57 protein-coding genes and 2 tRNA genes (1 of these 59 only partly in view) are annotated in these 53,764 nt (G+C 64.1%); 38 read left to right on the forward strand and 21 right to left on the reverse strand.

What is annotated here, in order from left to right; translation table 11 throughout:
* The 11 genes from PIN01S_RS09540 to PIN01S_RS09590 all read left to right on the forward strand — a co-directional run.
* On the forward strand, nt 1-567 hold the 3' portion of the coding sequence (locus PIN01S_RS09540; RefSeq protein ID WP_090257202.1) for a hemin-degrading factor. It extends 501 nt beyond the left edge of the window; 567 of the gene's 1,068 nt are visible here — the last part of the coding sequence; its start codon lies off the left edge, out of view; its stop codon occupies nt 565-567.
* Nucleotide 568: 1 nt separating this feature from the next.
* On the forward strand, nt 569-1,207 hold the full coding sequence (locus tag PIN01S_RS09545) for a MotA/TolQ/ExbB proton channel family protein (protein ID WP_084335422.1): 639 nt from the start codon (nt 569-571) through the stop codon (nt 1,205-1,207).
* Nucleotides 1,204-1,635: an ExbD/TolR family protein gene (locus PIN01S_RS09550; RefSeq protein WP_090257189.1), complete on the forward strand. Its 432-nt coding sequence runs from the start codon at nt 1,204-1,206 to the stop codon at nt 1,633-1,635. Before PIN01S_RS09545 ends, PIN01S_RS09550 begins: the two co-directional genes overlap by 4 nt.
* Nucleotides 1,625-2,518, forward strand: a complete 894-nt coding sequence (locus tag PIN01S_RS09555; RefSeq protein ID WP_084335423.1) for a heme/hemin ABC transporter substrate-binding protein — start codon at nt 1,625-1,627, stop codon at nt 2,516-2,518. Before PIN01S_RS09550 ends, PIN01S_RS09555 begins: the two co-directional genes overlap by 11 nt.
* 50 nt (nt 2,519-2,568) lie before the next feature.
* Nucleotides 2,569-3,552, forward strand: a complete 984-nt coding sequence (locus PIN01S_RS09560; RefSeq protein WP_169715815.1) for a FecCD family ABC transporter permease — start codon at nt 2,569-2,571, stop codon at nt 3,550-3,552.
* Nucleotides 3,552-4,319 (forward strand): heme ABC transporter ATP-binding protein, encoded by a 768-nt coding sequence (locus PIN01S_RS09565; RefSeq protein WP_084335425.1) that lies wholly within the window; start codon nt 3,552-3,554, stop codon nt 4,317-4,319. The genes PIN01S_RS09560 and PIN01S_RS09565 overlap by 1 nt, the downstream gene beginning before the upstream one ends.
* A gap of 17 nt (nt 4,320-4,336) precedes the next feature.
* Nucleotides 4,337-5,227 carry a ChaN family lipoprotein gene (locus tag PIN01S_RS09570; protein WP_084335426.1) on the forward strand — a complete coding sequence of 297 codons (891 nt, stop codon included), beginning with the start codon at nt 4,337-4,339 and terminating at the stop codon, nt 5,225-5,227.
* A 368-nt stretch (nt 5,228-5,595) separates the two neighbouring features.
* A complete protein-coding gene (locus PIN01S_RS09575) occupies nt 5,596-5,793 on the forward strand; it encodes a hypothetical protein (protein WP_084335427.1) in 198 nt (65 codons plus the stop codon).
* Nucleotides 5,794-5,803: 10 nt separating this feature from the next.
* On the forward strand, nt 5,804-8,548 hold the full coding sequence (locus PIN01S_RS09580; protein ID WP_084335428.1) for a sensor histidine kinase: 2,745 nt from the start codon (nt 5,804-5,806) through the stop codon (nt 8,546-8,548).
* Entirely contained in the window at nt 8,545-8,913 is a 369-nt protein-coding gene (locus PIN01S_RS09585) for a response regulator transcription factor (protein WP_084335429.1), read from the forward strand. The genes PIN01S_RS09580 and PIN01S_RS09585 overlap by 4 nt, the downstream gene beginning before the upstream one ends.
* A gap of 6 nt (nt 8,914-8,919) precedes the next feature.
* Entirely contained in the window at nt 8,920-11,061 is a 2,142-nt protein-coding gene (locus PIN01S_RS09590) for a 3'-5' exonuclease (RefSeq protein ID WP_084335430.1), read from the forward strand.
* A 108-nt stretch (nt 11,062-11,169) separates the two neighbouring features.
* On the opposite strand, the gene PIN01S_RS09595 is transcribed toward PIN01S_RS09590, so the two are convergent.
* The gene (locus PIN01S_RS09595) at nt 11,170-11,745 is read right to left on the reverse strand and encodes a TetR/AcrR family transcriptional regulator (RefSeq protein WP_084335431.1); all 576 of its coding nucleotides are present in this window, start codon (nt 11,743-11,745) and stop codon (nt 11,170-11,172) included.
* Nucleotides 11,746-11,886: 141 nt separating this feature from the next.
* Between PIN01S_RS09595 and PIN01S_RS09600 the strand changes: the two genes are divergently transcribed.
* From PIN01S_RS09600 to PIN01S_RS09650, 12 genes are all read left to right on the forward strand, one after another.
* Nucleotides 11,887-12,309, forward strand: a complete 423-nt coding sequence (locus PIN01S_RS09600) for a 4-oxalocrotonate tautomerase (protein ID WP_084335432.1) — start codon at nt 11,887-11,889, stop codon at nt 12,307-12,309.
* A gap of 406 nt (nt 12,310-12,715) precedes the next feature.
* Nucleotides 12,716-13,504, forward strand: coding sequence for a trehalose-phosphatase (otsB, locus tag PIN01S_RS09605; protein WP_084335433.1), 789 nt, complete (start codon nt 12,716-12,718; stop codon nt 13,502-13,504).
* A complete protein-coding gene (gene otsA, locus PIN01S_RS09610) occupies nt 13,501-14,916 on the forward strand; it encodes an alpha,alpha-trehalose-phosphate synthase (UDP-forming) (protein WP_084335434.1) in 1,416 nt (471 codons plus the stop codon). The genes otsB and otsA overlap by 4 nt, the downstream gene beginning before the upstream one ends.
* A 69-nt stretch (nt 14,917-14,985) precedes the next feature.
* On the forward strand, nt 14,986-15,630 hold the full coding sequence (gene can, locus PIN01S_RS09615; protein ID WP_084335435.1) for a carbonate dehydratase: 645 nt from the start codon (nt 14,986-14,988) through the stop codon (nt 15,628-15,630).
* Nucleotides 15,631-15,633: 3 nt separating this feature from the next.
* A complete protein-coding gene (locus PIN01S_RS09620; protein ID WP_084335436.1) occupies nt 15,634-16,530 on the forward strand; it encodes a DMT family transporter in 897 nt (298 codons plus the stop codon).
* Nucleotides 16,531-16,533: 3 nt separating this feature from the next.
* Nucleotides 16,534-17,529, forward strand: coding sequence for an isocitrate/isopropylmalate dehydrogenase family protein (locus PIN01S_RS09625; protein ID WP_084335437.1), 996 nt, complete (start codon nt 16,534-16,536; stop codon nt 17,527-17,529).
* A gap of 283 nt (nt 17,530-17,812) precedes the next feature.
* Nucleotides 17,813-18,136 (forward strand): low molecular weight protein tyrosine phosphatase family protein, encoded by a 324-nt coding sequence (locus PIN01S_RS09630; protein WP_084335438.1) that lies wholly within the window; start codon nt 17,813-17,815, stop codon nt 18,134-18,136.
* Nucleotides 18,137-18,345: 209 nt separating this feature from the next.
* A complete protein-coding gene (locus PIN01S_RS09635; protein ID WP_084335439.1) occupies nt 18,346-18,666 on the forward strand; it encodes a heavy metal-binding domain-containing protein in 321 nt (106 codons plus the stop codon).
* An 11-nt stretch (nt 18,667-18,677) separates the two neighbouring features.
* Nucleotides 18,678-19,109 (forward strand): hypothetical protein, encoded by a 432-nt coding sequence (locus PIN01S_RS27120; RefSeq protein ID WP_084335440.1) that lies wholly within the window; start codon nt 18,678-18,680, stop codon nt 19,107-19,109.
* A 9-nt stretch (nt 19,110-19,118) separates the two neighbouring features.
* Nucleotides 19,119-19,829: an alpha/beta fold hydrolase gene (locus PIN01S_RS09645; protein ID WP_084335441.1), complete on the forward strand. Its 711-nt coding sequence runs from the start codon at nt 19,119-19,121 to the stop codon at nt 19,827-19,829.
* 60 nt (nt 19,830-19,889) lie between these two features.
* The gene (locus tag PIN01S_RS26290) at nt 19,890-20,060 is read left to right on the forward strand and encodes a YhfG family protein (protein ID WP_090257192.1); all 171 of its coding nucleotides are present in this window, start codon (nt 19,890-19,892) and stop codon (nt 20,058-20,060) included.
* Nucleotides 20,060-20,656 (forward strand): Fic/DOC family protein, encoded by a 597-nt coding sequence (locus PIN01S_RS09650; RefSeq protein ID WP_084335442.1) that lies wholly within the window; start codon nt 20,060-20,062, stop codon nt 20,654-20,656. Before PIN01S_RS26290 ends, PIN01S_RS09650 begins: the two co-directional genes overlap by 1 nt.
* Before the next feature lie 45 nt (nt 20,657-20,701).
* Here the strand turns inward: PIN01S_RS09650 and PIN01S_RS09655 are convergent.
* Together PIN01S_RS09655 and PIN01S_RS09660 are read right to left on the reverse strand one after the other, a co-directional pair.
* Nucleotides 20,702-20,778 (reverse strand) — tRNA-Met (locus PIN01S_RS09655).
* Between the two features lie 172 nt (nt 20,779-20,950).
* Nucleotides 20,951-21,478, reverse strand: a complete 528-nt coding sequence (locus PIN01S_RS09660; RefSeq protein WP_169715812.1) for a BRO-N domain-containing protein — start codon at nt 21,476-21,478, stop codon at nt 20,951-20,953.
* A 237-nt stretch (nt 21,479-21,715) separates the two neighbouring features.
* Here PIN01S_RS09660 and PIN01S_RS26295 point away from each other — a divergent pair, with 237 nt between their 5' ends.
* From PIN01S_RS26295 to PIN01S_RS09670, 3 genes are read left to right on the forward strand one after another with little or no spacing between them, the layout of a single operon-like run.
* Nucleotides 21,716-22,075: a hypothetical protein gene (locus tag PIN01S_RS26295; RefSeq protein WP_139198557.1), complete on the forward strand. Its 360-nt coding sequence runs from the start codon at nt 21,716-21,718 to the stop codon at nt 22,073-22,075.
* A 54-nt stretch (nt 22,076-22,129) separates the two neighbouring features.
* The gene (locus PIN01S_RS09665; RefSeq protein WP_084335444.1) at nt 22,130-22,462 is read left to right on the forward strand and encodes a hypothetical protein; all 333 of its coding nucleotides are present in this window, start codon (nt 22,130-22,132) and stop codon (nt 22,460-22,462) included.
* A gap of 33 nt (nt 22,463-22,495) precedes the next feature.
* A complete protein-coding gene (locus PIN01S_RS09670; protein WP_084335445.1) occupies nt 22,496-24,844 on the forward strand; it encodes an AAA family ATPase in 2,349 nt (782 codons plus the stop codon).
* A gap of 247 nt (nt 24,845-25,091) precedes the next feature.
* Here PIN01S_RS09670 and PIN01S_RS27125 read toward each other — a convergent pair whose 3' ends face one another.
* The 9 genes from PIN01S_RS27125 to PIN01S_RS09715 form a co-directional block, all read right to left on the reverse strand.
* Nucleotides 25,092-25,238: a hypothetical protein gene (locus PIN01S_RS27125; protein ID WP_244505969.1), complete on the reverse strand. Its 147-nt coding sequence runs from the start codon at nt 25,236-25,238 to the stop codon at nt 25,092-25,094.
* 390 nt (nt 25,239-25,628) lie between these two features.
* Entirely contained in the window at nt 25,629-26,729 is a 1,101-nt protein-coding gene (gene ychF, locus PIN01S_RS09680) for a redox-regulated ATPase YchF (RefSeq protein ID WP_084335446.1), read from the reverse strand.
* 41 nt (nt 26,730-26,770) lie between these two features.
* Nucleotides 26,771-27,355 carry an aminoacyl-tRNA hydrolase gene (gene pth, locus PIN01S_RS09685; protein WP_084335447.1) on the reverse strand — a complete coding sequence of 195 codons (585 nt, stop codon included), beginning with the start codon at nt 27,353-27,355 and terminating at the stop codon, nt 26,771-26,773.
* A 29-nt stretch (nt 27,356-27,384) separates the two neighbouring features.
* The gene (locus tag PIN01S_RS09690; RefSeq protein WP_084335448.1) at nt 27,385-27,987 is read right to left on the reverse strand and encodes a 50S ribosomal protein L25/general stress protein Ctc; all 603 of its coding nucleotides are present in this window, start codon (nt 27,985-27,987) and stop codon (nt 27,385-27,387) included.
* A 121-nt stretch (nt 27,988-28,108) separates the two neighbouring features.
* Nucleotides 28,109-29,050 carry a ribose-phosphate pyrophosphokinase gene (locus PIN01S_RS09695; RefSeq protein ID WP_084335555.1) on the reverse strand — a complete coding sequence of 314 codons (942 nt, stop codon included), beginning with the start codon at nt 29,048-29,050 and terminating at the stop codon, nt 28,109-28,111.
* Between the two features lie 43 nt (nt 29,051-29,093).
* Nucleotides 29,094-29,168 (reverse strand) — tRNA-Gln (locus tag PIN01S_RS09700).
* 34 nt (nt 29,169-29,202) lie between these two features.
* On the reverse strand, nt 29,203-30,051 hold the full coding sequence (ispE, locus tag PIN01S_RS09705) for a 4-(cytidine 5'-diphospho)-2-C-methyl-D-erythritol kinase (protein ID WP_084335449.1): 849 nt from the start codon (nt 30,049-30,051) through the stop codon (nt 29,203-29,205).
* Nucleotide 30,052: 1 nt separating this feature from the next.
* Nucleotides 30,053-30,688: a lipoprotein insertase outer membrane protein LolB gene (gene lolB, locus PIN01S_RS09710; protein ID WP_084335450.1), complete on the reverse strand. Its 636-nt coding sequence runs from the start codon at nt 30,686-30,688 to the stop codon at nt 30,053-30,055.
* Between the two features lie 4 nt (nt 30,689-30,692).
* Nucleotides 30,693-32,423 carry a tetratricopeptide repeat protein gene (locus PIN01S_RS09715; RefSeq protein WP_084335451.1) on the reverse strand — a complete coding sequence of 577 codons (1,731 nt, stop codon included), beginning with the start codon at nt 32,421-32,423 and terminating at the stop codon, nt 30,693-30,695.
* Between the two features lie 186 nt (nt 32,424-32,609).
* Between PIN01S_RS09715 and hemA the strand changes: the two genes are divergently transcribed.
* The 6 genes from hemA to PIN01S_RS09745 all read left to right on the forward strand — a co-directional run bounded on the left by hemA (nt 32,610) and on the right by PIN01S_RS09745 (nt 38,085).
* Nucleotides 32,610-33,881 carry a glutamyl-tRNA reductase gene (gene hemA, locus PIN01S_RS09720; RefSeq protein WP_084335452.1) on the forward strand — a complete coding sequence of 424 codons (1,272 nt, stop codon included), beginning with the start codon at nt 32,610-32,612 and terminating at the stop codon, nt 33,879-33,881.
* Nucleotides 33,881-34,963 (forward strand): peptide chain release factor 1, encoded by a 1,083-nt coding sequence (gene prfA / locus PIN01S_RS09725; protein WP_084335453.1) that lies wholly within the window; start codon nt 33,881-33,883, stop codon nt 34,961-34,963. The genes hemA and prfA overlap by 1 nt, the downstream gene beginning before the upstream one ends.
* 131 nt (nt 34,964-35,094) lie before the next feature.
* Nucleotides 35,095-35,922 (forward strand): peptide chain release factor N(5)-glutamine methyltransferase, encoded by an 828-nt coding sequence (prmC, locus tag PIN01S_RS09730; RefSeq protein ID WP_084335454.1) that lies wholly within the window; start codon nt 35,095-35,097, stop codon nt 35,920-35,922.
* Nucleotides 35,923-35,930: 8 nt separating this feature from the next.
* Entirely contained in the window at nt 35,931-36,689 is a 759-nt protein-coding gene (locus PIN01S_RS09735; RefSeq protein ID WP_084335556.1) for a molybdopterin-synthase adenylyltransferase MoeB, read from the forward strand.
* Nucleotides 36,679-37,470: a glutamate racemase gene (gene murI, locus PIN01S_RS09740; protein ID WP_084335455.1), complete on the forward strand. Its 792-nt coding sequence runs from the start codon at nt 36,679-36,681 to the stop codon at nt 37,468-37,470. The genes PIN01S_RS09735 and murI overlap by 11 nt, the downstream gene beginning before the upstream one ends.
* Before the next feature lie 99 nt (nt 37,471-37,569).
* Nucleotides 37,570-38,085, forward strand: a complete 516-nt coding sequence (locus PIN01S_RS09745) for an acyloxyacyl hydrolase (protein WP_084335456.1) — start codon at nt 37,570-37,572, stop codon at nt 38,083-38,085.
* Nucleotides 38,086-38,135: 50 nt separating this feature from the next.
* On the opposite strand, the gene PIN01S_RS09750 is transcribed toward PIN01S_RS09745, so the two are convergent.
* The 4 genes from PIN01S_RS09750 to PIN01S_RS09765 all read right to left on the reverse strand — a co-directional run bounded on the left by PIN01S_RS09750 (nt 38,136) and on the right by PIN01S_RS09765 (nt 42,301).
* Entirely contained in the window at nt 38,136-38,654 is a 519-nt protein-coding gene (locus PIN01S_RS09750; RefSeq protein ID WP_084335557.1) for a DUF2878 domain-containing protein, read from the reverse strand.
* An 86-nt stretch (nt 38,655-38,740) separates the two neighbouring features.
* Nucleotides 38,741-40,174: a deoxyribodipyrimidine photo-lyase gene (gene phrB, locus PIN01S_RS09755; RefSeq protein ID WP_084335457.1), complete on the reverse strand. Its 1,434-nt coding sequence runs from the start codon at nt 40,172-40,174 to the stop codon at nt 38,741-38,743.
* A gap of 6 nt (nt 40,175-40,180) precedes the next feature.
* Nucleotides 40,181-41,140, reverse strand: a complete 960-nt coding sequence (locus PIN01S_RS09760) for a YbgA family protein (RefSeq protein ID WP_084335458.1) — start codon at nt 41,138-41,140, stop codon at nt 40,181-40,183.
* A 174-nt stretch (nt 41,141-41,314) separates the two neighbouring features.
* The gene (locus PIN01S_RS09765) at nt 41,315-42,301 is read right to left on the reverse strand and encodes an NAD(P)/FAD-dependent oxidoreductase (RefSeq protein ID WP_084335459.1); all 987 of its coding nucleotides are present in this window, start codon (nt 42,299-42,301) and stop codon (nt 41,315-41,317) included.
* A 199-nt stretch (nt 42,302-42,500) separates the two neighbouring features.
* Between PIN01S_RS09765 and PIN01S_RS09770 the strand changes: the two genes are divergently transcribed.
* The 3 genes from PIN01S_RS09770 (at nt 42,501) to PIN01S_RS09780 (ending at nt 45,955) form a co-directional block, all read left to right on the forward strand.
* Nucleotides 42,501-43,403 carry a TIGR01777 family oxidoreductase gene (locus PIN01S_RS09770; RefSeq protein WP_084335460.1) on the forward strand — a complete coding sequence of 301 codons (903 nt, stop codon included), beginning with the start codon at nt 42,501-42,503 and terminating at the stop codon, nt 43,401-43,403.
* A gap of 12 nt (nt 43,404-43,415) precedes the next feature.
* Entirely contained in the window at nt 43,416-44,441 is a 1,026-nt protein-coding gene (gene hemH, locus PIN01S_RS09775) for a ferrochelatase (RefSeq protein ID WP_084335461.1), read from the forward strand.
* Between the two features lie 146 nt (nt 44,442-44,587).
* Complete coding sequence (locus PIN01S_RS09780; protein WP_084335462.1) at nt 44,588-45,955, forward strand: spinster family MFS transporter; 1,368 nt, start codon at nt 44,588-44,590, stop codon at nt 45,953-45,955.
* Between the two features lie 14 nt (nt 45,956-45,969).
* On the opposite strand, the gene PIN01S_RS09785 is transcribed toward PIN01S_RS09780, so the two are convergent.
* Both PIN01S_RS09785 and upp read right to left on the reverse strand, forming a co-directional pair.
* A complete protein-coding gene (locus PIN01S_RS09785; RefSeq protein WP_084335463.1) occupies nt 45,970-47,232 on the reverse strand; it encodes a uracil-xanthine permease family protein in 1,263 nt (420 codons plus the stop codon).
* 3 nt (nt 47,233-47,235) lie between these two features.
* A complete protein-coding gene (upp, locus tag PIN01S_RS09790; RefSeq protein ID WP_084335464.1) occupies nt 47,236-47,874 on the reverse strand; it encodes a uracil phosphoribosyltransferase in 639 nt (212 codons plus the stop codon).
* Between the two features lie 359 nt (nt 47,875-48,233).
* On the opposite strand from upp, the gene PIN01S_RS09795 reads away from it, so the two are divergent.
* The gene (locus PIN01S_RS09795) at nt 48,234-48,791 is read left to right on the forward strand and encodes a hypoxanthine-guanine phosphoribosyltransferase (RefSeq protein ID WP_084335465.1); all 558 of its coding nucleotides are present in this window, start codon (nt 48,234-48,236) and stop codon (nt 48,789-48,791) included.
* Nucleotides 48,792-48,831: 40 nt separating this feature from the next.
* On the opposite strand, the gene dauA is transcribed toward PIN01S_RS09795, so the two are convergent.
* Nucleotides 48,832-50,577 (reverse strand): C4-dicarboxylic acid transporter DauA, encoded by a 1,746-nt coding sequence (gene dauA / locus PIN01S_RS09800; RefSeq protein WP_084335466.1) that lies wholly within the window; start codon nt 50,575-50,577, stop codon nt 48,832-48,834.
* 172 nt (nt 50,578-50,749) lie between these two features.
* Here dauA and PIN01S_RS09805 point away from each other — a divergent pair, with 172 nt between their 5' ends.
* Entirely contained in the window at nt 50,750-51,037 is a 288-nt protein-coding gene (locus tag PIN01S_RS09805; RefSeq protein ID WP_084335467.1) for a PA4642 family protein, read from the forward strand.
* An 84-nt stretch (nt 51,038-51,121) separates the two neighbouring features.
* Nucleotides 51,122-51,526: a VOC family protein gene (locus tag PIN01S_RS09810; protein ID WP_084335468.1), complete on the forward strand. Its 405-nt coding sequence runs from the start codon at nt 51,122-51,124 to the stop codon at nt 51,524-51,526.
* Between the two features lie 52 nt (nt 51,527-51,578).
* On the opposite strand, the gene mqo is transcribed toward PIN01S_RS09810, so the two are convergent.
* Nucleotides 51,579-53,108, reverse strand: a complete 1,530-nt coding sequence (mqo, locus tag PIN01S_RS09815) for a malate dehydrogenase (quinone) (RefSeq protein WP_084335469.1) — start codon at nt 53,106-53,108, stop codon at nt 51,579-51,581.
* Between the two features lie 338 nt (nt 53,109-53,446).
* A complete protein-coding gene (locus PIN01S_RS09820; RefSeq protein WP_084335470.1) occupies nt 53,447-53,680 on the reverse strand; it encodes a hypothetical protein in 234 nt (77 codons plus the stop codon).
* Nucleotides 53,681-53,764 lie beyond the last annotated feature (84 nt).

A 53,764-nucleotide genomic window follows, 5' to 3' on the forward strand; every position in this document is an offset into this window, starting at 1 on the left:
GCCGAGGAACAGAGCGCTGCGTTGGATATCCTGCCTCAGCCGCCGCGCGAGCAGCCGCGTCCCGATGCCGAGGTGGATGTTGCCGCCCTGCGCGAGGGCTGGGCCGCGCTCAAGGACACCCACCATTTCTTCGCCCTGCTGAAAAAACATGGCGCCGTCCGGACCCAGGCCTTGCGCTTGGCCGGCCGCGAATGGGCCGAGCCGCTGGCGCCGGTCGAATTGCCGAAGCTGCTGGAAACGGCTGGCGAGCGCGAGGTGCCACTGATGGTCTTCGTCGGCAACCGCCACTGCATCCAGATTCACAGTGGCCCGGTGCGTAACCTGCGCTGGATGGATACCTGGTTCAACGTGCTCGACGACGAATTCAACCTGCACCTGAAGGCTCCTGCGGTGGCCGAACTCTGGCGGGTGCGCAAGCCCAGCACGGACGGTGTGATCACCAGTTGGGAGGCCTTCGACGCCGACGGCGAGCTGATCGTGCAGCTGTTCGGCGCGCGCAAGCCGGGCATCCCCGAGCGCGACGATTGGCGCGCCCTGGCTGAAAGCGCGCCGGCGCTGGAGGTTTGAGATGGCCGCCTGGCTCGCCCTGATGGGGCCGCTCGGCTGGCCGCTGGCGCTGTGCTCGCTGCTGGGCCTGGCGCTGATTCTCGAACGTCTGGCGGTGTTCCTGCGCCTGCAACCGATAGGCGCGGCGGCGGCGCGGGCGGCAGTCGGTGCCTGCCGCACCTGCGACCGCGAGCATTGCCAGGCGGCTGGCGGTGGTTGGCGCTATGGTCTCGCCCTGTTGCTCCGGCACAGCGGCCTGCCGGCCGGGCAGCGCGAAGAAGTGCTCGGCTGCTGGTTGCTGGAGGAACGCCGGCGGCTCAATCGCCAGCTCCGCCTGCTGCAACTGATCGGCGTGCTGGCACCGATGCTGGGGCTGCTCGGCACCGTGCTCGGTATGCTCGGCATGTTCGAGAACATCGCCGGGCAGGACCGCCCGGTGACCCCGGCGCTGCTCGCCGATGGTCTCTGGCAGGCGCTCTACACCACGGTCTGGGGCCTGCTGGTCGCGATCCCGGCGCTGGCGGCGGGGCAGGGCTTCGCGCTCTGGGCCGAGCGTTACCTGGAGGGCGTGCAGGCGCTGCTCAACCGCTGCCACCTGGCCCTCGACGGGCTGGAGCTGGACCTGCCGGGCAGCGCCCAGCCGCAGTGGAGCCTGACGTGATCCGCCTGCCCGACAGCCGCGCCGGGCAGTCTGGCCTGCTGCCGGACCTGACGCCGCTGCTGGACGTGATCTTCATCGTCCTGGTGTTCTTTCTGCTCACCGCACAGACGCCGCTGCTGCAATTGCCGCTGGAGTTGCCCGACAGCCGCGAGGCGTTGAAGCCGGCGAGCGTGACGCCCGGCGATCGCCTGCAAGTGGCGCTGGATGCCGAAGGGCGCTGGCGCCTCGCCGACGAGCCCATGACGGATTTCCCAGCCCTGCGCCAGGCATTGCTGGCATCCTTGGCCGCTACCGAAAAACCGGGACTGGACCTGGCGCTGGATCGCCACGCGCCGCTGTCCGCCTTTCTCGACCTGATGGCCCTGCTGCAGCAACAGGGTCTCGATGACACCCGTATCCTCATGGAGCCTTCCTCCGATGCGCCTTGATCTTCGCCTGGCCAGCTTCTGTGCCGCCCTGCTGTTCAGCCATGCCGCCCTGGCGGACGAGCCGCTGCCGCAGCGCTGGGTCAGTGCCGGCGGCTCGCTCAGCGAGTGGGTGGTGGCGCTCGGTGGCGAGGATCGGCTGATTGGCGTCGACACCACCAGCCAGCACCCGGCCTCGCTGCGCGCCTTGCCGAGCATCGGCTACCAGCGCCAACTGGCCGCCGAGGGCATCCTCAGCCTGCGCCCCGACCTGCTGCTCGGCAGTGAGGAAATGGGCCCGCCGCCAGTGTTGGAACAACTGCGCAGCGCCGGGGTGCGCATCGAGGTGCTGCCGTCGAAGCCCGATCTGGCGAGCCTGGAAAGAAGCCTGCGCCGCATGGGCGAACTGCTGGGAACGCCGGAAAGCGCCAGCCGGGTGTTTGCCGACTACCGGCAGCGGCTGGAGCGTCAGCGCCAGTGGATCGCCGATGCCCAGCGCAGCCAGAAAGCGCCGGGCGTCCTGCTGATGCTCGGGCACGCCGACAGCGCCCCGCTGGCGGCCGGCAAGGACACGGCGGCGGCTTGGCTGATCGAACAGGCCGGCGGGCGCAACCTGACCGACCACGACGGCTACAAGGCGCTGTCCGCCGAGACGTTGATGGTGCTGGACCCGGAGGTGGTGATCTACGCCGACCGCACCCAGAAGGGCGCCATCGACCCGCAGGCCCTGCTCAAACGCAATCCGGCCCTGGCCGCGACCCGTGCCGCCCGCGACGGCCGCCTGTTGGCACTGGACCCGACCCTGCTGGTCGGCGGCCTTGGCCCGCGCGTGCCCGACGGACTGGCGGTGCTGTCGGCAGCCTTTTATCCTTCGGCCCAAGCCCTGACCGCCGAAGCCGCCCGATGAACCCAGCCGTCCACGCCCGCCCACTGTTCATCGCACTGGGCCTGCTGCTCCTGCTCGCCCTCTGGCTGTCCCTGGCGTTGGGCCCGGTCAGCCTGCCGTTGCAGGAAACCCTGCAAGCGGCGCTGCGGCTGCTCGGCCTGCCGCTGTCTGGCGCCGGGCTGGAACAGGCCGAACTGATCCTCGGGCAAATCCGCCTGCCGCGCACCCTGCTCGGGCTGGCGGTCGGCGCGGTGCTGGCATTGTCCGGCGTGGCCATGCAGGGCCTGTTTCGCAATCCGCTGGCTGACCCCGGCCTGATCGGCGTTTCCAGCGGCGCAGCACTGGGCGCGGCGCTGGCAATCGTCTTCGGCGCCCGCCTCGGCGGTCTGCCGGAAGCCTTCGCGCCATACCTGCTGTCGGCCTGCGCCTTCGCCGGCGGTCTCGGGGTGACGACCCTGGTCTACCGCTTCGGCCGCCGCAACGGGCAGACCAGCGTGGCGACCATGCTGCTCGCCGGCATCGCCTTGACCGCCCTGTCCGGCGCGGCCATCGGCCTGTTCACCTATCTGGCCGACGACACCACCCTGCGCACCCTGACCTTCTGGAACCTGGGCAGCCTCAACGGCGCCAGCTACGCGCGGCTGTGGCCGCTGCTGATCGTCACCATCGCCGTCGCCCTGTGGTTGCCGCGCCGGGCCAAGGCCCTGAACGCGTTGCTGTTGGGCGAGTCGGAGGCGCGTCACCTGGGCTTCGCGGTGGAACGCTTGAAGCGCGAACTGGTGTTCTGCACCGCCCTCGGCGTCGGTGCGGCGGTTGCCGCGGCGGGGATGATCGGCTTCATCGGGCTGGTGGTGCCGCATCTGGTGCGTCTGCTCGCCGGACCGGACCATCGCGTGCTGCTGCCGGCCTCGGCGTTGGCCGGTGCCAGCCTGCTGCTGCTCGCTGACTTGGTGGCGCGACTGGTCATGGCGCCGGCGGAGTTGCCCATCGGTATCATCACTGCACTGATCGGCGCGCCCTTCTTCCTTTATCTGCTGATGCGGGGACGCTCCTGATGCTGCGCGCGGAAAACCTGGCCGTGCAGCGCGGGCCCTGCACGGTGCTGGCGGATATCCATCTGGAGCTGCGCCCCGGCGAAGTCCTCGGCGTGCTCGGCCCTAACGGGGCGGGCAAGAGCACATTGCTGGCGGCGCTCAGCGGCGAATTGCCGGCGGCGCACGGCCGGGTGCTGCTGGACGAGCGTCCGCTGTCCGCCTGGCACGGCCCGGAGCGGGCCAGGCGGCTGGCGGTGCTCCCGCAGACGTCATCACTGGGCTTCGCCTTCCGTGTCGAGGAAGTAGTGAGCATGGGCCGGCTGCCCCATGCGACTGGCCGTACGCGCGATGCCGAGATCGTCGGCGAGGCCCTGGCTGCGGCGGATGCGGCGCACCTGGCCGGGCGCAACTACCTGGAGCTGTCCGGTGGCGAGCGTCAGCGCGTGCATCTGGCGCGGGTGCTGGCGCAGCTCTGGCCGGGTGGGGAAGGGCAGGTGCTGCTGCTCGACGAGCCCACCTCCATGCTCGACCCATTGCACCAGCACACCACCCTGCAGGCCACCCGTGCCTTCGCCGAACAGGGCGCGGCGGTGCTGGTGATCTTGCATGACCTGAACCTGGCGGCGCGTTACTGTGACCGCCTGCTGCTGCTCGAACACGGCCGCCCCCACGCCTTCGGCACGCCGGACGAAGTACTGCGCGCCGAACCGCTGCGGGCGGTGTTCGGCCTGGAGGTGCTGGTGCAGCGGCATCCCGAGCGCGGGCATCCGTTGATCGTGGCCCGTTGAGGAGAAGGACATTCGACATGCGCGCACTGCTGATCTTGACCCTTGCTCTCTTGAGCGCCTGTCAGACTCGGCCGATGCTGGTGCCGCTGCCGGCCTGGCAGAGTCCGGAAGGCCGTGAGCACCTCGATGCCGGACGCATCCGCGACCTGCGCAATGGGCAAGACCTGACACCCGAGCAACTGGTGGAGCGCCTGGCTGGCGCGCCGCGTGTGCTGGTCGGCGAACGGCACGACAACCCGGATCATCATGCCCTCCAGCTCTGGTTGCTGCGCGCCTTGGAGAGTCGCCGAGCGCAGGGCAGCCTGCTGCTGGAAATGCTCGAACCGGCGCAGAAACCAAAGCTGGATGCGGCACGACAGGCCATCGCCGCCGGCGAGCTACCGACCGACCTGCCCGTTGCCCTGGGCTGGCAACGTGGCTGGGACTGGTCGCTGTACGGTGCCATCGTCCGCCATGCCTTGGCGCAGCCGTTCCCGTTGCTGCCGGCCAACCTGGATCGCGGCGAGATCATGGATGTCTATCGCGAGCGCCCGGTTTTGAGCGGCACGGCTTCTACCGCCGAGTCCGTGCGCGAGGCGCTGCTGGCGCAGATTCGCGCTTCCCATTGCGGCAAGCTGCCGGAGGATCAGTTGCCGGCCATGCTCGCCGTGCAGCAGCAGCGCGACCGGCGTATGGCCGACGTGCTGCGGACGGCCCCCCGGCCGGCCATGCTCCTGGCCGGCGCCTACCATGTCCGCCGCGACCTCGGCGTACCGCTGCACCTGGCCGACCTGGGAAGCGGCGAGGCCGCCGTGCTGATTCTGGCCGAAGTCGGCAGCGAGGTCGGGGCGCAAGAGGCGGATTTCGTCTGGTACACCCCGGCCATGCCCGAAGAGGATTTCTGCGCCCGTTTTGGCCAGCGTGAGTGATGTGGGCGGTTCAGGATGGGTATGGCTTATCCGGTGGGAGCGAATTCATTCGCGATTGGCGGAACCTCGCGACCACCCGATCGCGAATGAATTCGCTCCCACAGAAATGGCGGTGTAGGGACGAATTTATTCGCCCAACCCCGCCATCGCCGGGCGAATGAATCCGCCCCTACAAGCGGTAGTCCACCTCCGCCCGCTTTCGTAGGAGCCAGCTCTGCTGGCGATGCTTTCGGTGGTCCCACTCGCGAGTAGAGCCCGCTTCTGCACGGCAAAGCCTTGGCGCAGACTGATTTCTGCCCGTCATTTCTCGCTTCCCTTCCAGCGCAGCGCGAATAATCGGCCACACTATGTCACCACGGAGGTAAGACATGGCCAATCGCACGATACGGGCGCAGCGGCTGGTGGCCCTGTTCGCGCTGGGCTGCCTGCTGTTCGGTTTTCCCTTGCTGTCGCTGTTCAACGGCGGCGGCACGCTGTTCGGCATTCCCTTGCTGTTCGCCTATCTGTTCGGCGCCTGGGCGCTGTTGATCGTGCTGATGCTGCTGGTCGTCGAGCGGTCGGGCTGAGGGGCGGCGGATGCTGTTCGGTGGTGTGATCCTGCTGGCGTCCTTCGCCTATCTCGGCATTCTCTTCGCCATCGCCTACTGGGGCGACAAGCGCGCCGACGCCGGCCGTTCGATCATCGCCAATCCCTACATCTACGCCCTGTCCATGGCGGTCTACGCCACCTCCTGGACCTTCTACGGCAGCGTCGGGCGGGCGGCGGCCAGCGGGGTCGGTTTCCTGCCGATCTACCTCGGCCCGACCCTGATGGCGGCGCTGTTCTGGCTGGTGCTGCGCAAGATGATCCGCATCAGCAAGGCCAACCGGATCACCTCCATCGCTGACTTCATCGCCGCCCGCTACGGCAAGAGCGGCCTGCTCGGCGGGCTGGTGACGCTGATCGCGGTGATCGGCGTGATTCCCTACATCGCCCTGCAATTGAAGGCAGTTTCCACGAGCTTCCTGATCCTGCTGCAGTACCCCGAGGTGGCGATGCCGGCCAAGGGGCAGCGGGTCGGTCTGTTGCAGGACACCGCGCTCTACGTGGCCTTGCTGCTGGCGGCCTTCACCCTGCTGTTCGGCACCCGCCACCTGGACGCCACCGAGCGCCACGAAGGCATGGTGGCTGCCATCGCCTTCGAATCGCTGGTCAAGCTGGTGGCCTTCCTGGCGGTGGGCGTGTTCGTCACCTTCGGCCTCTACCACGGCTTCGCCGATCTGTTCGAGCACGCCATGCGATTGCCCGACGTGGACCGCCTGCTGACCCTGGGCAACGCCGCCGGCACCTACGGCTCCTGGGCCTGGCTGATCGCCCTGTCGATGCTGTCGATCCTGTTCCTGCCCCGGCAGTTCCAGGTCAGCGTGGTGGAGAACGTCAACGAGAGCCACCTGGCCAAGGCGGTCTGGCTGTTTCCGCTGTACCTGTTGGCGATCAACATCTTCGTGCTGCCGATCACCTTTGCCGGGCTGATGCAGTTCCCGCCCGGCACCCTGGACGCGGACACTTTCGTCCTAACCCTGCCCATGGCCCACCGTCAGGAGGCGCTGACCCTGCTGGTGTTCATCGGTGGGCTGTCGGCGGCCACCGGGATGGTCATCGTCGAGACCATCGCCCTGTCCACCATGATCTGCAACGACCTGGTGATGCCGCTGCTGCTGCGCTGGAAGGTGCTGGCGCTGGGCTCGCGCAGCGACCTGTCCGGCTTGCTGCTGGGCATTCGCCGTGGGGCGATCCTGCTGCTGATGCTGCTGGGCTACGTCTACTACCGCGCCGCGGGGGAGGCCTACGCGCTGGTCTCCATCGGCCTGGTGTCGTTCGCCGCGGTGGCACAGTTCGCCCCGGCCATGCTCGGCGGCATGTACTGGAAGCAGGGCACCCGCAATGGCGCGCTCTGCGGGCTGTCGCTGGGGTTCCTGCTCTGGGCCTACACCCTGTTGCTGCCGTCGTTCGCCAAGTCCGGCTGGCTGCCCCTGGCGTTCATCGAGGAGGGGCCGTTCGGGATCGCCTGGCTCAAGCCGTTGGCACTGTTCGGCCTGGAGGAGATGGACGACATCAGCCATGCGCTGTTCTGGAGCCTGCTCGGCAACGTCGGCACCTATGTCGGCGTGTCCCTGTTCGACCGCCAGGGCATCCGCGAGCACGCCCAGGCGGTGCTGTTCGTCGATGCGTTCAAGATCAGCGGGCGCGGCGCCAGCCCCTGGCGGGGAAGTGCGTCGCTGGAGGAAGTGATGACCCTGATCGGCCGCTTCCTCGGCCCCGTGCGTACCGAGGACGCCTTCGCCCAGTACGCCGCCGGGTGTGGTTTGCGTTCGTGGCAGGCGCTGGAGCCGGACGCCGAACTGGTGCATTTCGCCGAAACCCTGCTGGCCGGCGCCATCGGCGCGTCATCGGCGCGGGTCATGCTGGCCTCGGTGGTGAAGGAGGAGCCGCTGGGCATGGACGAGGTGCTGAATATCCTCGACGAGGCCTCGCAGCTCCTGGCCTACAGCCGCCAGTTGGAACAGAAGTCCGCCGAGCTGGAGGCCGCCACCGCCGAGCTGCGCGCGGCCAACGAGCGGTTGCAGGAGCTGGACCGGATGAAGGACGACTTCATCTCCACCGTCACCCACGAGCTGCGCACGCCACTGACGTCGATCCGTGCCTTCTCGGAAATCCTCAACGACAACCCCGAGCTGGATGCCCGGCAGCGGGCGCGCTTCGTCGCCATCATCGTCAAGGAGAGCGAGCGGCTGACGCGGATGATCAACCAGGTCCTCGACCTGGCCAAGCTGGAGTCCGGCCGCGCCGAGTGGCATGCCAGCGAACTGGACCTGCGGACGGTGATCGAGGATGCAGTGGCCACCACCAGCCAGCTTCTGGAAGAGCGCGGCGCGAGCCTGACCCTGCAACTGCCGGACGAGGTGCCCCGGGTGCGTGCGGACCGCGACCGCCTGCTGCAGGTGCTGCTGAACCTGATTTCCAACGCGGCCAAGTTCTGCGACCGCGACGCCGGGCGCATCGTCATCGCCTTGCGGGTGCTGCCGGATGCGCTACAGGTGGATGTAAGCGACAACGGTTGCGGCATCGACCCGGCCGATCAGGAAACCATCTTCGAGAAGTTTCGCCAGGTGGGCGACACCTTGACGGAGAAACCCCAGGGAACCGGGCTGGGGCTGCCGATCAGCCGGCAGATCATTCGCCATTTCGGCGGTAAGCTCTGGGTGAACAGCGCGCGCGGGCAGGGGGCGACCTTCTCCTTCAGCCTGCCGCTCGCCGGCGTGGCGGAGGAGGACGTATGAGCAAGCGGGTCCTGATTGCCGATGACGAGCCGAACATCGTCATTTCCCTGGAGTTCCTCCTGCAGCAGGAGGGCTACCAAGTGGAAGTGGCTCACGACGGCCAGGAAGCCCTGGACGCCATCGAGCGGCAGCCGCCCGATCTGGTGCTGCTGGATATCATGCTGCCGCGCCTGAGCGGCTTCGACGTTTGCCAGCGGATTCGCGCCAACCCGGACTGGAGCAAGGTCCGGGTGGTCATGCTGACCGCCAAGGGGCGCGAGGTGGAGGTGAGCAAGGGATTGGCCCTGGGGGCCGACGACTACATCACTAAGCCGTTCGCCACCAAGGAACTGCTGGCGCGGGTCCGCGACCAGCTGGCCGGATAAGCGCCGATGCAGCCGAAAGTCCGCTTCGTCCTCCATTTCGCCTGGCTCGGCGTGCTCTCCGTGGCGTTGCTCGGTTTCGCCGGGCTGGTGCTGTGGATCGACCTGTCGCCGGCGGAACGGCATACCCTGCGCAGCATCCTGGCCGAGCGCGCGGCCCTGCTGGTGGTCCTGGCCGGGTTGCTCGGCGCAGTGCTGGCGGGGCTGCTGCGCCAATGGCTGGTCGCCTATCCGCAGAATGCCCAGCGGATCACCGAGGAGATCGGCATCATCCACCGGGTCAACGCCGAGCACCGGCTGAAACCCTCCGGCCCGGTGGAAATGCGCAAGCTCGGCGAGGCCCTGAACGAATTCGCCGAAGTCTACGACCAGCAGCAACGCGAGGTGGAGGCGCGCATCGAGGAGACCAACGGCCGCCTCGAACAGGAAAAGAACCGCCTGGCTACGCTCATGTCCGAACTGGCGCAGAGCGTGCTGGTGTGCAACAACGAGGGCCGCATCCTGCTCTACAACCCACGCGCCACGCAGTTGCTGGCCGGCGATGCGAGTGCGCCGGGCGGCATGCCGGTGGGGCTGGGCCGGTCGATCTTCGCGGTGCTGGACAAGAGCCTGATCACCCATGCGCTGGAGCAAATCCGCCACCGCCTCGACCAGCAGGCGGCCAAGCCGGTGGCGCATTTCGTCGCCGCCCGCGCCGGCCACCTGCTGCGCGCGCAAATGGCGCCGGTGCTGGACCAGCAGGGCGAGTCGATCGGTTTCGTGCTGATCCTCGAAGACATCACCCGCACGGTGGAAATCAACAGCCGCCGCGACCTGCTCTTGCAACAGCTCACCGAGGGCAGCCGTTCCGCCCTGGCCAATATCCGGGCGGCGGTGGAAACCCTGGAGCAGTACCCGGACATGGACAGCGAACGGCGCGAACGCTTCACCGAAGTGATCCGCGACGAGGCCGAGCGCCTGACCCAGCGCTTGGAGCAGAGCCTGAGCCGCCATGCCGACCTGCTCGGCAGTCCCTGGCCGCTGGAAGACATGCTGGCCAGCGACCTGGCCGCCGCCCTGCAACGCAACTTCGCCGCCGCCCTTGGCCTGCGCATGCGCTGCGAAGTCGGCGAACAGCCGCTGTGGTTGAGCGTGGACAGCTACTCCCTGGTGCAGGTGCTGACCCAGGTGATGGGTGCCCTGGCTTCCGCCTGCCGCACTCGCGAGATCGGTCTGGAACTGAGTACAGAAGGACGCTGCGTGCGCCTGTCGTTGTCCTGGGGCGGCCAGCCGCTGGACCCGAACCTGCTGCACGAATGGGAAGAGTTGCCGCTGAACCTGGGGGGCGAGGGCGAGAATGGCGCGACCCTCAAGAGCGTGGTCGCGCGCCATGGCGGCGAGGTCTGGTGCCAGCTCGACCGGGCGGCGGGCGTCAATCGCTTGTGCCTGCAATTGCCGCGCATCCAACCGGAGGCGCTCCCGGAGCCGCTGGAGCCTTCCCAGGGGCGGCCGGTCTACTACGACTTCGACCTGTTCAACCAGCCGGGGCAGACCGCCGAGTTGGACGAGCGCCCGCTCAGCGAGCTGTCCTACACCGTATTCGACACCGAGACTACCGGCCTCTCGCCCTCGGATGGCGACGAGATCATCTCCATCGGTGCGGTGCGGGTGGTCAACGGCCGACTGTTGCGGCAGGAATGCTTCGACCGCTTGATCAAGCCGTCGCGCCCCATCAGCAAGGCCTCGCAGGAAGTCCACGGCCTCACGCCGCAGATGCTCGCCGACCAACCACCCATCGAACAGGTGCTACCGCAGTTCCATCGCTTCGCCGAAGACACTGTGTTGGTCGCCCACAACGCGGCCTTCGACATGCGCTTTCTGCAACTCAAGGAAGCGCAAACCGGCGTGACCTTCATCCAGCCGGTGCTCGACACGCTGCTGCTCTCGGCCCTGGCCCACCCTGGCCACCTCGACGACGAGCACCGCCTCGAACGCATCGCCACCCGCCTGGGCGTCGAGGTCATCGGCCGCCATACCGCCCTGGGCGATGCCATCGTCACCGCCGAAGTGCTGCTCAAACTCATCCCCCTCCTGGCCGAACGCGGCATCCACAACCTGCGCCAGGCCAGGGAGGCGTCGCGCAAGACGCTGTATGCGCGGGTGAAGTACTGAGCGGAGCCGCTGTCCCGGATTGCGCTGACGCTTATCCGGGGCTACGGATGTAGGGGCGAATTTATTCGCCGGGCGGGGCGCCGTGGGCGAATGGGGCCCTGCCTGCCGTCAATCCTCGCGCATAGGGATCAACAATCGCTCGGTCGTCGCGGCGATCCGTTCGGCCAGTTCGCTACTCGCCACCGAGCGCGCGAGCGTCACGGCGCCTGCCAGGGTTGCCAGCGCCGCCAGTGCTGCCTCGACATCGCGAGGGGCGCCATCTGAGACCGGCCCGCCAGCGATCACGGTGGCCACTGCCCGCAACTGCGCTTCGAATGCAATCCGCGATGCTTCGTCGGAGCGTGCCACTTCCGGCGCCAGGCTTTGCAGGGCGCAACTTTCGGCCAGGTCGCAACGGCGCTTCTCCCCCAGATAGAAGCGCACGAACGCAGGCCACCAATTGCTGCCTTCCGTCTCCTGGAGCTGCTGCACGGCGCTTTTCAGGTCCGCCATTCCTTGATCGACGGTCTCCAGGAACGCGGCGGCCTTGGAGTCGAAGTGACTGTAAAACGCACCGGACGTAACGCCGGCTTCCTTGGCCAGGCCATCCACCCCGGCGCCGCCGAAACCACCCTTGCGAAAACCACGACCCGCCGCTTCAAGGATGCGCTGGCGCGTCTGCTGCTTTTTTTCGGATCGAGACATGGGAACCCGTGTTTCATCTGAATCGACGAGGCGATGATACTTGAATAAATAACGATCGTTATATATTTTTAAATAACGGTCGTTATTTCAACGGCCGCGCCGGTCGCCCCCGCGACGGCACACATGAACAGGAGCAAGGACATGCCACTTACCCTCACCCTTACCGAAGGTGTGCTGCCCAAGGGCAGCGAATCGGTCGCGCTCTCACGTCTGTCGGAGGCCATGCTCAGATGGCACGGCCTCAGCGGTAACCCGGTCATGACGCCCAACGTGATCGGGGCCATTCATGTGTTACCCGAAGGAAGCACCTTCGCGGGTTCGCAGCCGGTGTCGGTGGCGGTCGTCGAATGGAAGGTGCCGTCCTTTGCCTTCGCCAGCCGCGACATCCAGCAGGGCTACATCGCGGAGGCGACCGACATCATTCGGGAAATGTCCGGCGGCAGGCAGCCCAGGGAGCGTATCTGGGTCAATGTCACCCATGCGGTCGATGGCGCATGGGGAATCGCCGGCGAAGCCCTGACCAACGTCCAGCTCGGTGAGGCGATCGCCGGAGCCGCAGTCTGACGACACCGGGGTTCAGGCTCGTGGGTTCGCCCCGGTTAAGGGGTGAACTCACGGGCTGGTCCGGCTGCTTGAGGCGAGCCTGCCAATTGGCTGCCTGGAGCGTGACCGTTCGGCTGGGAATCGCCCAAACGGTTGTCCGACGCGGTTCGTCCTGCCAGGATGGGACGGTTGCCTGCGTCTCTACGAGGGCTTCCCGATGATGGCGTCGCCGCGAAGGCGACGCTGCTGCCGCGTCTCGATGTCGTCATCGCGACGTACTGCAAAAGGCCTCCGCCGCTGCGCTCGGGCGCACGGCACCGAGGCGTTCACTGTCTGGCGTCACCCCTTTGGAAGGCGCCTGGCACAAGGGTTCCGCTCACGGCGAATCTGAGCGAACCACTGAGGCACAATGACAGTCAGACCCTACATGAACGATTTCGAACTGGTCACACGGCTGGACATTTCCCGCTGTGCTTTTTTCTTCGATGTAGACGGAACGCTGGCTGAGATACAGCCCCGTCCGGAACTCGTATTCATTCCCGAATCCACCCTCGACGCCCTCCAGCGCCTGCAAGACCGGGGCGGGGTGGTCGCGGTGATTTCCGGGCGCAAGCTCGACGACCTCGACCGTCTGCTGGACCCGCTGCGCCTGCCCGCCGCCGGTGTCCACGGTGCCGAACGGCGCGATGCCGAGGGGCGAGAAACTCGCCTGGTGGAGGACCCCGCCACCCTGGCGCGGATCGGCGCCGAGCTGGAAGAGGCCTGCGCGCCGTACCCCGAGCTGCGCGTGGAAAACAAGGGCGTGGCCTTCGCCCTGCATTACCGCGAAGCACCCGAGCGCGAATCCATCGCCCGCTACCTGGCCGAGTCCTTCGCCGAGCGCTATGCCGACCTGCTCGGCCTGCAGCCGGGCAAATGCGTGTTCGAACTGAAGCCCAAGGGCGCGAGCAAGGGCGAGGTCATCAACAGTTTCATGCGGGAGGCACCCTTCGCCGGGCGCCTGCCGTTGTTCATCGGCGACGACCTGACCGACGAAGCCGGCTTCGCGGCGGTCAACGCCTTACAGGGCCTATCCCTCAAGGTCGGCAGCGGACCGACCACGGCCAGGCAGCGCCTGGCCTCCGTGTCGGCGGTGGCCGACTGGCTCCGGACGCTGCTGGCCAGCACAGGAGGGATGAGCCCCATCCAGGAAGAGCAGAGGGGAGGAATCTCATGAGCCGTTTAGTGGTGGTCTCCAACCGTGTAGCGCCGATCGAAGAAGGCAAGGCGGCGGCGGGGGGACTGGCCGTCGGCGTGCAGGATGCCCTGCGCAAATCCGGCGGCATCTGGTTCGGCTGGAATGGCGAAGTCGACGCCGACCCACAGACCCGCAGCGAAACCAAAGACAACATCACCTACGTCACCTTCGGCCTCACCAAACGCGATTACGACCAATATTATCGAGGGTTTTCCAACGCCACCCTGTGGCCGGTGTTCCACTACCGGATCGACCTGGCCCGCTACAGCCGCGAGGAATACGAGGGCTACCGAAGGGTCAACAACGCGTTGGCCGAGCGCCTCAAGCCGCTGCTCAAGCCCGACGACATCATCTGGGTCCACGACTACCACCTGATCCCCTTCGCCGAAGCCTGCCGCATGTACGGCATCCGTAACCGGATCGGCTTCTTCCTGCACATCCCGTTCCCCGCGCCGGAAATCCTCACGGCCATCCCGCCGCACAACGAACTGCTGAAGACCCTGTGCTTCTACGACCTCATCGGCTTCCAGACCGAGACCGACCGGCTGGCCTTCGAGGACTACATTACCCGCGAGGTGCGTGGCCTGGTCAGGGCCGATGGCAGCCTGACCGCCTACGGACTGAACTTCCGCACCGGCGTCTACCCCATCGGCGTGGTGCCCGACGAGATCCGTCGCCAGGCCGAGTCCTACAAGGGCCGGCGCAATGTCATCAGCCGTACCGCCGACGGCGAGCTGCGCAAGACCATCATCGCCGTCGATCGCCTGGATTATTCCAAGGGGCTGGTGGAGCGCTTCCGCGCCTACGAAAACCTGCTCGACCGCTTCCCCGAGCACCGGCGCAACGTGCAGTTCATCCAGATCGCCCCCACCTCGCGCTCGGACGTGCGCACCTACCAGCACATCCGCAAGCAACTGGAGACCGAGGCCGGGCACATCAACGGACGCCTCTCCGAACTGGACTGGACGCCCCTGCGCTACCTCAACAAAAGCCATGACCGGCGCATACTCATGGGCCTGTTCCGCGCCGCCGACATCGGCTTCGTCACCCCGCTGCGCGATGGCATGAACCTGGTCGCCAAGGAATACGTGGCCGCGCAGGACCCGGAAGACCCCGGCGTGCTGGTGCTCTCGCGCTTCGCCGGCTCGGCCCGCGAACTGACCTCGGCACTGATCGTCAACCCATACGACACCGCCGGGATGGCCGAAGCCCTCGACCGGGCGCTGCGCATGCCGCTGCAGGAGCGCAAGGAACGCTACGAGAACATGATGCGGGCGATCCGCTCGGCCGACCTGGCGGCCTGGCGCGATGGTTTCCTGCGCGACCTGCGGGCCTCCGCCTCACGGCCGACGCTGATCAGCACCAAGCGAGCCAAGGCCTCCTCGGCGTGACCCGGCCTTCCGGAGCCTTGTCAAAGGGCCGACCGGTTCGTAAGGTGCGGTTCCGGCAGAGGAGGGAACATGAGCGATCTACAGCAGCTGTTCGAGAACAATGCCCGCTGGGCAGAGTCCATCAAGCAGGAAGACCCGGAGTTCTTCGAGAAACTCGCCCGGCAGCAAGTGCCCGAATACCTGTGGATCGGCTGCTCCGATGCGCGGGTGCCGGCCAACGAGATCGTCGGCATGCTGCCCGGCGACCTGTTCGTCCACCGCAACGTCGCCAACGTCGTGCTGCACACCGACCTCAACTGCCTGTCGGTGATCCAGTACGCGGTGGACGTGCTCAAGGTGAAGCACATCCTGGTCACCGGCCACTATGGTTGCGGCGGCGTGCGCGCCTCCATGCAGGACGCCCAATACGGCCTGATCGACGGTTGGCTGCGCACCATCCGCGACCTCTACTACGAGCATCGCGAGCACATCAACCAGCTCCCCACCGAGGAGGAGCGGGTCGACCGCCTCTGCGAACTCAATGTCATCCAGCAGGTGGCCAACGTCAGCCATACCACCATCGTCCAGAACGCCTGGCATCGCGGCCAACCGCTCTCGGTGCACGGCTGCATCTACGGCATCAAGGATGGTCTCTGGAAGAACCTCAACGTCACCGTCAGCGGGCTCGACCAGATTCCGCCGCAGTACCGCCTGCGTCCGCTCGGGCAGCCCTGACCGGTGCCGTCGCGCCAGCTCCTGGCCTTCGCCGGGCTGCTCGTTTCCTGCCTCTGCTGGGCGGGCAATGCGCTGGTGGCGCGGGCGTTCTACAGTGCTATCCCACCGCTGAGCCTGTCGTTCTGGCGCTGGAGCCTGGCCCTGGCGATCCTCCTGCCCTTCGTCGCCGTGCCGCTCTGGCGGGAGCGGCACAAGGTGATCCGTGGCGGCTGGCGGCTGGTGCTGCTCGCCGCCCTCGGCATCAGCGGCTACAACTCGCTGCTCTATACCGCCGCCCACAGCACCGTGGCGATCAACATTACCCTTGTCAACACCTGCCTGCCGCTGGCCACCTACCTGGGCGCCGGCGTGCTGCTCAACGAGTGGCCGCCGCGGCGGGCCTGGTTCGGCATGGCCGTGGCCGCAATCGGCCTGATCACGCTGATCAGCCGTGGCAGCCTGGCCAACCTGCTGGCGCTGTCGTTCAACCCCGGCGACCTGATCATGCTGGTCGCCGTATTGGTCTGGGCGCTCTATACCTTGCTGCTGCGCCGCTGGAGTCCGCGCTTCGAGCTGCCGCCACTGGCCCTGCTCGGTGCCTTGGTGCTGCTTGGCGTGCCGATCATCCTACCGTTCTACCTCGTCGAGCTGAGCCAGGTCGGCGGCTTCGACCCGAGCCCGGCCAACCTCGCCGCCATCGGCTACACCGCCGTGTTCGCCTCGCTGCTCGCCTACCTCACCTGGAACCACGGGGTTAAAGTGGTGGGAGCGGCCAAGGCGGCGTTGACCAGCTACCTGATGCCGGTGTTCGCCGCGTTGCTGGCCTACCTGCTGCTCGGCGAGACCCTGGAGGTTTTCCACTGGCTCGGTGGCGCACTGATCTTCGGCGGGCTGCTGCTGGCAACCCGCCCCGGGAGGTGAGGCATGCACAGACTCTGCGCGATTCCAGGCGATGGCATCGGCCGCGAAGTGGTCCCCGCCGCGTTGGACGTCCTGAAAAAGCTCCTGCCGAACGTGAAGGTGGAAGAGGCCGAGGCCGGTTGGGAGTGCTTCGAGCGTCATGGCGAGGCCGTCCCCGAGAGCACCCTGGCGCGCATGCGCGACTGCGGCGCCGGCCTGTTCGGAGCCGTCTCCTCGCCGAGCGGCAAGGTGCCGGGTTACCGCAGCGCGATCCTCACCCTGCGCCAGGCGCTCGATCTGCACGTCAGCCTGCGTCCGGTGCGCAGTTGGCCGGTCACCTCACCGAAGGCCGGCATCGACCTGATGATCCTGCGCGAGAACAGCGAGGGCCTCTACAGCGGCCGCGAGCACTGGGAGGCAGAAGGCGTCGCCGTCGCCGAGCGGGTGATCAGCAAGGCCGCCTGCCAGCGTCTCGCCCAGCGCACCGCCGAAGTCGCCAAGGCACGCCAGGCGCGCCGCATCACCCTGGTCCACAAGGCCAACATCCTGCCGCTCACCTGCGGGCTGTTCCGCGACACCTGCCGCGACCTGCTGATGGGCGAGGGCTGGGGCGACGTTCTCGACGAGCGCCTGGTCGATGTCGCCGCCCTGCAACTGGTGGAGCGCCCCGAAGCCTTCGACCTCATCGTCACCACCAACCTGTTCGGCGACATCCTCTCCGACCTCGCCTGCCACTGGAGCGGCGGCCTCGGCATGGCCCCTTCGCTGAACTGGGGCGACGGCATCGCCCTCGCCGAACCCGTCCATGGCAGCGCCCCCGACATCGTCGGCAGCGGCCGCGCCAACCCGCTCGCGGCGATCCTCAGCGTCGCCTTGCTGCTGCGCTACCACTGGCGCGAAGAGACCCTGGCCACCCGCCTCGAAGCCGCCGTCCAGCGCTACCTCGAAACCACCGGCCACCTCGACTTCGGCGTCGACACCACCCGCACCATCACCCAAGGCGTGATCGACGCGCTTTGAGGGTTTTCCCCGCCATCGGCCCGGCATGAGCCGCCCTCGCTTTGGGGATGAGGAATGAGGGCGAGGTGAGGTGGGGAGGGGTGAGAGGTGAGAGGTGAGGGCGCGGCCAACCCGCCCCGTTCGGCCCAGCACGTCCAACCCCCTCGCCCCTCTGGGGAGAGGGCTGGGGTGAGGGGGCGCAGCCAAGCCCTACACCAAACCCAATCATCCGCCATCCAAGGGCCTGGAGAGCAACGAACCGCCACGCTATTCTCCGCCAACCCACCCGAGGCCAAGGACGCCCATGCCCCACAACATCCTCTTCGTCTGCGGCAAGAATCGCCTGCGCAGCCCCACCGCCGAACACCTCTTCGCCGACCGTCCCGGCCTCGCAACCGCCTCCGCCGGTATCAACCACGACGCCGATAACCCCGTCACCCCGGAGCTTCTCGCCTGGGCCGACACCGTCTTCGTCATGGAACGCAGCCACCGCACCAAACTCTCCTCCAAGTTCAAGGCGCACCTGGGCAACAAGCGAGTGATCTGCCTGGGAATTCCGGACGACTACGCATTCATGGACCCGGTGCTGGTGCGGGTGCTGGAGGAGAAGGTGGGCAGGTTCCTGTAGAGAGCGGAGCCACCACCGATACTGCGGATAGCGTTTCGCCATTGTGCTGATGCGAACGTCCTCGTGTACAAGACGGTTAGCCACCGATTCGAGCTTCCGGTCCGAACCAGTCACCTCGAATTGGCTCGTTCACTCAGCTTGTCGAATGGCGCAAGGCGAGGTTAGCTGTGTGTTTGAAACCACGTTCATCAAGGTAGATAGGGGGCCCCATGCTGATCACCACCACCCCGAGCATCGAAGGCAAGCGCATCACCCGCTACTGCGGCGTGGTGGCTGGCGAGGCGATTCTCGGCGCCAACCTGTTCAAGGACCTCTTCGCCGGCATCCGCGACCTCGTCGGCGGTCGCTCCGCCACCTATGAAAAAGAACTCCAGCGCGCCCGCGAAATCGCCCTGCAGGAACTCCAACAGCGCGCCCAGGAACTGGGCGCGAACGCGGTGATCGGTATCGACCTGGACTACGAAGTGCTGGGGCAGAGCAACGGCATGATGATGGTGTCGGCGAGCGGGACGGCGGTGGTGGTGGAGTGAGGGAGGAAGCGGTGGATAGGTGGAGAAGCGGTCTGGATGGGTTTGTTAAAACCGAAGACGTTTCGCACGTAGAGATCGCCTCGGTGAATTTCGATCAATGGACGCTGACCGTTGCCTTACGCGCATACGCCAAGGCTGATCAGAGTGTGTTGGGCATGATTCATGTCGTCTTCGATCAGGTGGAAGGCTTTCGCCTATTGGACGAAGGCGCCATGCTTCGCTTTCCCTGGAAGCGACTATCCGATGACGGTGCCTTCGTGCACCGCATCCCGGAGGGTGGTTGGCTCGATCTCGAGCGTGACGCGGGCAATATCCTGCCCGCTGCAGGTGCGGCGGAGTATCTGATCGTGACCCAGAACGAATGCATGTCGGTCATCGCCTACGCGGAGCCGGCATACGAGTGGGTCAAGAGTGGAGCGGCGAATACTTGGACGGCTGTGTAGGGGCCGAGTATGACGACGTTGGTTCTTCTTCCCGGCATGGATGGCACAGGGCTGCTTTTTCAGCCTCTCATTGACGCACTACGGAGTGATGTCCGCGTCATGGTCATCCACTATCCCACCGACGAGCCCCTGGACTACCAGGCAATTCGATTTCATGTGGAAGCGGCTCTCCCGGAGGGGCCGCTGGTGCTGTTGGGCGAGTCATTTTCCGGTCCTATTGCAACTGCCATCGCGGCGGGCTTTGCAGATCGGGTTAGAGGTCTCGTCCTGTGCTGCACCTTCGTGCGTAATCCTCGACCGCTACTGGGCAGGCTCAAGGCGCTGCTACCGCTGTTTCCGATTCGCAGCATTCCCGGGGCTCTCATTGCAGCCCTTCTCCTTGGCCGCTTCGCCACGCCTGCGTCACGTAGCTTGTTGGAGCGCGCATTGTCTCGGGTATCCCCCTCTGTGCTGAGGGCGCGATTGCGAGCGGTATCTTCTGTCGATGAGTCTGCGTCGCTGTCGGCAGTGAAAGCGCCGGTGCTCTACCTGCGCGCTACTGAGGACTGCTTGGTTCCAGAGGCCAGCGCACGATTGATCGAGCAACGTTGTTCGTCTGTGTCTGTCGTGCCGATTTCAGGACCGCATTGCCTGCTGCAGGCCCGCCCGGTGGAAGCAGCGGCTGTGATCAAGGAATTTCTTCAGGAGATTGGGCAGACTACGGAGTCATCAACGAGATGAGGCTACTGCCTGTCATATCCGTTATAGTTGCACTTAGTGCAGCGCCTGAGGGCAACTTTGATGTCAATACCGTCCTTGCAAGCTAAAAGAGCTTATGTCGCCAGGATGCGTCAGTCGAACTATGCCGCCAGCCTTCGCCTGGAGGGCTTCGACGTGACACCCGCCGACGCAGTACGCAAGCTGCCTTCCCGTGAGTCTGTCTTGCGTGCTTATCACGGCAAGCAGGGCTGATGATCGATAAGTACGGCGTCGGACAAGACCCTTACTGCTATCCCGAGACGTCTGTGCTGCGTAATCGCTTGGGGCTGATGAGTGAAGATGCGCTCAATCAGGCCGAGCGTGCATTGTCAGAAGTTGCAGCCAGCGAGATCGAGTTTGACCTTCCTCCCTACGATCTTGCTTATCTCCAGAGAATCCACCGCAAGCTGTTTGGCGATGTCTATGAATGGGCAGGCGAAATTCGCTCTGTAGATATTTCCAAGGGTGGAACGCATTTCTGTACTGTCGCTCGCCTTGAGGCCGAGGCTACCAAGATTTTCAGTCGCATGTCCGAAGCGAATTGGTTCGAGAGTGTGGGCCGTTCCGAGTTGGTGGTTTCTGTTGCTGGTGTGTATGGAGACCTCAACATGATCCACCCGTTCAGGGATGGTAATGGCAGAGCGTTGCGTACCCTGTTTGAGCACATCATCGTAAACGCTGGTTATGGGATCAGTTGGTGGTCGGTGGAGCCGGGAGAATGGCTGCAGGCCAATATCGATGCTGTCGTATGCGATTACGAAGGCTTGGTTTGTATTTTTGATCGCTGTATAGGTTTGCCGATTGGCTGAACCAAAAAGAAAAGGGGTTAGCTTTCGCTAACCCCTTTTCGGATATGGTGGCTACGCAGGGACTTGAACCCCGGACCCCAGCATTATGAATGCCGTGCTCTAACCAGCTGAGCTACGTAGCCATTCGAGGCGCGCATTATTCTCGGACGTGACCCGCCTGTCAACCCTCCAGGGGCGGCATTTTTTGGCGTTCCATCAAGCGGTTACGGGGCGGCGGTCGGCAACGAAACCACTGGTACCAGTGCACTTGAGGAAAGGTGCATCGTTGTCGGCTTTGAACGCTGCTCCAGCGTCTTAGTAGTCACGACGCGGCACTGGCCATCCGCGCCACCAGCGATTCAGCAGCACCCGCAGGGAGCGTTCGCCGGGCTGCGGCGGTGGGGCGAAACGCGGCATGTCCCGCAGGGCAATCCACAGATCGCCCTGCCATTGCAGCAGACTGATGCGCTGGTGATCCCAGGCCATCAGCGTGCGCCTGGGTTCCTGTGCTCGGCCTTCCCAGGCATCGCGCAGGGCGGGCAGGGCTTCATGAGTCAGCCAGCGGCGCAGACCGCGATTCTCGGGATGACTGAAACGACAGAGCGCTCGGTAAAGCCCGGACTCGCTCAATAGCTGAACAGGCTCCGAGTCGCCCCGGTGAGTACAGAACGTCACCGTGCATACCTGATCGTCGTCCATCAGCCGACAAATCCGCTCCGGGTGCCGATGCCCCATCAACAGGCCGAACTCCTTGGCACACACCCAAGGCTGCCGGTCGATCATCACGCCGCGCAGCGGGCGGTTATGCCGCATCAGCAGCAGAGGGAAATAGCTTTCTTCCATATAGCTCTCCATTGATTCAGGCAGGCATGCCCATATCGAGTAAAGGGGGGCAGGTTGGTGGAGGTGGTGACGGCTAGTCGGCAAGGTGTCTTTCGATCCAGCCACGCACTTCGATGATTTGCGCCATGCCCAGGGGCTGAGCTAGCACGTACTTCGTACACAACGGTGCGTTGCGGAAATCCGTTAGGCGTTGGGTCGTTCCATGTGAATGTTCCCTATAATCGAAGAAGCGCCCAAATGGTTGTGGAATATCTCAACCAGTTGAGTGGAATAATACCACCATGCTTTGTTGGTGGAATATTTCAACATTTCTTTTTTAAGATTTTTATGGAATCAACCCACGATAGAGTCAGGCGCTTTTTGTCTAAGATCGGGCACCGAGAAGTCAGTGAAGCCACTGGAATCAAGGAGGAACGCTGCAAGACGATCAGATACGACAAAAGAGCGAATCTGAGGACAAGCGAACTGGACTTGATGGCAGAACGCTATCCTGAATACTCTCTATGGCTCAGAACAGGTCGTATTGATCCTGCCAACGGCGAGATCAGCCCTGATGATGAAGAGACCAACCGAACCTTGGCTAACCCCGCGGGATAGCCTCATCCGGAAAGTAGCTAGGCGCTGGTACATCCGAAGGAATGGAGAAGAACAATGAAAAGGATGCTGTTGGCACTGGCCCTAGCCGCAAGCCCCACCCTCGCAGAAGAATCCAAGCCCATTGCCACCCAAATCGGTGAGGCAATGCGACCGGCAGCCGAAGCTTATGGCAAGACCATGAACCGGCTGGTCAATGAATACATGGCTGGGGCCAGCAAAGGCCCGCTTGGCGATGCAGCCAGAGCCAACCTCAAAGCCCAAGACAAACGAGAACGCGAAGCCAATCGCGGGGTTCGTCGCACCATGAAGGAATGCATCAAGCCTGGGAACGTCATTGATGATGACGTGAAAGAGTGCACGGAAGGATTGCGTCAAAAAGAATGGTGACCGTGAAATCATCAGTTGCAGAAGGAATGCACGATGTTAAAGCGTATAAGCAAGATTCAAAATGTAGGGAAGTTCAGGGGTTGTAAGGCTGGGAATATAGAGTTTAACAAGATAAGTATAATTTACGGCTTGAATACCTATGGTAAATCAACGCTGACAGATATATTTAAAAGTTTAAGGAATGGTGATGATGTCTTGATAAAAAAGAGGCTATCCATTCCGGAAGATAAGCTCCCGCAAGAGGTTGTTCTAAGTTTTCAAAAGGACGGCAAAGAAGTTGCGGTGTCTTATAATCAGCGTGGCTGGTCGGCCAATATCGAAGATGGTCAGCGAATCAATATATATGATGAGGATTTTTACCATCAAAATCTTTTCTCTTCACGAGAGTTTACGCGCTCCACTAAAGAACAATTTAGCGCATTTATTTTAGGTAAGCAGGGCGTAGACAAAGCGAACTTGATTGCAGGTAAGAATAAAGTAAAAGGCGATCTGGTAAGAACGAGAACGCGGTTGACGAAAGATGCATTTGCAGACATTGCTGATGTAAAGAACTTTCTGGCTTTGCCCGTTGATAAGACAAAGGAAGAGCTAGAGTCTGAGCGTGATCGGCTCCGAGAGGAGTGGGCTAACAAAAGCCGGCAGCAAAAAGCTCTGCAAGAGATACTTGGGCGGGCAGTTTTTAAGCCTGTAGAGCAGGGCAGTAAATTTGAAACCTCAGCTAAAGATATAAATGAAGTATTAAGAAGCACGTTTCAAACGGAGAATGTTGAAGCTCAAGCAGAGCTTGAAAAGCATATTGAACGGTGCTTCAAGACAAAAGATAAGGCCGAGGCATGGATTAGGCAGGGGGTTGAGCAAAACAATGGGGTGGAATGTCAGTTCTGTGGGCAGGAATTAAGCGATAAGGCGCTTAGTCTGCTGGAGCAATATAAGAAAAGTTTCGATACGTCGTTTCAAGATTTTCGCGATCAAGCTATAAAAAGGCTTTTGGATCAAGATCAGATGACTGTTAAGGCTATGCCTCAGCAAAGAGAAATTGACACGATAGCTGAGAACTCTAAATTAGAGCTTATATATAAAGACATATCAGATATAGACTTAGGCGATTGCTATGAACGGCTTGAGGCGTTGGCGGCTGATATTCGAGAGCTTAAAGAGCTTGTCGAAGGGGAGTTTAGGCCGTTTAAAGAGTCTCTAGATTCAGCTATAAAAGAAAAGTCCGAAGCTCCTCAGCAGGCCGTGAGAGAAATTGAATACGATACTTTGTTGTCGCTGTTAAATAACTATAATTCGGCGAAGGTAGAGTATAACGCCTTAGGTGCTGAGATTAATGAGTGTTACGCTGCGTTTAAAGAAAAGCTAAGACTTACGGATTATGCAACAGAGCTAGGTGAGTTAAAAAGTCTGGGAGAAATGCAAAACCTCAAAATCAAAAGATTTGAACGGGATGGGCAATGCAAAGAGCTTTCAGCTTTAGAGGCGGAAGTTGAAAGTCTCGAAAAGGAAATTCCTAGGCTGCTGGAAGAGTTGCAAAAAGAGCAAAGTGACTATTTAGATAAGTTTTTTGCAGCCCTTAACGAAAATTTCCAAAAATTTGGAAGTAGAGACTTTGGTCTAAGCAAGGCTATTAATCGAGCTGGTCATGTTCCGATATATCATCTGAAAGTCAGTTTTAGAGGTAAGGTGATATCCGAAACGAATATTGATCGTATATTTAGTGAGTCAGATCGTAGGGCGCTAGCTTTAGCGGTATTTTGGACGTCGCTAAGTAATCAAAGTGACGAGGAGCTTGCAAGGTCAGTGGTGGTATTGGATGACCCAGTTACATCATTCGATATGAACAGACGGCACACGGTTAATAGAGAAATCATTAATATTTCAGAGCGGGCATGTCAGGTCATTTTGTTAACCCACTACGAGCCGGCCGTTGTTGATATTTTGAATAAATACAAAAAAAGTAAGCCGATAATGTTTTGTCAGATTGTCAGAGATGGGGATAACTCTACTATTGAGGTTGGTGATGCTGAAGCCTTCTGTAGAAATGATCATGAAAACAAAAGAGTGGAGATACTGTCATTCATATCTGGGCAGTCAAGACTCGCGGATGCAAGTTGTTTAAGGGTTTTTTTGGAGTATGAAATAGATTCTCGCTTTGCAAAGCAAATAATTGCAAATGGTATTTCTAATATGCAATTGGGCGAGAAGATAGATAAGCTGCATGAGCTTCAAGTTATTTCAGATGCTACAAAAAATAAGTCGCACGCATGGCGAGAGGACTTAAATCCGGATCATCATAGATGGTCAGATTCAAACGACGAAGAAAGGCGCCAACTAGCAAACGACTTCTTTGAATTTATCTATAACGAGCTCAGCGTGGCGTAGTTGCCGGAAATTTGGTGACTACATCCAGTCCTTTCTATGAGAAGAACTGGTCTAGCCAGCATAGGGGAGGGACAGAAGCCCCAATTTATGGGGCTCTCTGGCTCAGTCGGGCGGTTCGTAGCGGATTCATAATGCAGAATATCCCAGGTTCAGATCCCGGTGTAGCCACCATACAAAACAAGGGGTTAGCGCAAGCTAGCCCCTTTTTGTTGCACGCGAAAATGGCTCAGTGCAAGGCAGAAAGGCCTTAACCCAGCAGCCGCTCCAGGGCACCATCCACATGCTCCTGCCATTCCCCGCGCCTCATTTCCTGATAGCCGCTGCTGCCGGCGAAGGCGCTACCGACTACCACGTCGGGCTGCAGATCACGCAGGCCGGCGATGCTGGTGGCCATGGTCTGGCGGTCTTCGGGGGTATTGTGGCCGGGAATAAAGCCGGCTCTCCAACTGCCGTCCGCGCTGCGGTACAGGTGTCGCCGGTGAACAGGTAGCGTTGTCCTGTCGGGCTGTGTACCAGAAAGCAGGTGTTGCCAAGGCTGTGGCCGGGGGGGATCACGTCGATATTGCCGAGCAGTGTCTGGCGTTCGTCGAAGAGGATATCCACCGATGCGTAGCGGGAGAATTCCTCCTGTTCCCGGCGGTGGTCGCCGAGCTGGATGCCAAAGCACTGGCGGATCTGCATCGATGCTCGCGACGGAATCGCGAATAAATTCGCTCCTACAGGCGCCGGATCGATAGGCAAAGAAAACCCCGCCGAAGCGGGGTTCCTTATGTGCTGACAACGATCAAACGTTGAAGCGGAAGTGCATCACGTCGCCGTCCTTGACGATGTAGTCCTTGCCTTCCAGGCGCCATTTGCCGGCTTCCTTGGCGCCGGCTTCGCCCTTGTACTGGATGAAGTCGTCGTAGGCGATGACTTCGGCGCGGATGAAGCCTTTCTCGAAGTCGGTGTGGATCACGCCGGCGGCCTGCGGGGCGGTGGCGCCGACCTTGACGGTCCAGGCGCGGACTTCTTTCACGCCGGCGGTGAAGTAGGTTTGCAGGTTGAGCAGATCGTAGCCCGCGCGGATCACGCGGTTCAGGCCGGGTTCGTCCATGCCCATGGACTCGAGGAACATCAGTTTTTCCTCGTCGTCGTCCAGTTCGGCGATCTCGGCCTCGATCTTGTTGCACACCGGTACCACCACGGCGCCTTCTTCGGCGGCGATGGCTTTCACCACGTCGAGGTGCGGGTTGTTCTCGAAGCCGTCTTCGGCGACGTTGGCGATGTACATCACCGGCTTGCTGGTGAGCAGGTGGAAGCCCCGCGCCAGTTGCTTGTCGTCGTCGCCGAGGTTCTTCAGCAGGGTACGTGCCGGCTTGCCTTCGGTGAAGTGCGGGATCAGTTTTTCCAGCAGGGCTTTCTGGGCCACGGCTTCCTTGTCTCCGCCCTTGGCGTTGCGGGCGACTTTCTGCAGTTGTTTCTCGCAGCTTTCCAGGTCGGCGAAGATCAGTTCCAGCTCGATGATTTCGATGTCGCGCTTGGGATCGACGCTGTTGGCCACGTGGATGACGTTGTCGTCTTCGAAGCAGCGCACCACGTGGGCAATGGCGTCGGTCTCGCGGATGTTGGCGAGGAACTTGTTGCCCAGGCCTTCACCTTTGGAAGCACCTTCCACCAGGCCGGCGATGTCGACGAATTCCATGGTGGTGGGCAGCACGCGTTGCGGCTTGACGATCTCGGCCAGGGCATCCAGGCGCGGGTCGGGCATGGGCACGATGCCGCTGTTCGGCTCGATGGTGCAGAACGGGAAGTTCTCCGCGGCGATACCGGATTTGGTGAGGGCGTTGAACAAGGTGGACTTGCCGACGTTGGGCAGGCCGACGATGCCGCAGTTGAATCCCATGGTGTGTCCCTCGCGGAGATGAATTCGGTGGAAAAGGTAACTCAGGCCTTCTGGCTGTGCAGTGTCTGCATGGCTTTGGTCCAGTTCCCGTCGAGGATGTCTGGAAGCACGCCGAGGGCGAAGTCGATGCTGGTGTCGAGCAGGTCCTGTTCGCTGCGCGGTGCGCGGCCGAGGACGTAGCCGGAAACCAGGCTGCTGTGCCCCGGATGGCCGATGCCGAGCCGCAGGCGGTGGAAGCCGTTCTGGTTGCCGAGCTGGGCGATGATGTCGCGCAGCCCGTTGTGCCCGCCATGGCCGCCGCCCTGCTTGAGCTTGGCGATGCCGGGTGGCATGTCGAGTTCGTCGTGGGCGACCAAGATGGCATCCGCTGGAATGCGGAAGAAGTTCGCCAATGCCGCCACCGCCTGACCGCTGCGGTTCATGTAGGTGGTGGGGATCAGCAGGCGAACGTCGCGGCCCTGATGGGAGAATTTCCCGACGAGGCCGAAGTATTTGCGATCTGCGCTGAGGCTGGCGCCTTTGGCGGCTGCCACGCGCTCAACGAAAAGGGCCCCTGCGTTATGCCGGGTCTGGTCGTATTCGGGGCCGGGGTTACCCAGGCCGACGATCAGTTGGATGGCAGTCACGAGGAGCCCTTGTCAGCGAGCGAGTGCGATTACTCGGCTGCGCCTTCTTCTTTCACGACGCGGGACGGGTGGATGTTGGCCACCGCCAGGTCGTTGCCGTGGGCGAGGGCAACCAGTTCCACACCGGCCGGCACTTTCAGGTCGGACAGGTGGATGATCTGGTTCAGCTCGACCTTGGCCATGTCGACTTCGATGAATTCCGGCAGGTCCTTCGGCAGGCAGGAAACTTCCACTTCGTTGATGGTGTGGGAGATTTCGCCACCGCCTTGCTTCACGCCAACCGCGGTTTCCTGGTTGATGAAGTGCAGCGGAACGTGGGCGGTCAGCTTGTGGTCGGCCACGACGCGCAGGAAGTCGGCGTGCAGGACGAAGCTCTTGGCCGGGTGGCGCTGCAGGGCCTTGATCAGAACGGTTTCGGCGCTGTTGCCGATGTTCAGGGTGATCACGTGGCTGAAGGCAGCTTCGTTTTCCAGCAGCTTGGCCAGGTCTTTGGCCAGCAGGGAGATGGATTGCGGGGCCTTGTCGCCACCGTAGATCACGGCGGGAACCAGGCTGGCGTTACGACGCAGGCGGCGGCTCGCACCTTTCCCCAGGTCGGAACGCACTTCGGCATTCAGGGCAAACTCAGTCATTACGGTTCTCCAAAATAACCAAAACGCCCGTAGCGCTTGCGACCAGCGCTCGGGCGGTTGGGCAAAAAGCCCCGCACGGAGGCGGGGCGTTTGTCGTCAGCGACGTCGGTAAGCCAGTGGCTTAGCGGAACATGGCGCTGATCGATTCTTCGTTGCTGATGCGGCGGACCGCTTCAGCGACTACCGGGGCGATATCCAACTGGCGGATACGCGCACAGGCTTGTGCAGCGGCGGACAGCGGGATGGTGTTGGTCACCACCAGCTCGTCCAGCACGGAATTTTCGATGTTCTCGATGGCACGGCCGGACAGCACCGGGTGGGTGCAGTAGGCGTAGACCTTGGCGGCGCCGTGGTCCTTCAGCGCCTTGGCGGCGTGGCAGAGGGTACCGGCGGTGTCGACCATGTCGTCGACGAGGATACAGGTACGGCCTTCGACGTCGCCGATGATGTGCATCACTTCGGACTGGTTGGCCTTCGGGCGGCGCTTGTCGATGATCGCCAGGTCGACACCCAGGGACTTGGCGACTGCGCGGGCACGTACCACGCCGCCGATGTCCGGGGAGACGATCATCAGGTTGTCGAAACGCTGGTCTTCGATGTCGTCCACCAGAACGGGGGAGCCGTAGATGTTGTCCACGGGGATATCGAAGAAGCCCTGGATCTGGTCGGCATGCAGGTCAACGGTGAGGACGCGGTTGACGCCGACGACGGTCAGCATGTCCGCGACTACCTTGGCGCTGATCGCCACGCGGGCGGAACGCGGGCGGCGGTCCTGGCGGGCATAGCCGAAGTAGGGGATCACAGCGGTGATTCGGGAAGCCGAGGAGCGGCGGAAGGCGTCTGCCAGTACCACCAGTTCCATCAGGTTATCGTTGGTGGGCGCGCAAGTCGGCTGGATCAGGAAGACGTCTTTACCACGAACGTTTTCATTGATTTCCGCGCTGATTTCGCCGTCGGAGAATTTGCCAACGGAGGCGTCGCCGAGGGGGATATGCAGCTGACGCACGACACGCCGTGCCAGATCGGGGTTTGCGTTCCCCGTGAAGACCATCATCTTGGACACGCGCAGTACCTGCCGGCTGAGGTGGACCTGATGAAATAAGAAATGGCAGGGGCGGCTGGATTCGAACCAACGCATGGCAGGATCAAAACCTGCTGCCTTACCGCTTGGCGACGCCCCTGTATCACGCTATGGATGCGCTTTGCACATCCTTCTCAGGACAGTTCCTGTAACTTTCGGTGCAACATCGAAACGTTGCTTCCCTTGGCTACAAAAGCTGGCAGGGAGACCGGAAGTTGGGCCGCGACTTTATCAGCTTCGGCTTTGTTAGGGAAGGCCCCAAACACGCAACCACCAGTGCCGGTTAATCTAGCTGAAACGAATTTGTTTAGCAAGATCAAAGCGTTACGAACAACTGGGTAACGCTTCTCGACCACCGGCTGACAGTCATTTCGACCGCCCCGCTCGAGAACGGTGCGCACTGTAATGGCCGGAGTATCCCGTGTCAACTCCGGGTCGCTGAAAATTTCTGCTGTGCTGACAGAGACTTGCGGAACGACCACGAGATACCAGGGCTCTTCCGGCTCCACCGGGACGAGTTTTTCCCCCACGCCTTCGGCGAAGGCGGCGTGCCCGCGTACGAACACCGGGACATCCGCGCCCAGCGTCAGGCCAAGGGCGGCTAGGCGGTCTTCGCTCCAGCCGAGCTGCCAGAGCCGGTCGAGGGCGAGCAGGGTGGTGGCCGCGTCCGAGCTGCCGCCGCCGATGCCGCCGCCCATGGGCAGGCGCTTCTCCAGCCAGATGTCGGCGCCCAGCGGGCAGCCGCTCTCGCGTTGCAGTTGACGGGCGGCGCGGACGATCAGGTTGCTGTCGTGGGGCACGCCGGGGATGTCGGCGTGCAGATGGATTGCGCCGTCCTCGCGCACGGCGAAGCCGAGTTCGTCGCCATGGTCGAGGAATTGGAAAAGCGTTTGCAGCTCGTGATAGCCATCGGCCCGGCGGCCGAGGATGTGCAACATCAGGTTGAGCTTGGCCGGCGCCGGCAGGGTCAGCTGTGGGGTCATGTCACTGGGCGAGCTGGCGCGGCTGCCAGTCCTTTACCACGAGGGTGATTTCCAGGTCGTGCCCGCGCAGCTTGAGGCGCTCCGGCAGGGTGTAGCCGTTCTGCTCGGCGTAGCGCAGGTAGTCGACTTCCCAGCCGTCCTGCTCGAGGCGTTGCAGATGGCTTTCGCTGTCGAGGGTCAATTGGCTCCGAGATTTCGGAGCCGGCAGGCCGCGTACCCACCAGAGCAGGTGGGAGACGGGCAGCTTCCAGCCCAGTTGTTCTTCCAGCAAGGCTTCCGGCGACTCCGCCTGGTAGCGGCCCTGGTTGGCGACCTCCAGGACGATTTCGCCGGGCCGCCCGGTCAGGCGGGCGGCGCCACGGCCGAGGGGGCCGGAGAGGCGGATGTCGTAGTAATCCTGGCGTTGCAGCCAGAACAGGGTGCCGCTGCCGCTGGCGGATTTGCCGGAGGCGTCGCGCGGTGCGCGGATGCCGACCTTGCCGCTGATCTGCCAGGCATCGAGCTGGGCGATCTGTTCCTTGTGCGTTTTCCACAAGGCCGGGTTGCCCTGGCCTTGCAGGGATTCGCGGGACGTCAGGCCGGCACAGCCGCTGAGCAGGGCGATCAGGCCAATGGCGATGAGGGAGCGGAAAAGCATGGCGTCAGAGCGTCTCCGAGCCGGTCAGGCGCAGCAGCGTGCTGCGCAGGATCGGGCTGTCGGGTTGATCTTTCAGGGCTTTGGCCCAGACCTGCCGCGCCTCGCGCTGCTTGCCGCTGGTCCAGAGGACTTCGCCCAGGTGCGCGGCCACTTCATGGTCCGGGAATCGTTCGATGGCCTGGCGTAGCAGACGTTCCGCCTCGGCGTTATTGCCCAGGCGGAAATTCACCCAGCCGAGGCTGTCGAGAATGGCGGGGTCTTCCGGATTCAACTGGTGCGCCTGTTCGATCAGCGTTCGCGCTTCTTCGTAGCGGGTGGTGCGATCGGCGAGGGTGTAGCCCAGGGCGTTGAGGGCCATGGCGTTGTCCGGCTCGCGTTCGATGACGAAGCGCAGGTCCTTCTCCAGTTGCGCCAGGTCGTTGCGCTTCTCGGCAAGCATGGCGCGGGTATAGAGCAGGTTGAGGTCTTCGGGGAATTGTTCCAGGCCCTGCTGAATCACATTCCAGGCGCGGTCGGTCTGCTGGCGGTTGCTGAAGGCTTCGGCTTCCATCAGGTAGAGCTGGATGGCGTAGTCCGGCTGGGTGTCGCGCGCCTTGGCGAGGCGGGCGGAGGCCTCTTCGGCGCGGCCGCTGTCGAGCAGGATTTCGGTCTGGCGTAATTGCGCAGGCAGGAAGTCGTTGCCGGGGCCGACCAGGCCGTATTCGATCAGGGCGCTTTCCGGGTCCTTGCGTTCTTCGTAGACGCGGCCGAGGTTGAAGTGCGCGGCGTCCACGTAGCTCTGCCGCTCCACCAGTTCTTCGAGGTAGACCGCCGCCTCGTCCCAGGCCTTGGCTTCCATGCAGACGAGGGCGAGGGAGAAGCGCAGGTCGTCATCGTCGGGAAATTGCTGGACCAGGGAGGAAAACTCGCCCTTGGCGTCGTCGAGACGGTCCTGCTCGACCAGCAGGCGGGCGTAGGTCAGGCGCAGGCGCTTGTCGTCCGGGTGCTGCTTGATGCCTTTTTCCAGCAGCGGAATGGCTTCGTCGCCACGCTTGAGGCTTTGCAGCAGGCGGGCACGCAGCAGCAGCGGCGCGATTTCGCGCTGGCTCGCCGGCTGGTCTTCCAGAAGTTCCAGGGCTTCTTCGGAGCGGCCGTCCTGTTGCAACAGGAGCGCCTTGCCGAACAGCAACTGACCGTTGTCCGGGGATTTTTCCAGCAGGCGATCGAAGCTCTGCAGCAGGCCGGCGCGGGTATCCGGGTCGGTTTCCGCAGCGGACAGGGCGAGGAAGTCGAAGTGGGTGTCGCCCTGCTTCTGCAGGACCTTCTCCATGTAGGTCATGGATTCGTCGTAGCGGCCACCCCGGGCCAGTTGGATGGCAGCGGCGCGCTGGGCGTCGACGTTGTCCGGCGCGTTCTTCGCCCAGATCAGCGCGGTATCCAGGGCTGCCTGCTCGGCGCCGAGGTATTCGGCGATGCGGAAGGCCCGTTCGGCGACACCCGGGTCCTGGGTCGCATTGGCCTGCTGCACGTAGTTGCCGAGGGCGATGTCGAAGCGGTTGCGTTGGCCGGCCAGTTCGGCGGTGAGCAAGGCGAACAGGGCTTCGCGACTGAACGAGCCGTAGACCTGCGGCTTGCTTTCCTCGGGCGCCGGGCTGGCGTCCTCCACGGGCGGCGTGCCGTCGGTGTCGGAAGGGAACAAAGTCTGACAGCCGCCGAGAAAGAGGAGGGCGGTCAGCAACGCAACGGATTTATTCATAGATAAGGAAGGGCGACTAACCTGCGGTCGGAGCATCATGACACAAGCCGTCGGGCAAGCCCATGGGGCAAGGCCGATCCGCGTTCGGGCGAAACTTGCCTATTGGGACAATAGAGCGCAATGGTTGTTCTCGCTCAGACGAAGTAGGACAATTGCGCGCTTCCCGTTTCCGATCAGCGATTCCGCATGGCCTTCCTCGCCCTTGGTATCAACCACAAGACCGCCTCGGTGGACGTCCGCGAGCGCGTGGCGTTCACGCCGGAGCAGTTGGTTGAGGCCTTGCAGCAGCTCTGCCGGGTCACGCCGAGCCGTGAGGCGGCGATCCTCTCCACGTGCAACCGCAGCGAGCTGTACCTCGAGCAGGAGCAGTTGGAAGTGGATGCCGTGCTCGCCTGGCTGGCCAACTATCACCAACTGAGCCTCGACGATCTGCGCGCTTGTGCCTACGTCCACCAGGACGATTCCGCCGTGCGCCACATGATGCGTGTCGCCTCGGGGCTGGACTCCATGGTGCTGGGCGAGCCGCAGATTCTCGGCCAGATGAAGTCCGCCTACGCGGTGGCCCGCGAGGCCGGCACCGTCGGCCCGCTGCTCGGCCGCCTGTTCCAGGCCACCTTCAGTACCGCCAAGCAGGTGCGTACCGACACCGCCATTGGCGAGAACCCGGTGTCCGTGGCCTTCGCCGCGGTGAGCCTGGCGAAGCAGATCTTCAGTGATCTGCACCGCAGCCAGGCGCTGCTGATCGGCGCTGGCGAAACCATCACCTTGGTGGCGCGCCACCTGCACGAGCAAGGCGTCAAGCGCATCGTCGTCGCCAACCGCACCCTGGAGCGGGCCAGCTCCCTGGCCGAGCAGTTCGGCGCCCATGCCATCCTGCTCGCCGACATTCCCCAAGAGCTGGTCAACAGCGACATCGTCATCAGCTCGACCGCCAGCCAGTTGCCGATCCTCGGCAAGGGCGCGGTGGAGCGGGCGTTGAAGCAGCGCAAGCACAAGCCGATCTTCATGGTCGACATTGCCGTGCCGCGGGATATCGAACCCGAAGTCGGCGAGTTGGATGACGTCTACTTATATAGCGTCGATGACTTGCACGAAGTCATCGCGGAAAACCTCAAGAGCCGGCAGGGTGCTGCCCAGGCCGCCGAGGAGCTGGTCGCCGTCGGTGCCGACGATTTCATGCTGCGCCTGCGTGAGTTGGCTGCAGTGGATGTGCTCAAGGCCTACCGGCAGCAGGCCGAGCGGGTGCGCGACGAGGAACTGGGTAAGGCGCTGCGCCTGCTCGGCAACGGTGCCGATCCTGCCGAGGTGATGGCCGCCCTGGCCCGTGGGTTGACCAACAAGCTGCTGCACGCACCGAGCGTGCAATTGAAGAAACTCTCCGCCGAAGGCCGTATCGACGCTTTGACCATGGCCCAGGAACTCTTTGCCCTCGATGGGGCGCCGGACAAGAAACCGTGATGAAAGCTTCTCTGCTGAACAAGCTGGACATCCTCCACGACCGCTACGAAGAACTCACCGCGCTGCTCGGCGACGCCGAGGTGATCAGCGACCAGGGCAAGTTCCGCGCATATTCCAAGGAGTACGCCGAGGTCGAACCGGTGGTCCAGGCTTACCGTGAGTTCCGCAAGGTCCAGGCCGACCTGGAGGGTGCCCAGGCGCTGCTCAAGGACAGCGACCCGGACCTGCGCGAGATGGCTGCCGAGGAAGTGGCCCAGGCCAAGGAGCAACTGGTCGAGCTGGAAAACCGCCTGCAGCGCATGTTGCTGCCGAAGGACCCCAACGACGGCCGCAACGTGTTCCTGGAAATCCGCGCCGGTACCGGCGGCGACGAGGCGGCGATCTTCTCCGGCGACCTGTTCCGCATGTATTCGCGCTATGCCGAACGCCAGGGCTGGCGCGTCGAGATTCTTTCGGAGAATCCGGGCGAGCACGGTGGCTACAAGGAAATCATTTCCCGCGTGGAAGGCGACAACGTCTACGCCAAGCTCAAGTTCGAGTCCGGCGCGCACCGCGTGCAGCGGGTCCCGGAGACCGAATCGCAGGGGCGCATCCACACCTCCGCCTGTACGGTGGCGGTGCTGCCCGAGCCGGACGAGCAGGCGGCCATCGAGATCAACCCGGCGGACCTGCGTGTCGATACCTACCGTTCCTCCGGGGCGGGCGGTCAGCACGTGAACAAGACTGACTCGGCGATCCGCATCACCCACCTGCCCACCGGCATCGTCGTCGAATGCCAGGAGGAGCGCTCGCAGCACAAGAACCGCGCCAAGGCCATGGCCTGGCTGGCGGCCAAGCTGCAGGACCAGCAGGACGTCGCGGCGCACAAGGAAATCTCCGAGACACGCAAGCTGCTGGTGGGCTCCGGAGACCGCTCCGAGCGTATCCGTACCTACAACTTCCCCCAGGGGCGAGTGACCGACCACCGCATCAACCTGACCCTCTACGCGCTGGACGAGGTCATGGCCGGTGGCGTGGAGGCGGTGATCGAGCCGCTGCTGAGCGAGTACCAGGCCGACCAGTTGGCGGCGCTGGGAGATTGAATAGAGCGGTAAGCGGCAAGCTAGAAGCCGCAAGCCGAGTGCGGCGATTTTGTAGCGCGCAGGGTGGGTGGCGCTTGTTTCCATCCACCAAGAGCCCGCACGGTGGATCGTGATCCACCTACGAGAGAAACATGGCCACCATCGAATCCCTGCTGAGCGCCGCCACGCTGCCCGACTCGCCCACCGCACGGCTGGACGCGGAGCTGTTGCTGGCCCATGTGTTGGGCAAGTCGCGCAGTTACCTGCGGACCTGGCCTGAGCAAGCGGTGACCGGTGAGCAGGCGCAGCGATTCGCCGCGTTGATCGAACGCCGCCGTACCGGCGAACCGGTGGCCTATATCCTCGGCCGCCAGGGTTTCTGGAGTCTCGATCTGGAAGTGGCGCCACACACCCTGATCCCGCGCGCCGATACCGAGCTGCTGGTGGAAACCGCGCTGGCGCTGCTCCCGGCCGGGCCGGCACGGGTACTCGATCTTGGCACCGGAACCGGCGCCATTGCCCTGGCCCTGGCCAGCGAGCGGCCGGGCTGGACGCTGGTCGGCGTCGACCGGGTGCCGGAAGCGGTGGCTCTGGCCGAGCGCAACCGGGTTCGCCTGAAGCGGGGCAACGCGCGATTCTGCGAAAGCCACTGGTTTTCCGCCCTGGCCGGCGAGCGCTTCCAGATGATCCTGGCCAACCCGCCCTACATCGCGGCGGACGATCGTCACCTAGGCGAGGGCGACGTCCGTTTCGAACCGGCCAGCGCCCTGGTGGCGGGGCCGGATGGGCTGGACGATATCCGCGCCATTGTCGAGCAGGCGCCGGCTTATCTCGAGGCGGGTGGCTGGTTGCTGCTGGAGCATGGCTTCGACCAGGCGGCGGCCGTGCGCGACCTGTTCGCCGCGCGAGGCTTCATCACTGTGGAGAGCCGTCGCGATCTCGGCGGCCATGAACGGATCAGCCTGGGGAGTTTCCCATGAGCGACGACATGCTGAGCGATCAGGAGCTGCTGCGTTACAGCCGGCAGATTCTGCTGAAACAGATCGATGTGGACGGCCAGTTGCGCCTGAAGAACAGCCGGGCATTGGTCGTCGGCCTCGGCGGCCTGGGCTCGCCGGTGGCGCTCTATCTGGCTGCGGCGGGTGTCGGCGAGCTGCACCTGGCGGACTTCGACACGGTGGATTTGACCAACCTGCAGCGCCAGGTGATGCACGACACGCCGTCCATTGGCCAGCCCAAGGTGGATTCGGCGATGGCGCGGCTGGCCGCGATCAACCCGGAGGTGGCACTGGTGCCGCACCGCACGGCGCTGGATGAAGACAGCCTGGCGGCGGCCGTGGCGGCGGTGGATCTGGTGCTGGATTGCTCGGATAACTTCTCCACCCGCGAGGCAGTCAACGCCGCCTGCGTCGCCGCCGGGAAGCCGCTGGTCAGCGGTGCGGCGATCCGCCTGGAAGGCCAGTTGTCGGTGTTCGATCCGCGCCGGCCGGAAAGCCCGTGCTACCACTGCCTCTACGGCCACGGCAGCGAAGCCGAGTTGACCTGCAGCGAGGCTGGGGTGGTCGGCCCGCTGGTGGGGCTGGTGGGCAGTTTGCAAGCGCTGGAAGCCTTGAAGCTGTTGGCCGGTTTCGGTGAGCCGTTGATCGGGCGTCTGTTGCTGGTGGATGCGCTGGGCAGCCGTTTCCGTGAGCTGCGGGTCAAGCGCGACCCGGCCTGCACCGTGTGCGGAGGTGTGCATGGCGAGTGACGCGCCCATCGGTGTCTTCGATTCGGGCGTTGGCGGACTGTCGGTGCTGCGTGAAATCCGTGAGCGCCTGCCCAACGAGTCCCTGCTCTATGTGGCTGACAGCGGCCACGTGCCTTACGGCGAGAAGAGCCCGGAATACATCCGCGAGCGTTGCGCGACCATCGCCGGCTTCCTACTCGGGCAGGGCGCCAAGGCGCTGGTGCTGGCCTGCAACACCGCCACTGCGGCGGCGGCGGCGGAGCTGCGCGAGCGCTATCCGGATGTCCCCATCGTCGCCATGGAGCCGGCGGTGAAGCCGGCGGCGGAAGCGACCCGCAGTGGCGTGGTCGGCGTTCTCGCCACCACCGGCACCTTGAAGAGCGCGCGCTTCGCCGCCTTGCTCGACCGCTTCGCCAGCGACGTGCGGGTGATCACCCAGCCCTGTCCGGGGTTGGTGGAGTGCATCGAGGCGGGCGAGTTGGGGGCGGAGGGTACACGCGAGTTGCTGCGGGGGTATGTCGAGCCGCTGTTGGCTGAAGGCTGCGACACGCTGATCCTCGGCTGCACCCATTACCCCTTTCTCAAACCGTTGCTGCACGAGCTGGTGCCGGCGTCGGTGAGCCTGATCGATACCGGCGCGGCGGTGGCGCGGCATCTGGAGCGGCTGTTGAACGAGCGTGGATTGCTCGGCAGTGCTGCGCAACCGGCCCGCTTCTGGACCAGTGGGGAGCCGGGGCAGATGGAGAGGGTGCTTCCTGTGCTGTGGGGTAAAAGCACGGACGTGCAATCTTTTCCTGAGTGAGCGGTCACAAATTTACACTGCTTTTACTTAAGGCAAAGGCTTCTATAATCGCGTGTAGATATGCGATTTCCTTCAAACCTTCAGAAAAAGGATGTTTCCATGAAGAAGCTGTTCTCGTTGACCGCGGCGGCTGCGATGTCCCTGGGTGCGCTGGCTTCGGCGCAGGCAGCGGATGTCACCTTCGCCGTTGGACAGTCCAGCGAATCCACCATGGTCTACCGTCTGGGCGCTCAGTTCGATTTCGAGCGCAGTTGGTTCCAGAGCGACGTGGGGCGTCTGACCGGCTACTGGGACGCCGCCTATACCTACTGGGATGGCGACGAAGCGTCGAGCAACCACAGCCTGTCCTTCTCGCCGGTATTCGTCTACGAATTCGCCGGTGAAACGGTGAAGCCCTACATCGAAGCCGGTATCGGTGTTGCCGCCTTCGAGAACACGGAGTTCGAGGATCGCGACCTGGGCTCCTCGTTCCAGTTCGAAGACCGTCTCGGCGTGGGCCTGCGCTTCTCCGGCCAGGAGATCGGCCTGCGTGCCATGCACTACTCCAACGCCGGCCTCAAGCAGCCGAACGATGGGGTCGAGGCGTATACCCTGCACTACCGGATATCGTTCTGACGAATTCACTGTCGTGAAAAAAGAAACCGGGCCTTGGCCCGGTTTCTTTTTCAGCCTCGCATTCGGCTGCTGCGGTATTGCTGTCGGTAGAGCCCGGCGAAGCCATGCAGCAGCGGCAGGACCAGCGCCCAAAGCCCGGCGAGGCCGATCATTGTCGGCAACACGCCGTAGGGGAGGCGAACACCGGCCAGTTCGGAGGCGCCAAAGTAGGACAGCGGCCCGGCCACCGCGCCGAGCAGACTGGCACGCCACCAGGGTTTCGCCGTCCAGGCCAGGCTGTGATTCAGAGTGGTACCGAGCAGGGCCCAGAGCAATGCGAGCCATAGCGGGATCAATTGGCGCTCGTCGCCGAAATCGAACACGCCCAACTGCAGAAGAAAACTGTCCAGCGCGCTACCGGCCAGAAAGACGCTGACTACCAGCTTGCCTTCCTCGGCCCAGGAGCTGGTCCAGAACAGATGCACCAGCAGCACCGCCACGGCCACCAGCAGCCAGGGACCGGTGCCGCCCAGGACACAGGCGAACCAGGCAAGCAGAAAAAGGGCGGCATTGATCAGCGGTTTGCGCATCGAATCGTCCGAGTAGTTGAGCGGTGCCGATGGTGCGCTCCAGCAAGCCCCCTCGCAATAGTGCGGATGGAATTCGGTCGGTTCGGTCATCCGGCATGCAGCCCCTCCAGCGCCTTGAAGGTGGCCAGGGCTCGCTCGCGGCTATGGGCCAGGTCGACGATCGGCCGTGGATAGTCAGCCAGGGGGAAAAGCCCGCCGTGGGCCGTCGGGTCGTGGATGTCGCGGTTGCCCAGGCCGGCCAGCTCCGGCAGCCAGTGACGCAGGAAGCGGCCTTCCGGATCGAAATTGCGCGACTGGTTGATCGGATTGAACAGGCGGAAGTAGGGCACGGCGTCGGTGCCGGTGGAGGCGCTCCACTGCCAGCCGCCGTTGTTGGCGGCGAGATCGCCGTCGATCAGGTAACGCATGAACCAGCGCTCGCCTTCGCGCCAGTCGATCAGCAGGTTCTTGGTCAGGAACATGGCGCTGATCATGCGCAGGCGGTTGTGCATCCAGCCGGTGGCGAGCAACTGGCGCATGGCGGCGTCGACGATGGGGAAGCCGGTCTGGCCTTGTTGCCAGGCTTCCAGGTCCGGATCATCGCGACGCCATTGCAGCAATTCGGTGACCGGGCGGAAGGCGCGATGCATGGAGACCCGCGGGAAGCCAACGAGGATGTGCGTGTAGAACTCGCGCCAAAGCAGCTCGTTGATCCAACTGACGACGCCGGGATTGCCGCCATCGAACTCGCCGCGATTGGCCGAGAGGGCGGCGTGCAGGCATTGCCGGGGCGACAGCACGCCGGCGGCCAGATAGGGCGATAGTCGGCTGGTGCCCGGGATCGCGGGCAGGTCGCGGGTGTCGTGGTAATCGATGATGGATTCGTCGACGAAGCGCCGCAGCCGCTCCTGCGCGACATCCTCGCCGGCCGGCCAAAGATCACGAAGGCCCGCCGAGGGTTGGGCGAAGCCGGCGACTTGGGTCGGTATCGCATCGCTCGTCAAGGGCAGAGGGGCCTGCGCAGGGGGCAGCGGGACGCGATCCGGCAGAGAGAGCCGCAAGCGTGCATGGCAGACCTTGCGGAATTGCCCGAACACCTGGAAGTAGCGGCCGGCCTGGGTGAGCACGCTGCCCGGGGCGAAGAGCAACTGGTCCAAGTGGCTGCGAAAGGCGATGCCGCGCGCCTGCAGCGTGGCGGCGACGGCTTCGTCGCGGCGCTGTTCATTGACCCCGTACTCTTCGTTGACCCTGACGCACTCGATGCCCTGTTCGAGACAGAGACGCTCCAGCATCTGTGGCGCCTCGTCCCATCGATCGATCTCGCGCACCAGCAGCGGTACGTTCAGGCGGGCCAGGGAGCGGCTGAGTTCGGACAGGTTGCGTAGCCAGAAATCCACCTTGCAATCGGCGTCGTCGTGCAGGCGCCATTGGCCGGGGCTGAGCAGGAACAGGGCGATGGTCGGCCCCGCCGCCATGGCGGCGGCGAGGGCGGTGTTGTCCCGAGTTCTCAGATCGGTTCGGAACCAGATCAGTTGAGGCATGGCTGGTCAGATCGCGTTGCGCAGGCTGAGGTCTTCCGGGTGTGGCTGCAGGTAGGCCTGGCGGGCCACATAGTCGTCCGGGTGACGGCGGAAGTGATGCTTGAGCAGCGTCAGCGGGACCACCAGGGGCACCACGCCCTTGCGGTACTGCTCGATGAGCTGCTGGATTTCCGCTTTCTCGTCATGGTCGATGCGCTGCCGCAGGTAACCGCTCAGGTGTTGCAGCACGTTGCTGTGGGTGCGGCGGGTGGCGCAGCGTTGCAGCGCCGCCATCAGGTCGCGGAAATAGCGCGGACCGAGTTCCTCCGGGTGGTATTGGCCGATGTCGCCGAGCAGACGGCCGAGCGCCTTGTATTGCAGCGGGTTGTTCGCCATCAGCAGGTACTTGTAGCGGGCGTGGTAGCTGAGGATGGCCTTGCGGGTCAGTCCTTCGGCCCGCAGCCGCTGCCATTCGGCATAGGCGAACACGCGGGTGAGGAAATTCTCGCGCAGGACCGGGTCGTTCAACCGGCCGACCTCCTCCACCGGCAGGTCCGGCCGGGCCGCGCAGAAAGCTTGGGCATAAATGCCTCGTCCACCGCCATCGGCAGGGTGGCCGTTGTCCTGATAGACCTTGACGCGCTCGAGTCCGCAGGAGGGCGACTTCTGCATGAAGATGTAACCGCACAGGTCATCGTGCCCGGCGGCCATGCGAGAGCCGTAGGCGGCAAGCGCCTCGGTAACGTCGCGCTGCCGTTCCACGGTTCCGACCGCTCGTGGCGATGCCGGATCGCCGACCAGGCGTATGGGTTCACGGGGGATGCTCAGACCGATTGCCACTTCCGGGCACAGCGGAACGAAATCGAAGTGCTCGGCAAGTGTTCTGCTGCACAGGCGCGACTCCTTGTGCCCGCCGTTATAGCGCACCTCATCGCCGAGCAGGCAGGCGCTGATGCCGAGTCTGGGTTTCGCGGTGGTGCCGGTCATGGATTCGTCCTCGCTTTCGTTTCCTAATAATTAGACAGTAAATTGTACAAATCAATAGTTATGTATAGGATTTGTCTGGGCGACGAATACGTCCACCGGGCATGTCTGACATGGCCCGTTCGTGTCGGAGGAAGAGGGCGCTACCGTCAGGGCGACGGCAGCGCGGAGGGGGAATTACTGCAGATGCTCGAGCAGGCGGCGGGCGGCCTCGTTACCGCTCAGCCAGGCGCCTTCGACCCGGCCGGAGAGGCACCAGTCGCCACACACGTAGAGCCCCAGGTCGGCATCGGCCAGGGCGCCCCATTGGTGGGCCTCCGCCGGTCGCGCGTAGAGCCAGCGATGGGAGAGGCTGAGCGCAGGCGCGGGGACGGCGCAGCCGATCATCTCGGCGAAGGCGCCGTGCAGGTGTTCGATCACGTTTTCCTTGGCCATGTCCAAGTGCTGCTTGCTCCAGGCGCTGGTGGCATGCAGGACCCAGGTGTCCAACTGGTTGTCGCGTCCCGGCTTGCTGCGGTTGCGGGCCAGCCAGTCGAACGGCCCTTCTTGTACGAAGCAGCCTTCCAACGGGGTGTCCAGTGGCGTCTCGAAGGCCAGGGCGACCGCCCAGGTCGGCTCCATGACCACGCTGGCCGCGGTGCTCGCCAGCTTGGGTGCGGCGGCCAGGAGGGCGCTGGCCTGTGGTGCCGGGGTGGCGACCACGACGTGGCTGAACGGCCCGTGACTCTGGCCCTCGGCGTCCTGCAGGTTCCAATGCTGTTCGCCGCGGAAGACTTCGGTGATGCGGCAGGAGAAGTTGACCGGCAGGGCGCCGAGCATGGCGCGGGCGATGGCGCTCATGCGCGGGGTGCCGACCCAGCGGATCTGCTCGTCCGGCGACGGGCTGAACTGGCCGTCGCTGTAGTTGTACAGGCTCGGCGTCCACTCGGCGACCCAGCCGCGGCTGCGCCATTGCTGGACTACTTCGGCGAAGCGACGGTCGCGGGCGGTGAAGTATTGGGCACCCAGGTCGATGGAGCCGGCGTCGCTGCGCTTGCTGCTCATGCGGCCGCCGCTGCCGCGACTTTTCTCGAACAGCCGGACCTGCTGCCCTGCCGCATGCAGGGTCTGGGCGGCGGAAAGCCCGGCGATGCCGGTGCCGATAATGGCGATGGGTGCGCTCATGGTCTACCTCATACCTATGACTTTAGACTGCGCCTTCGACAAAAACCTATACGCATGGCTGAGCGATGTACAGGTGAGTCTCGGGTCCTATCGCATCCCTTGCTGACAGGTGGCAGACGGGCCGTTGTACAGCACATCGCCACCTGCTGATTTCAGACTAGGGCCAGATCACCGTTTTGCGCTATGGGAGGAAGTGGCCATGCACATATTGCTGACCGGCGGTACGGGTCTGATCGGACGCGGACTCTGTCGTTACTGGATTGGACAGGGGCATCGCCTGGTGGTTTGGAGCCGGACGCCAGAGTCTGTCCCGCGTCGCTGCGGTGAAACGGTGCGGGGAATCGGCACGCTGGAGGAGTACGGGGACGCGCCACTGGACGCGGTGATCAACCTGGCGGGCGCGCCCATCGCCGATCGACCCTGGACCGGCAAGCGCAAGAAGTTGCTCTGGGCGAGTCGGGTGACGCTCACCGAACGCCTGCTGGCCTGGCTGGAAACGCGTGAGCAGAAACCACGCATATTGATATCCGGTTCGGCCGTGGGCTGGTACGGCGATGCGGGCGAGCATCGCCTGACGGAAGCCTCGCCGCCGGTCCAGGAGGATTTCGCCGCCCAGCTCTGCGGTGCCTGGGAAGAGGCTGCGCTGCGTGCCGAGGCGCAAGGCATTCGGGTGGCGCTGGTGCGTACCGGGCTGGTGCTGGCCGCCGACGGCGGTTTTCTCAAGCGCCTGCTGCTGCCATTCCGCCTCGGCCTCGGCGGGCCGATCGGCAACGGCCGGCAATGGATGTCCTGGGTCCATCTGCAGGATCAAATCGCCCTGATCGATTTTCTCTTGCAGCGGGAGGAGGCACGCGGTCCTTATAATGCCTGCGCGCCGCAGCCGGTCAGGAACGCCGAGTTCGCCCGCGCACTCGGCCGCGTATTGCATCGGCTGGCGGTACTGCCGGTTCCGGCGCCGTTGTTGCGAGTGGGGCTGGGGGAACTCTCCGGATTGCTGCTGGGCGGCCAGCACGCCGAACCGGCGCGTTTGCTGGAAGCCGGCTTTTCGTTTCGATTCACCTCTCTGGACGCGGCCCTCGAGGATCTTCTCGGCCGCCACTGATTAGGATTCCGCATGACCGATCACGCGCTGTTACTGGTCAACCTGGGTTCGCCGGCCTCCACCGAGGTGGACGATGTACGCCGTTACCTGGACCAGTTCCTGATGGACCCTTACGTTGTCGATCTGCCTTGGCCGCTGCGTCGGCTGCTGGTATCGCTGATCCTGATCAAGCGTCCCGCTGCTTCGGCCCATGCCTATGCGTCGATCTGGTGGGAGGAAGGCTCGCCGCTGATCGTGCTCAGTCGCCGCCTGCAGGCCACGATGACGCAGCAGTGGCAGTTGGGGCCGGTGGAGTTGGCCATGCGCTACGGCGAGCCGTCCATCGAGAACGTGCTGCTCAAGCTGGCGCGCCAGGGTATCCGGCAGGTGACGTTGGCGCCGCTCTATCCGCAGTTCGCCGACAGCACCACCACCACGGTCATCGAAGAGGCCCGCCGGGTCATCGCGGCGCATCGGCTGGCGTTCGATCTCTCTGTGTTGCAGCCGTTCTACGATCAACCGGAATACCTCGATGCCCTGGTTGCCAGCGCCCAGCCGCACCTGGCCCAGGGGTTCGACCATCTGTTGCTGAGCTTTCATGGACTGCCCGAGCGTCACCTGCACAAGGCCGACCCCAGCGGCCGTCATTGTCTGAAGCAGGCCGACTGCTGCCGCAACGCGCCGGCCGAGGTGCTTGCCACCTGCTACCGCGCCCAATGCCTGCGCACGGCCGAAGGCTTCGCCGCGCGCATGGGGCTGCGGCCGGAACAGTGGTCGGTGTCGTTCCAGTCGCGCCTGGGTCGCGCCAAGTGGATCGAGCCCTATACCGAGGCGCGTCTCGACGAGCTGGCGGCGAAGGGCGTGAAAAAGCTGCTGGTGATGTGCCCGGCCTTCGTCGCCGATTGCATCGAGACGCTGGAAGAGATCGGCCAGCGCGGACGCGAGCAGTTCGTCGCGGCAGGGGGCGAGGACCTGGTGCTGGTGCCGTGCCTGAACGATCACCCGGCCTGGAGCAAGGCCCTGGCGCAGCTCTGCCTGCGGGCCCCGCGCTTGCTGTGACCCGTGAGTCATCAGTGAGGCGGGTGCTTGCGCATTCGCCTCGTTGATAACACGGCTTCTCAGGTATTCACCCCGCCCATCCCGACCTAAGCTGGCCTTTCTTCCCACCCGTCGCGTGCCGCGCTGGCGGCGCCGAGGAGATGCCAGTGCACAACAACAATAATGGCTACCCCTCCAGCGCTCGTGCCTGGATCACCGTCACCATCCTGATGGTGGCTTACGTGCTGTCGTTCATCGATCGGCAGATTCTCAACCTGCTGGTCGCACCCATCCGCCGCGACCTGGTCATCAGCGATACCCAGATGAGCCTGTTGATGGGCCTGTCCTTCGCCCTGTTCTACACCGTCTGCGGCATTCCCCTCGGGCGCCTGGCCGACACGCGCAGCCGGCGCGGTTTGATCGCGTTGGGCGTGCTGTTCTGGAGCGCGGCCACCGCTGCCTGTGGCATGGCCCGGTCCTATGTGCAGTTTCTGTTCTGTCGTATCGGTGTGGGCGTCGGCGAGGCGGCGTTGTCGCCAGCGGCCTATTCGCTGATCGCCGACAGCTTCCCGGCGGAACGCCGCGCCACCGCCATCAGCGTGTATTCCATGGGTGTGTACCTGGGCTCGGGTATCGCCTTCCTGCTGGGCGGGTTGGTGATCCGCTTCGCCTCGGCCCAGGGCGACGTGGTGTTGCCGCTGCTTGGCGAGGTGCGACCGTGGCAACTGATTTTCCTCGTCCTTGGCGCTGCCGGCGTGCTGTTCACCCTGTTGCTGCTGGCGGTGCGGGAGCCGGCCCGACGCGGCGTGGGGGCGGGCGTCGCCGTGCCGCTGGCCGAAGTGGGGCGCTACATCCGCAGTAACCGGCGCACGGTGCTCTGCCATAACCTGGGCTTTGCCGGGCTGTCCTTCGCCGGTTACGGCAGCGCCGCCTGGGTGCCGACCTTCTTCATTCGCACCTACGGCTGGGATGCGGGGCAGGTGGGCATCGTCTACGGCAGCATCGTCGCGGTGTTCGGCTGCCTCGGCATTGTCTTCGGCGGCCGGCTGGCGGACTGGATGGCACGCCACGGCCGGCGCGACGCCAACATGCGCGTCGGGCTCTATGCGGCGGTTGCGGCGCTGCCTTGCGTGCTGTTGTTCCCCTTGATGGACGAAGCCCTCTGGGCGGTACTGCTGATGGCGCCCACGGTGTTCTGCCTGTCGATGCCGTTCGGCGTGGCACCCGCGGCGATCCAGGAAATCATGCCCAACGCGATGCGCGGCCAGGCATCGGCGATCTATCTGTTCGTCATCACCCTGGTCGGTCTCGGCATCGGCCCGACGGCGGTGGCGCTGGTGACCGACTACGTATTCGCCGACGACCACGCCCTGCGTTACTCGCTGCTGATCGTCACCAGCCTGGCGGTGTGCGGATCGATCCTGCTGCTGAGCAAGGGCCTGAAGCCGTACCGCGAGAGCATCGAGCGCCTGCGGCAGTGGAGTGCAGCGCCCAAGGCCGAGGGGCTGCGAGGGGAGAGTCCCGCCTCGGTGTGAGGCGGGAAGGGTCTTCAGGCCTCTTCGCTGAGGGCCTTGCTGCGCCAGCCGGCACCGCCGGGAAGCAGCAGGTTGAGGAGGATGGCGATGACGCCGCAGAGCGAGATGCCCTTGAGGCTGACTTCGCCGGCGCCGATCACCATGCCGCCGATGCCGAACACCAGGGTCACAGCGACGATCACCAAGTTGCGCGCCTCGGAAAGGTCGATCTGGTGGCGGATCAGGGTGTTCAGCCCGACCACCGCGATGGAACCGAACAGCAGGCAGAGGATGCCGCCCATCACCGGTACCGGGATGCTCTGCAGCGCGGCGCCGAACTTGCCGATAAAGGCCAGGACGATGGCAATCGCCGCCGCCCACATCATCACCTTGGGGTTGAAGTTGCGGGTCAGCATCACTGCGCCGGTCACCTCCGAGTAGGTGGTGTTCGGCGGCCCGCCGAACAGGCCGGCGGCGGAGGTGGCCAGGCCGTCGCCGAGCAGGGTGCGGTGCAGGCCGGGCTTTTTCACGTAGTTCTTGCCGGTCACCGTGCCAATGGCCAGCACATCGCCGATGTGCTCGATGGCCGGGGCGATGGCCACCGGCAGCATGAACAGGATGGCGCCCCAATGGAGTTCGGGAGCGACGAAGTTCGGCACCGCCAGCCAGGGGGCGGCATTGACGGCGGCGAAATCCACCACGCCGAGGGCGATGGACAGACCGTAGCCGACCGCGACCCCGGCCAGGATCGGCACCAGGCGGAAGATGCCGCGGCCGAGCACCGCCACCAGCAGGGTGGTGAGCAGCGCCGGCAGGGAAATCATCAGCGCCGTGTCGTACGGCACCAGTTGCGCGCTGGCGTCGCCGGCCTTGCCCATTGCCATGTTGGCGGCGACCGGGGCCAGGCCCAGGCCGATGGACATGATCACCGGGCCGATCACCACCGGCGGCAGCAGGCGGTCGATGAAACCGGTGCCCTTGAGCTTCACCGCCGCGGACAGCAGCATGTAGACGAAGCCGGCGGCGACCAGTCCGCCGAGGGTCGCCGGCAGGCCGAAGTCGGCCTTGGCGGCGAGGATCGGCGCAATGAAGGCGAACGACGAGGCGAGGAACACCGGTACCTGGCCCTTGGTCACCCACTGGAAGATCAGGGTGCCGAGGCCGGCGGTGAACAGCGCGACGTTGGGGTCCATCCCGGTGATCAGCGGCATCAGCACCAGGGCGCCAAAGGCCACGAAAAGCATCTGCGAGCCGGCCAGGGCCTGGCGCCAGACGGGTTCATGCATGGGGTCCCGCATGGATCAGTTGTCCTTCTGCTTGGTGCCGAAAATCTTGTCGCCGGCATCGCCAAGGCCGGGAATGATGTAGCCGTGCTCGTTCAACCGCTGGTCGATGGAGGCGGTGTATATCTGCACGTCGGGGTGGGCGTCGTTGACCGTCTTGATGCCTTCCGGCGCCGCCACCAGGACCAGGGCGCGGATTTCCTTGCAGCCGGCCTTCTTCAGCATGTCGATGGTGGCGACCATGGAGCCGCCGGTGGCGAGCATCGGGTCGACGATCATGGCCAGGCGTTGGTCGATCTCCGGCACCAGCTTTTCCAGGTAGCTCTGCGCTTCGAGGGTTTCCTCGTTGCGCGCCAGGCCGACCACGCTGACCTTGGCGCTGGGGATCAGGCTGAGCACGCCGTCGAGCATGCCGATGCCGGCGCGCAGGATCGGCACCACGGTGATCTTCTTGCCGGCGATCTTTTCCACCGTCACGTTGCCGCACCAGCCGGCGATCTCGTAGCTCTCCAGGGGCAGGTCCTGGGTCGCCTCGTAGGTGAGCAGGGCGCCCACTTCCTGGGCCAGCTCGCGGAAATTCTTGGTGCTGATGTCGGCCCGGCGCATCAGGCCGAGCTTGTGGCGGATCAGGGGGTGGCGGATCTCACGGATGGGCATGCGAAGGGTCTCCGGCGACGGCAAGGTGGGAGGGCTGGACGAGTGCGGGCCCGGGCGTGGCACCAGGTCCGTTCGAATAGGCGAATAATGGCAGGTCCGGGGTCCGGATGGAAAACCCGGAAGAGGGGAACATGCGACATGACGCCGCAAACGCAACGGATTTCGCCGCCATCGCCACCCACTCCGGCTATCCTTGAACCCGTTCCACAAGCACTACGGGGCCTGAACGATCGGTCAGAAAAAGAACGCGGCGGGCCCCGCGCGGCGGATGCCGTATCGCTTGTCCGACGGGGCTTGCCCCACGGGCAGCGGATGAGTACCGTTGCGCCTTTTTATTCAGCCAACCCAGGGGAAACGCCATGTCCGCCGATCTCGCGCATATCCGCCAAGTGATGGCGGAAGCCGATTGCCTGTACACCGAAGCCGAAGTGGAGGTCGCCATCTCGCGTATCGCCGAATCGATCAACGGCGAACTGGCCGAGCGCAATCCGGTGGTGTTCTGCGTCATGAACGGCGGTCTGATTTTCGCCGGCAAGCTGCTGCCGAAACTGAACTTCCCGCTCGAGCTGTCCTACCTGCACGCGACTCGCTACCGCAACGAAACCAGCGGCGGCGAGCTGTTCTGGAAGGCCAAGCCGGAAATCTCCTTCATCGACCGCGACGTGCTGATCATCGACGACATTCTCGACGAAGGGCACACCCTGGCCGCGATCATCGATTTCTGCCGCCACGCCGGTGCCGCCCATGTGCACACCGCCGTGCTGATCGACAAGACCCACGACCGCAAGGCCCGCCCGGATCTCAAGGCCAACTACGTCGGCCTGCCGTGCATCGACCGTTACATCTTCGGCTACGGCATGGACTACAAGGGCTACTGGCGCAATGCGGCCGGTATTTATGCGGTGAAGGGGTTGTAAGAACGCCCCGTGCAGGCCGGGCCTGCACGGGTCGTCAGACTCAGGACGCCTCGGCCATCGCCGGGGCGTTTTCATTTTCCAGCCAGCGCAGCGCCTTTTCCCGCGCCTGCGGCAGGTCGCGCACATAGGCCAACTGATGGTCGGCCTGGTGTACTCCGGCGCGTCGCAGTTTCAGCCGCACCCGTGGCGTGGTGCCGACCAGCACCAGGGCGATGCCCTGCCGGCGGTAGTCGCGCAGCACGTTGTCCAGTGCTGCCAGGGCGGTCATGTCGAGCATGGGCACTGCACTTATGTCGACGATCACCACTTTTACGCCAGCGCTGAATCGGCGCAGCACACTGAGGGCCTTTTCCGCCGCGCCGAAGAACAGCGGCCCGCGGATCGCATAGACCAGCACGTGGTCCGGCAGGTCGGCCAGCGCCTGGTGGAAATGGCGCGGCAGCGGTGCGGTGTCGGTGAGGTCGCTCATCCGCTTGATGAACAGGCCCGCCGCCAGCAGCAGACCGACGCCCACCGCCAGCACCATGTCGAACAGCACCGTCAGGATCAGGCAGGTCAGCAGTACCAGTACGTCGCTGCGCGGCGCGATGCGTAGCGTATGGACCACATGCTTGGCCTCGCTCATGTTCCAGGCCACCAGCAGCAACAGGGCGGCCAGCGCGGCCATCGGCAGGTAGCTGAACAGTGGCGCGAGCAGCAGCATGGCCAGCAGCACCACGCCGGCATGGACGATCGCCGCCAGCGGCGAATGCGCTCCGGCGCGCACGTTGGCGGCGCTGCGGGCGATGGCGGCGGTGGCGGTGATGCCGCCGAAGAATGGCGCCACCAGGTTGCCGAGGCCTTGGCCGAGCAGCTCGGCATTCGGGTCGTGCTTGCTGCCGGTCATGCCGTCGGTGACCACCGCGCAGAGCAGCGATTCGATGGCGCCGAGCATGGCGATGGCGAAGGCTGGTGCGAGCAACTGGCGGATCAGTTCGAAGGACAGTTGCAGCGGCGCGCCGTCCGGGCCGGGCAGGCTCCAGGGCAGGGCGAGGCTGGGCAGGAATGGCGGAATGCCCGGATGGGCCACACCGTCCAACTCGTAACTGAAGCGTTCGCCCAGGGTCGCCACCGGCAGGCCGAGGTATTCCAGTGCGAGGCCGAGCAGCGCGCCCACTGCCAGGGCGATCAGGTGTCCGGGAATCTTCGGCACCCAGCGCGGCCAGAGGATCAGAACGGCCAGGCAGGCCGCCCCCACCAGCGCATCGCCGAGCTGCGCGCCGGGCAGCGCGCGGCCAATGGCGCCGACCTGTTCGAGATAGTGCTGCGGATGGCCGGCCAGGGTCAGGCCGAGCAGGTCCTTGACCTGCAGGGTGGCGATGACGATACCGATGCCGGCGGTGAAGCCGAGTGTCACCGGGTAGGGCACGAACTCGATCAGGCGCCCGGCGCGCCCCAGGCCGAGGGCGATCAGGATCAGGCCGGCCAGCAGGGTGCACAGCAGCAATCCGCCGATTCCGTACTGCTGGGTGATTGGCAGCAGGATGACAACGAAGGCGGCGGTGGGGCCGGAAATATTGAAGCGCGAGCCGCCGGTCAGGGCGATCAGCGGGGCGGCGATCAGCACGGTATAGAGGCCGTGTTGCGGCGCCACGCCGACGGCGATCGCCAGGGCCATGGCCAGGGGAATCGCGATGATGCCGACGGTCAGGCCGGCGGCTAGGTCTCCACGCAGATGCTTGAAGGTGTAACCGCCGCGCAGGACTTGGCGCCAGGCGGCGAACAGCGGAGGAATGGATAGCGACATGATGGCTCCCGGTGACTGCTCGGCGAGTATAAGCCCTCGCATCACGTGGGGATATTGATCCACAGGGCCTTTCCCTATGCACGGCAGTTCCCGTATGTGCGTTGAGCGCTTGGGATGGCGGCGTTACACTGCCGGCCCGTTCAAGAGTGGCCCTGAACCGTTGGAGAGAGCGATGCGCAAAGACAAGAAGCAGGTGATCGGCGAGGAAATCAGCGACGACCAGGTGAAGCTGTTCCTGGCGGTGGAGCCGGCCGACGATACGCCACCTTCCCTGCATAAGCTGATCAAGGCCTATCGCGGCCTGCGTATCGATGACTTCGAGCGGTTCGTCGGCTTCTTCGTCGAGGCGGGATACGACCTTGGGGCAAAGAACGCCAAGGGTGAAGACTTCGTCGCCCTGGTCCGCGACCAGCGCAATGCCGAGCCTTATATCGAAGTGGTTCGAGCGGCGACCCGATGAGTCGCAAAGCATCGAAGAGCCCGCCTTGCGCGGGCTCATTCTTTTCTAGACTGTCTCCGGTGATTTCATTGCCAGGAGACGAGCATGCAAGTCGAACCCTATCTGGTTTTCAACGGACGCTGCGAGGAGGCCCTGCAGTTCTACTGCCAGGCGCTCGGTGCGCGGATCGAATTTCTCATGCGCTTCAAGGAGGCGCCTTCCCAGGAAGGCTGCGAGGGCGTCAACCCGGAAGGGGTCATGCATTCTAACCTGCGGATCGGCGACAGCCAGATCATGGCCTCGGACGGAATGAGCACGGACAAGGCCACGTTCCAGGGCATCAGCCTGACGCTCGCGGTGGAGAGCCCGGAGCAGGCCGAGCGGTTCTTCGGCGCCCTGGCCGAGGGCGGGCAGGTCAGCATGCCGTTGCAGAAGACCTTCTGGGCCAAGTCCTTCGGCATGCTGGTCGATCGCTTCGGGGTGTCCTGGATGATCAACTGCCCCGAGTGAGAGCGCATGAAAGAAAGAACCGCCCCATGGGGCGGTTTTTTCGTGGGGCCGATCAGCCTCGGGAGACTTCCGGCGACCGTACCACGCTCTGCTCCTCGGTCAGTTGCAGGCGCTCGTCCGACTGGGACTGGACCTTGCGGTACAGGTCGGCGTCGGTGGTCAGCTGCTTGAGGCGGGCCGGGAAGATTTCCTTCAGCTTGTTGCTCCAGTTGGCCGTGCCGATCTTGTCGCGGAAGCAGCGCTCGAGCAGGTCGAGCATGATCGAGACGGTCACCGACGCACCCGGCGAAGCGCCGAGCAGGGCGGCGATGGAGCCGTCCTCGGCCGCCACCAGCTCGGTGCCGAACTGCAGGATGCCGCCACGCTTCGGATCTTTCTTGATGATCTGCACGCGCTGGCCGGCCACTTCCAGGCGCCAGTCCTCGGCCTTGGCTTCCGGGTAGAAGTTGCGCAGGGTCTGCAGGCGCTTCTCGTCGGACTGCAGCACCTCGCCGATCAGGTAGCGGGTCAGGTCCATGTTGTCGCGGGCGACCGCCAGCATCGGGCCGATGTTGCTCGGGCGGATCGACAGCGGCAGGTCGAGGAACGAGCCGTGGCGCAGGAACTTGGTGGAGAAGCCGGCGTAAGGCCCGAACAGCAAGGACTTCTTGCCGTCCACCACGCGGGTGTCCAGGTGCGGGACGGACATCGGCGGGGAGCCGACCTCGGCCTGGCTGTAGACCTTGGCCTGGTGCTGCTTGACCACGTCCGGGTTGTCGCAGCGCAGCCACTGGCCGCTGACCGGGAAGCCGCCGAAGCCCTTGCCTTCCGGAATGCCGGACATCTGCAGCAGCGGCAGCGCGCCGCCGCCGGCGCCGAGGAAGACGAACTTGGCGGTGACTTCGCGCTGACCGCCGGTCTTCAGGTTCTTGATGGTGACGTGCCAGCCGTCGGCGGCGCGCTTGAGGCCGGTCACCTTCTGGTTGCACTTGACCTGGGTGTCGGCCTGGCCTTGCAGGTAGGTCAGCAACTGGTTGGTCAGGGCGCCGAAGTTGACGTCGGTCCCGCCCATCACGCGGGTAGCGGCGACCGGTTCGTCGGCCGGACGGCCCGGCATCATCAGCGGCATCCACTCGGCCAGGGTCGCGCGGTCTTCCGAGTATTCCATCTCGGCGAACGCGTGATGCTGGCTGAGGGCCGCGAAACGCTTCTTCAGATAGGCGATGCCGTCATGGCCGCGCACGAAGCTCAGGTGCGGAATCGGATTGATGAAGGTTCTCGGCGAACCGAAGGTGCCCTTGTTGACCAGGTAGGCCCAGAACTGCTTGGACTCCTCGAACTGGGCATTGATGGTGATCGCCTTCTTGACGTCGATCGAGCCGTCCGCGGCCTCCGGCGTATAGTTCAGCTCGCAGAGACCGGCATGGCCGGTACCGGCGTTGTTCCAGGGATTGGAACTCTCGACGGCACCGGATTCCATCAATTCAACGACTTCCAGCTTGATGCCTGGCTCGAGCTCCTTGAGAAGCACTGCCAGTGTCGCGCTCATGATGCCGGCACCTACCAGCAACACATCCACTGCTTCGTAATCGTCTTGCGCCATTGCTCGCCACACTCTTTTGAAGTTGTGAAAAACCGTCATTTCACGCTCTTTTGGAGACGCGAACCTCGAAAAAGGTCGTCTGACACGCGCGCGCCGCTCCACCAGCGTGGGCGACACGCTGCATCCGTGCAAAGTGTTCTGCGCTACGGGGCGGAAACAGGCGGCTGGCCGGGTGGCAGCACGATGGGGCGACTCTCTGGGGCGTTGCGAAAATGGCCGGTCAGATTGTCCGGCGGCGCTGCGAGGCCCGATCAGGAGGCGTCCTTATAATCGGGGGGCGATTATAACGATGAATTTCAGAAAATGATCTCCCGGCGTGACTTTTCTTCGCCAGTCGGTCAGGCCGGCAACGGCTGGCGTCGCGTCGGCTGGGAAGAGACCTGGGAGATGCGGGCTTCGGCGGGCAGCGGGCGCTGCAGCCAGGCGAGACGGCATTCGCTGACCTCCACCCAGCCCGCGCCTTGCGGAGCCACGCGCGACTCGTGGAAGCCGCGGCAGAGGCCGTTGGCGTCGAGCAGGGCGAAGCAGCGGCGTTTGCCGCGCGGGGTGAACAGTGACCAGAGCCATAGCATGGGCGAATCTCCTGGGGACCGGGGCAGTGTCGCCGCCGTGCGTGACAGGGGCATGACAGGAACCGCCCGGCACGCCGCCCAGTC

The organism is Pseudomonas indica NBRC 103045, from assembly GCF_002091635.1.
GTDB classification, from domain to species: Bacteria; Pseudomonadota; Gammaproteobacteria; order Pseudomonadales; family Pseudomonadaceae; genus Pseudomonas_M; species Pseudomonas_M indica.

Excerpts from the sequence above, each read along its gene's own strand:
- prfA (WP_084335453.1), top strand. The coding sequence starts at position 33,881 with ATGAAAGCTTCTCTGCTGAACAAGCTGGACATCCTCCACGACCGCTAC.
- lolB (WP_084335450.1), bottom strand. The coding sequence starts at position 30,688 with ATGCTTTTCCGCTCCCTCATCGCCATTGGCCTGATCGCCCTGCTCAGC.
- PIN01S_RS09645 (WP_084335441.1), top strand. The coding sequence starts at position 19,119 with ATGACGACGTTGGTTCTTCTTCCCGGCATGGATGGCACAGGGCTGCTT.
- PIN01S_RS09765 (WP_084335459.1), bottom strand. The coding sequence starts at position 42,301 with ATGAGCGCACCCATCGCCATTATCGGCACCGGCATCGCCGGGCTTTCC.
- PIN01S_RS09665 (WP_084335444.1), top strand. The coding sequence starts at position 22,130 with ATGAAAAGGATGCTGTTGGCACTGGCCCTAGCCGCAAGCCCCACCCTC.
- PIN01S_RS09580 (WP_084335428.1), top strand. The coding sequence starts at position 5,804 with ATGCTGTTCGGTGGTGTGATCCTGCTGGCGTCCTTCGCCTATCTCGGC.
- hemH (WP_084335461.1), top strand. The coding sequence starts at position 43,416 with ATGACCGATCACGCGCTGTTACTGGTCAACCTGGGTTCGCCGGCCTCC.
- otsA (WP_084335434.1), top strand. The coding sequence starts at position 13,501 with ATGAGCCGTTTAGTGGTGGTCTCCAACCGTGTAGCGCCGATCGAAGAA.
- PIN01S_RS26290 (WP_090257192.1), top strand. The coding sequence starts at position 19,890 with ATGTCAATACCGTCCTTGCAAGCTAAAAGAGCTTATGTCGCCAGGATG.
- mqo (WP_084335469.1), bottom strand. The coding sequence starts at position 53,108 with ATGGCGCAAGACGATTACGAAGCAGTGGATGTGTTGCTGGTAGGTGCC.
- dauA (WP_084335466.1), bottom strand. The coding sequence starts at position 50,577 with ATGTCGCTATCCATTCCTCCGCTGTTCGCCGCCTGGCGCCAAGTCCTG.
- hemA (WP_084335452.1), top strand. The coding sequence starts at position 32,610 with ATGGCCTTCCTCGCCCTTGGTATCAACCACAAGACCGCCTCGGTGGAC.
- ychF (WP_084335446.1), bottom strand. The coding sequence starts at position 26,729 with ATGGGATTCAACTGCGGCATCGTCGGCCTGCCCAACGTCGGCAAGTCC.
- phrB (WP_084335457.1), bottom strand. The coding sequence starts at position 40,174 with ATGCCTCAACTGATCTGGTTCCGAACCGATCTGAGAACTCGGGACAAC.
- PIN01S_RS09750 (WP_084335557.1), bottom strand. The coding sequence starts at position 38,654 with ATGCGCAAACCGCTGATCAATGCCGCCCTTTTTCTGCTTGCCTGGTTC.
- PIN01S_RS09735 (WP_084335556.1), top strand. The coding sequence starts at position 35,931 with ATGCTGAGCGATCAGGAGCTGCTGCGTTACAGCCGGCAGATTCTGCTG.
- PIN01S_RS09630 (WP_084335438.1), top strand. The coding sequence starts at position 17,813 with ATGCCCCACAACATCCTCTTCGTCTGCGGCAAGAATCGCCTGCGCAGC.
- PIN01S_RS09810 (WP_084335468.1), top strand. The coding sequence starts at position 51,122 with ATGCAAGTCGAACCCTATCTGGTTTTCAACGGACGCTGCGAGGAGGCC.
- PIN01S_RS09670 (WP_084335445.1), top strand. The coding sequence starts at position 22,496 with ATGTTAAAGCGTATAAGCAAGATTCAAAATGTAGGGAAGTTCAGGGGT.
- PIN01S_RS09635 (WP_084335439.1), top strand. The coding sequence starts at position 18,346 with ATGCTGATCACCACCACCCCGAGCATCGAAGGCAAGCGCATCACCCGC.
- PIN01S_RS09785 (WP_084335463.1), bottom strand. The coding sequence starts at position 47,232 with ATGCGGGACCCCATGCATGAACCCGTCTGGCGCCAGGCCCTGGCCGGC.
- PIN01S_RS09595 (WP_084335431.1), bottom strand. The coding sequence starts at position 11,745 with ATGTCTCGATCCGAAAAAAAGCAGCAGACGCGCCAGCGCATCCTTGAA.
- PIN01S_RS09625 (WP_084335437.1), top strand. The coding sequence starts at position 16,534 with ATGCACAGACTCTGCGCGATTCCAGGCGATGGCATCGGCCGCGAAGTG.
- can (WP_084335435.1), top strand. The coding sequence starts at position 14,986 with ATGAGCGATCTACAGCAGCTGTTCGAGAACAATGCCCGCTGGGCAGAG.
- PIN01S_RS09715 (WP_084335451.1), bottom strand. The coding sequence starts at position 32,423 with ATGAATAAATCCGTTGCGTTGCTGACCGCCCTCCTCTTTCTCGGCGGC.
- prmC (WP_084335454.1), top strand. The coding sequence starts at position 35,095 with ATGGCCACCATCGAATCCCTGCTGAGCGCCGCCACGCTGCCCGACTCG.
- PIN01S_RS09820 (WP_084335470.1), bottom strand. The coding sequence starts at position 53,680 with ATGCTATGGCTCTGGTCACTGTTCACCCCGCGCGGCAAACGCCGCTGC.
- PIN01S_RS09745 (WP_084335456.1), top strand. The coding sequence starts at position 37,570 with ATGAAGAAGCTGTTCTCGTTGACCGCGGCGGCTGCGATGTCCCTGGGT.
- PIN01S_RS09555 (WP_084335423.1), top strand. The coding sequence starts at position 1,625 with ATGCGCCTTGATCTTCGCCTGGCCAGCTTCTGTGCCGCCCTGCTGTTC.
- ispE (WP_084335449.1), bottom strand. The coding sequence starts at position 30,051 with ATGACCCCACAGCTGACCCTGCCGGCGCCGGCCAAGCTCAACCTGATG.
- PIN01S_RS26295 (WP_139198557.1), top strand. The coding sequence starts at position 21,716 with ATGGTTGTGGAATATCTCAACCAGTTGAGTGGAATAATACCACCATGC.
- otsB (WP_084335433.1), top strand. The coding sequence starts at position 12,716 with ATGAACGATTTCGAACTGGTCACACGGCTGGACATTTCCCGCTGTGCT.
- PIN01S_RS09570 (WP_084335426.1), top strand. The coding sequence starts at position 4,337 with ATGCGCGCACTGCTGATCTTGACCCTTGCTCTCTTGAGCGCCTGTCAG.
- PIN01S_RS09770 (WP_084335460.1), top strand. The coding sequence starts at position 42,501 with ATGCACATATTGCTGACCGGCGGTACGGGTCTGATCGGACGCGGACTC.
- PIN01S_RS09805 (WP_084335467.1), top strand. The coding sequence starts at position 50,750 with ATGCGCAAAGACAAGAAGCAGGTGATCGGCGAGGAAATCAGCGACGAC.
- PIN01S_RS09600 (WP_084335432.1), top strand. The coding sequence starts at position 11,887 with ATGCCACTTACCCTCACCCTTACCGAAGGTGTGCTGCCCAAGGGCAGC.
- upp (WP_084335464.1), bottom strand. The coding sequence starts at position 47,874 with ATGCCCATCCGTGAGATCCGCCACCCCCTGATCCGCCACAAGCTCGGC.
- murI (WP_084335455.1), top strand. The coding sequence starts at position 36,679 with ATGGCGAGTGACGCGCCCATCGGTGTCTTCGATTCGGGCGTTGGCGGA.
- PIN01S_RS09565 (WP_084335425.1), top strand. The coding sequence starts at position 3,552 with ATGCTGCGCGCGGAAAACCTGGCCGTGCAGCGCGGGCCCTGCACGGTG.
- PIN01S_RS09575 (WP_084335427.1), top strand. The coding sequence starts at position 5,596 with ATGGCCAATCGCACGATACGGGCGCAGCGGCTGGTGGCCCTGTTCGCG.
- PIN01S_RS09795 (WP_084335465.1), top strand. The coding sequence starts at position 48,234 with ATGTCCGCCGATCTCGCGCATATCCGCCAAGTGATGGCGGAAGCCGAT.
- PIN01S_RS09585 (WP_084335429.1), top strand. The coding sequence starts at position 8,545 with ATGAGCAAGCGGGTCCTGATTGCCGATGACGAGCCGAACATCGTCATT.
- PIN01S_RS27125 (WP_244505969.1), bottom strand. The coding sequence starts at position 25,238 with ATGGCCACCAGCATCGCCGGCCTGCGTGATCTGCAGCCCGACGTGGTA.
- PIN01S_RS09590 (WP_084335430.1), top strand. The coding sequence starts at position 8,920 with ATGCAGCCGAAAGTCCGCTTCGTCCTCCATTTCGCCTGGCTCGGCGTG.
- PIN01S_RS09545 (WP_084335422.1), top strand. The coding sequence starts at position 569 with ATGGCCGCCTGGCTCGCCCTGATGGGGCCGCTCGGCTGGCCGCTGGCG.
- PIN01S_RS09660 (WP_169715812.1), bottom strand. The coding sequence starts at position 21,478 with ATGGAAGAAAGCTATTTCCCTCTGCTGCTGATGCGGCATAACCGCCCG.
- PIN01S_RS09650 (WP_084335442.1), top strand. The coding sequence starts at position 20,060 with ATGATCGATAAGTACGGCGTCGGACAAGACCCTTACTGCTATCCCGAG.
- PIN01S_RS09760 (WP_084335458.1), bottom strand. The coding sequence starts at position 41,140 with ATGACCGGCACCACCGCGAAACCCAGACTCGGCATCAGCGCCTGCCTG.
- PIN01S_RS09690 (WP_084335448.1), bottom strand. The coding sequence starts at position 27,987 with ATGACTGAGTTTGCCCTGAATGCCGAAGTGCGTTCCGACCTGGGGAAA.